Annotated in this window: 48 protein-coding genes (2 of these 48 cut by a window edge); 13 read left to right on the top strand and 35 right to left on the bottom strand. The window is 59.4% G+C overall.

Annotated elements, in window-relative coordinates; genetic code table 11:
• The 6 genes from fdhF to B9Z49_RS01250 all read right to left on the bottom strand — a co-directional run.
• Positions 1-779 carry the start of a formate dehydrogenase subunit alpha gene (gene fdhF, locus B9Z49_RS01275; RefSeq protein ID WP_108351614.1) on the bottom strand. The gene continues 2,014 nt to the left of window position 1, outside the view, so the window shows 779 of its 2,793 coding nt (coding positions 1-779); its start codon is at positions 777-779; its stop codon lies beyond the left edge, outside the window.
• Positions 776-2,497 (bottom strand): NADH-ubiquinone oxidoreductase-F iron-sulfur binding region domain-containing protein, encoded by a 1,722-nt coding sequence (locus B9Z49_RS01270; RefSeq protein ID WP_108351613.1) that lies wholly within the window; start codon positions 2,495-2,497, stop codon positions 776-778. Before B9Z49_RS01270 ends, fdhF begins: the two co-directional genes overlap by 4 nt.
• A 162-nt stretch (positions 2,498-2,659) precedes the next feature.
• Entirely contained in the window at positions 2,660-3,973 is a 1,314-nt protein-coding gene (boxA, locus tag B9Z49_RS01265) for a benzoyl-CoA 2,3-epoxidase subunit BoxA (protein ID WP_108351712.1), read from the bottom strand.
• 311 nt (positions 3,974-4,284) lie between these two features.
• Positions 4,285-5,712, bottom strand: coding sequence for a benzoyl-CoA 2,3-epoxidase subunit BoxB (gene boxB, locus B9Z49_RS01260; RefSeq protein ID WP_108351612.1), 1,428 nt, complete (start codon positions 5,710-5,712; stop codon positions 4,285-4,287).
• A 90-nt stretch (positions 5,713-5,802) separates the two neighbouring features.
• Complete coding sequence (gene boxC / locus B9Z49_RS01255; protein WP_108351711.1) at positions 5,803-7,461, bottom strand: 2,3-epoxybenzoyl-CoA dihydrolase; 1,659 nt, start codon at positions 7,459-7,461, stop codon at positions 5,803-5,805.
• A gap of 156 nt (positions 7,462-7,617) precedes the next feature.
• Positions 7,618-8,532 (bottom strand): helix-turn-helix transcriptional regulator, encoded by a 915-nt coding sequence (locus B9Z49_RS01250; RefSeq protein ID WP_108351611.1) that lies wholly within the window; start codon positions 8,530-8,532, stop codon positions 7,618-7,620.
• Positions 8,533-8,809: 277 nt separating this feature from the next.
• Between B9Z49_RS01250 and B9Z49_RS01245 the strand changes: the two genes are divergently transcribed.
• Positions 8,810-10,366 (top strand): benzoate-CoA ligase family protein, encoded by a 1,557-nt coding sequence (locus B9Z49_RS01245; protein WP_108351610.1) that lies wholly within the window; start codon positions 8,810-8,812, stop codon positions 10,364-10,366.
• 62 nt (positions 10,367-10,428) lie between these two features.
• Here the strand turns inward: B9Z49_RS01245 and B9Z49_RS01240 are convergent, their stop codons facing one another.
• On the bottom strand, positions 10,429-11,397 hold the full coding sequence (locus B9Z49_RS01240) for a LysR family transcriptional regulator (RefSeq protein WP_108351609.1): 969 nt from the start codon (positions 11,395-11,397) through the stop codon (positions 10,429-10,431).
• 686 nt (positions 11,398-12,083) lie between these two features.
• Between B9Z49_RS01240 and B9Z49_RS01235 the strand changes: the two genes are divergently transcribed.
• From B9Z49_RS01235 to B9Z49_RS01225, 3 genes are all read left to right on the top strand, one after another.
• On the top strand, positions 12,084-13,166 hold the full coding sequence (locus B9Z49_RS01235; protein WP_108351608.1) for a Zn-dependent alcohol dehydrogenase: 1,083 nt from the start codon (positions 12,084-12,086) through the stop codon (positions 13,164-13,166).
• Positions 13,167-13,560: 394 nt separating this feature from the next.
• Positions 13,561-14,559: a tripartite tricarboxylate transporter substrate binding protein gene (locus B9Z49_RS01230; protein ID WP_108351607.1), complete on the top strand. Its 999-nt coding sequence runs from the start codon at positions 13,561-13,563 to the stop codon at positions 14,557-14,559.
• 38 nt (positions 14,560-14,597) lie between these two features.
• On the top strand, positions 14,598-16,307 hold the full coding sequence (locus B9Z49_RS01225) for an amidohydrolase family protein (protein ID WP_108351606.1): 1,710 nt from the start codon (positions 14,598-14,600) through the stop codon (positions 16,305-16,307).
• A gap of 103 nt (positions 16,308-16,410) precedes the next feature.
• Here the strand turns inward: B9Z49_RS01225 and apbC are convergent, their stop codons facing one another.
• Positions 16,411-17,499: an iron-sulfur cluster carrier protein ApbC gene (gene apbC / locus B9Z49_RS01220; protein ID WP_108351710.1), complete on the bottom strand. Its 1,089-nt coding sequence runs from the start codon at positions 17,497-17,499 to the stop codon at positions 16,411-16,413.
• Positions 17,500-17,585: 86 nt separating this feature from the next.
• On the opposite strand from apbC, the gene metG reads away from it, so the two are divergent.
• The 5 genes from metG (at position 17,586) to B9Z49_RS01195 (ending at position 23,304) form a co-directional block, all read left to right on the top strand.
• Entirely contained in the window at positions 17,586-19,679 is a 2,094-nt protein-coding gene (metG, locus tag B9Z49_RS01215; RefSeq protein WP_108351605.1) for a methionine--tRNA ligase, read from the top strand.
• Between the two features lie 25 nt (positions 19,680-19,704).
• On the top strand, positions 19,705-20,442 hold the full coding sequence (locus B9Z49_RS01210) for a YoaK family protein (protein ID WP_108351604.1): 738 nt from the start codon (positions 19,705-19,707) through the stop codon (positions 20,440-20,442).
• 28 nt (positions 20,443-20,470) lie between these two features.
• Positions 20,471-22,150 (top strand): SulP family inorganic anion transporter, encoded by a 1,680-nt coding sequence (locus B9Z49_RS01205; protein ID WP_108351603.1) that lies wholly within the window; start codon positions 20,471-20,473, stop codon positions 22,148-22,150.
• Positions 22,151-22,228: 78 nt separating this feature from the next.
• Positions 22,229-22,432, top strand: coding sequence for a DUF3460 family protein (locus B9Z49_RS01200; protein WP_108351602.1), 204 nt, complete (start codon positions 22,229-22,231; stop codon positions 22,430-22,432).
• A gap of 59 nt (positions 22,433-22,491) precedes the next feature.
• Positions 22,492-23,304 (top strand): ScpA family protein, encoded by an 813-nt coding sequence (locus tag B9Z49_RS01195; RefSeq protein WP_108351709.1) that lies wholly within the window; start codon positions 22,492-22,494, stop codon positions 23,302-23,304.
• 10 nt (positions 23,305-23,314) lie between these two features.
• On the opposite strand, the gene ruvC is transcribed toward B9Z49_RS01195, so the two are convergent.
• The 15 genes from ruvC to B9Z49_RS01120 form a co-directional block, all read right to left on the bottom strand.
• Positions 23,315-23,863, bottom strand: coding sequence for a crossover junction endodeoxyribonuclease RuvC (ruvC, locus tag B9Z49_RS01190; protein WP_108351708.1), 549 nt, complete (start codon positions 23,861-23,863; stop codon positions 23,315-23,317).
• A 26-nt stretch (positions 23,864-23,889) separates the two neighbouring features.
• Positions 23,890-24,621, bottom strand: coding sequence for a monofunctional biosynthetic peptidoglycan transglycosylase (gene mtgA, locus B9Z49_RS01185; RefSeq protein ID WP_108351601.1), 732 nt, complete (start codon positions 24,619-24,621; stop codon positions 23,890-23,892).
• A 34-nt stretch (positions 24,622-24,655) separates the two neighbouring features.
• Positions 24,656-25,552 (bottom strand): energy transducer TonB, encoded by an 897-nt coding sequence (locus tag B9Z49_RS01180; protein WP_233254451.1) that lies wholly within the window; start codon positions 25,550-25,552, stop codon positions 24,656-24,658.
• A gap of 22 nt (positions 25,553-25,574) precedes the next feature.
• Positions 25,575-27,638, bottom strand: a complete 2,064-nt coding sequence (locus B9Z49_RS01175) for a ribonuclease catalytic domain-containing protein (protein ID WP_108351707.1) — start codon at positions 27,636-27,638, stop codon at positions 25,575-25,577.
• 44 nt (positions 27,639-27,682) lie between these two features.
• Entirely contained in the window at positions 27,683-28,267 is a 585-nt protein-coding gene (locus tag B9Z49_RS01170) for a YqiA/YcfP family alpha/beta fold hydrolase (protein ID WP_108351599.1), read from the bottom strand.
• A gap of 6 nt (positions 28,268-28,273) precedes the next feature.
• On the bottom strand, positions 28,274-30,142 hold the full coding sequence (locus B9Z49_RS01165) for a potassium transporter Kup (RefSeq protein ID WP_108351598.1): 1,869 nt from the start codon (positions 30,140-30,142) through the stop codon (positions 28,274-28,276).
• 196 nt (positions 30,143-30,338) lie between these two features.
• Positions 30,339-31,634, bottom strand: coding sequence for a glutamate--cysteine ligase (gene gshA / locus B9Z49_RS01160; protein WP_108351706.1), 1,296 nt, complete (start codon positions 31,632-31,634; stop codon positions 30,339-30,341).
• 127 nt (positions 31,635-31,761) lie between these two features.
• Positions 31,762-33,042: a glutamate-5-semialdehyde dehydrogenase gene (locus tag B9Z49_RS01155; RefSeq protein ID WP_108351597.1), complete on the bottom strand. Its 1,281-nt coding sequence runs from the start codon at positions 33,040-33,042 to the stop codon at positions 31,762-31,764.
• A 79-nt stretch (positions 33,043-33,121) separates the two neighbouring features.
• Positions 33,122-34,174, bottom strand: a complete 1,053-nt coding sequence (gene holA / locus B9Z49_RS01150) for a DNA polymerase III subunit delta (RefSeq protein WP_108351596.1) — start codon at positions 34,172-34,174, stop codon at positions 33,122-33,124.
• Between the two features lie 8 nt (positions 34,175-34,182).
• Positions 34,183-34,719 carry an LPS assembly lipoprotein LptE gene (lptE, locus tag B9Z49_RS01145; protein ID WP_108351705.1) on the bottom strand — a complete coding sequence of 179 codons (537 nt, stop codon included), beginning with the start codon at positions 34,717-34,719 and terminating at the stop codon, positions 34,183-34,185.
• 42 nt (positions 34,720-34,761) lie between these two features.
• Entirely contained in the window at positions 34,762-37,479 is a 2,718-nt protein-coding gene (leuS, locus tag B9Z49_RS01140) for a leucine--tRNA ligase (protein WP_108351595.1), read from the bottom strand.
• Positions 37,480-37,559: 80 nt separating this feature from the next.
• Complete coding sequence (locus tag B9Z49_RS01135) at positions 37,560-37,979, bottom strand: biopolymer transporter ExbD (protein WP_108351594.1); 420 nt, start codon at positions 37,977-37,979, stop codon at positions 37,560-37,562.
• Positions 37,980-37,985: 6 nt separating this feature from the next.
• Complete coding sequence (locus B9Z49_RS01130) at positions 37,986-38,630, bottom strand: MotA/TolQ/ExbB proton channel family protein (protein WP_108351593.1); 645 nt, start codon at positions 38,628-38,630, stop codon at positions 37,986-37,988.
• A gap of 23 nt (positions 38,631-38,653) precedes the next feature.
• Positions 38,654-39,469, bottom strand: coding sequence for a 4-hydroxy-tetrahydrodipicolinate reductase (dapB, locus tag B9Z49_RS01125; RefSeq protein WP_108351704.1), 816 nt, complete (start codon positions 39,467-39,469; stop codon positions 38,654-38,656).
• A gap of 84 nt (positions 39,470-39,553) precedes the next feature.
• On the bottom strand, positions 39,554-40,105 hold the full coding sequence (locus B9Z49_RS01120; protein ID WP_108351592.1) for an outer membrane protein assembly factor BamE: 552 nt from the start codon (positions 40,103-40,105) through the stop codon (positions 39,554-39,556).
• Between the two features lie 84 nt (positions 40,106-40,189).
• Here B9Z49_RS01120 and fur point away from each other — a divergent pair, with 84 nt between their 5' ends.
• Positions 40,190-40,621 (top strand): ferric iron uptake transcriptional regulator, encoded by a 432-nt coding sequence (gene fur / locus B9Z49_RS01115; protein ID WP_108351591.1) that lies wholly within the window; start codon positions 40,190-40,192, stop codon positions 40,619-40,621.
• A 20-nt stretch (positions 40,622-40,641) separates the two neighbouring features.
• Here the strand turns inward: fur and hprK are convergent, their stop codons facing one another.
• From hprK to B9Z49_RS01095, 4 genes are all read right to left on the bottom strand, one after another.
• Entirely contained in the window at positions 40,642-41,583 is a 942-nt protein-coding gene (gene hprK / locus B9Z49_RS01110; RefSeq protein ID WP_108351590.1) for an HPr(Ser) kinase/phosphatase, read from the bottom strand.
• A 25-nt stretch (positions 41,584-41,608) separates the two neighbouring features.
• Entirely contained in the window at positions 41,609-42,076 is a 468-nt protein-coding gene (locus tag B9Z49_RS01105) for a PTS sugar transporter subunit IIA (RefSeq protein WP_108351589.1), read from the bottom strand.
• A gap of 144 nt (positions 42,077-42,220) precedes the next feature.
• The gene (gene hpf, locus B9Z49_RS01100; protein ID WP_108351588.1) at positions 42,221-42,550 is read right to left on the bottom strand and encodes a ribosome hibernation-promoting factor, HPF/YfiA family; all 330 of its coding nucleotides are present in this window, start codon (positions 42,548-42,550) and stop codon (positions 42,221-42,223) included.
• A gap of 241 nt (positions 42,551-42,791) precedes the next feature.
• Complete coding sequence (locus B9Z49_RS01095) at positions 42,792-44,018, bottom strand: MFS transporter (protein ID WP_108351587.1); 1,227 nt, start codon at positions 44,016-44,018, stop codon at positions 42,792-42,794.
• Between the two features lie 66 nt (positions 44,019-44,084).
• On the opposite strand from B9Z49_RS01095, the gene B9Z49_RS01090 reads away from it, so the two are divergent.
• Both B9Z49_RS01090 and corA read left to right on the top strand, forming a co-directional pair.
• Positions 44,085-45,323: a patatin-like phospholipase family protein gene (locus tag B9Z49_RS01090; RefSeq protein ID WP_108351586.1), complete on the top strand. Its 1,239-nt coding sequence runs from the start codon at positions 44,085-44,087 to the stop codon at positions 45,321-45,323.
• A gap of 156 nt (positions 45,324-45,479) precedes the next feature.
• A complete protein-coding gene (gene corA / locus B9Z49_RS01085) occupies positions 45,480-46,466 on the top strand; it encodes a magnesium/cobalt transporter CorA (protein WP_108351585.1) in 987 nt (328 codons plus the stop codon).
• A gap of 7 nt (positions 46,467-46,473) precedes the next feature.
• Here corA and B9Z49_RS01080 read toward each other — a convergent pair whose 3' ends face one another.
• From B9Z49_RS01080 to B9Z49_RS01060, 5 genes are all read right to left on the bottom strand, one after another.
• A complete protein-coding gene (locus tag B9Z49_RS01080; protein ID WP_108351584.1) occupies positions 46,474-47,235 on the bottom strand; it encodes a 5'-methylthioadenosine/adenosylhomocysteine nucleosidase in 762 nt (253 codons plus the stop codon).
• A 107-nt stretch (positions 47,236-47,342) separates the two neighbouring features.
• The gene (locus B9Z49_RS01075; protein ID WP_108351583.1) at positions 47,343-49,025 is read right to left on the bottom strand and encodes a long-chain-fatty-acid--CoA ligase; all 1,683 of its coding nucleotides are present in this window, start codon (positions 49,023-49,025) and stop codon (positions 47,343-47,345) included.
• Between the two features lie 89 nt (positions 49,026-49,114).
• On the bottom strand, positions 49,115-49,723 hold the full coding sequence (locus B9Z49_RS01070) for a CPBP family intramembrane glutamic endopeptidase (RefSeq protein ID WP_158273395.1): 609 nt from the start codon (positions 49,721-49,723) through the stop codon (positions 49,115-49,117).
• 455 nt (positions 49,724-50,178) lie between these two features.
• On the bottom strand, positions 50,179-51,597 hold the full coding sequence (gene pntB / locus B9Z49_RS01065; RefSeq protein ID WP_108351581.1) for a Re/Si-specific NAD(P)(+) transhydrogenase subunit beta: 1,419 nt from the start codon (positions 51,595-51,597) through the stop codon (positions 50,179-50,181).
• 142 nt (positions 51,598-51,739) lie between these two features.
• A complete protein-coding gene (locus tag B9Z49_RS01060; RefSeq protein ID WP_108351580.1) occupies positions 51,740-53,341 on the bottom strand; it encodes a Re/Si-specific NAD(P)(+) transhydrogenase subunit alpha in 1,602 nt (533 codons plus the stop codon).
• Positions 53,342-53,572: 231 nt separating this feature from the next.
• Between B9Z49_RS01060 and B9Z49_RS01055 the strand changes: the two genes are divergently transcribed.
• Positions 53,573-54,067, top strand: a complete 495-nt coding sequence (locus B9Z49_RS01055) for an NUDIX hydrolase (protein WP_108351579.1) — start codon at positions 53,573-53,575, stop codon at positions 54,065-54,067.
• Between the two features lie 121 nt (positions 54,068-54,188).
• Here the strand turns inward: B9Z49_RS01055 and B9Z49_RS01050 are convergent, their stop codons facing one another.
• The 3 genes in view from B9Z49_RS01050 to B9Z49_RS01040 are tightly spaced (at most 1 nt apart) and all read right to left on the bottom strand, a layout consistent with a single transcriptional unit that may run on beyond the window.
• Entirely contained in the window at positions 54,189-55,634 is a 1,446-nt protein-coding gene (locus B9Z49_RS01050; RefSeq protein WP_146188434.1) for a GDSL-type esterase/lipase family protein, read from the bottom strand.
• On the bottom strand, positions 55,631-56,623 hold the full coding sequence (locus B9Z49_RS01045) for a DUF459 domain-containing protein (protein WP_158273394.1): 993 nt from the start codon (positions 56,621-56,623) through the stop codon (positions 55,631-55,633). The genes B9Z49_RS01050 and B9Z49_RS01045 overlap by 4 nt, the downstream gene beginning before the upstream one ends.
• A 1-nt stretch (position 56,624) precedes the next feature.
• Positions 56,625-57,671 carry the 3' portion of an MBOAT family protein gene (locus B9Z49_RS01040; RefSeq protein ID WP_108351577.1) on the bottom strand. Its footprint extends 366 nt past the window's final position, so the window shows 1,047 of its 1,413 coding nt (coding positions 367-1,413); its start codon lies off the right edge, out of view; its stop codon occupies positions 56,625-56,627.

Genomic DNA, 57,671 nt, shown 5'->3' with positions numbered 1-57,671 from the left:
TTGGCCGGGCCTTCGCGGCCTTTGACGCTGATGATCTTTTCATCTTTGACCTGGAAAGTCACCAGGCACCCCACGCCACAGAAAGGGCACACCGAATCGACTTCGCGGTCCACCTTTTGCGGGCCCATGTGGCTCTTGGGCATGAGCGCGCCCGTGGGACAGGCCTGAACACATTCGCCGCAGCCCACGCAGCTGCTGCCGCCCATCGGATCGGCCAGGTCAAACACCACTTGGGTGTGCGCACCCCGAAAAGCCAAGCCGATCACGTCGTTGACCTGAAGATCGCGGCAGGCGCGTTCGCAGCGGTTGCACTGGATGCAGGCGTCCAAGTTCACGGCCATGGCGGGGTGGGACAGGTCGGCGGGCACGGCAGCTCGGCGCAATGCCGCCAGTTGCGGTCGCACCTGCACGCCCTGGTGCTCAGCCCACTGGCTTAGTTCGCCATGCGGCGCTTCAGCGCGGTCGTCCACCCATTTGTGGCCCTGTTCGGGCAGGTCGGCCAGCAGCATCTCCAGCACCATCTTCTGGCTTTTGACTGCGCGTTCACTGTCGGTACGGACCTGCATGCCGGGCGTGGCACTGCGGCAGCAGCTGGGGGCCAGCGTGCGCTCGCCTGCAACTTCAACCATGCAAGCACGGCAGTTGCCGTCTGGGGCCAGACCTTCTTTGTGGCACAGGTGCGGGATGGCGATGCCCAATTCTTTGGCGATGTTAAAAATGCTTTTTCCAGCGGCTGCTTCAACTGATCGGCCGTTAAGGGTGAATTGAACGGTGCTCATGCTGCCCCTACTTCATGCGGAAAATAATCCAGCACACACCGTATCGGGTTAGGCGCGGCCTGCCCCAAGCCGCAGATGGACGCATCGCCCATGACCTGTGCAAGATCTTGCAAAGTCTCGGCATCCCAAACCTCAGCCGTCATCAGTTGCGCGGCCTTGTCGGTGCCCACACGGCAAGGCGTGCATTGGCCGCAACTCTCGTGTGCAAAAAAGCGCATCACATTCAGCGCGGCTTCGCGGGCACTGTCGTGTTGGCTCAGCACCATCACGGCTGCCGAACCGATGAAGCAGCCGTGCGGCTGCAGGGTGTCAAAGTCCAGCGGCACATCGGCCAGGCGCGCGGGCATGATGCCGCCGCTGGCACCGCCAGGCAAATAGGCATAGAGCGTATGCCCCTCAGCCATGCCGCCACAGTATTCATCGACCAGTTCACGCAACGTGATGCCCGCGGGCGCGAGCTTGACACCCGGCTGTTGGACGCGGCCACTCACACTGAAGCGGCGCAGGCCCTGACGGCCGTGGCGCCCTTGCGATGCAAAGCTGTCTGCGCCTTGTTCAATGAGTTCGCGCACCCAGTAAAGCGTCTCGAAGTTGTGCTCCAGCGTGGGGCGGCCAAACAGCCCGACCTCGGCAATGTAGGGCGGGCGCATGCGCGGCTCACCGCGTTTGCCCTCGATGCTTTCGATCATGGCCGACTCTTCGCCGCAGATGTAGGCCCCCGCGCCACGGCGCAACTCAATGCGCGGCAAAACGCAAGGCGGGTTGGCCTGCAAAGCCTTCAGCTCTTCAGTCAGCAAAACACGGGCCTCGTGATACTCATCACGCAGGTAGATGTAGACAGTCTCGCAGCCCACCACACTGGCGGCGATCAACACCCCCTCCAGAAAGCGGTGGGGATCGGCCTCAAGACAAGTGCGGTCCTTGAAGGTACCGGGTTCGCCCTCGTCGATGTTCACGGCCATCAGGCGCGGACCGGGCTGGTTGCGCACGATGCGCCATTTGCGCCCAGCCGGAAAACCCGCGCCGCCCAGCCCGCGCAAACCGGATGTCTCCAAGCACTGAATGACCGATTCTTGGTCCTTCAAACCTGCAGCCACTTGCACCGCCAACTGGTAACCGCCCGATTGCCGATACGCCTCGAGCCGAATGGCCTCTGGCAAAGGATTGGGCGCGATCTGGTTTTGGGCCACCCTTTGGGCCACGGCCTGCGCCGTGGCGAAGGCCACGGCCTGTTGGCCCACCTGCACGGCAGGCGCCTGCTCGCAACGCCCCAAACAAGGCACAGGCACCACTTTCAGGTCCAGTAGATCGCTTTGCAACTGGCTCAACAAATTGGCGCTGCCCGCAAGGCTGCAACTCAGGCTGTCGCAGACCCGCACCGTGATGCGCGGTGCCGCTTCGTCGTCTTTCAAGATCTCGAAGTGGTAATAGAACGAAGCCACCTCGAACACCTCGACCACGGGCAGACGCATCTCGGCCGCGAGCGCCACGATGTGGCGCTCGAACAAACCTCGAAAATGGTCGTTGAGCACATGCAGGTGCTCGATCAGCAAATCGCGGCGGTGGCCTTCTGTAGGCTTAGCACCGATCAGGGCCTGCACTTCGGCTTGGGCCTCGTCCGAAGCTTGCCGGCCTTTGAGTTGCGAACGGGGCTTGCGCAGCTGCTCGCGCAAGGCATTCAATCCGATGCGGGTTTCAGAAGTGAAATCGGTTTGCATGCTTAGTGGTCAGATCCATTTGAAAAATTCATGGCAGCCATTAACAAGCGCTGAATGTCGGGACTGAAGCCACCGACCTACAAAATGCCCCACTCGCTACCTTCAGCAGGTCGGCACTTTCAGGTCCGACATGAAAGTGAACGAACACTGCATTCGCCTGAATCAATAAGTTTCCAGGTGCAAGCGGCCTTCTTTTTTCAGGGCCGTACCGATATGGTCCCAGTCCAGCCCCCCATTTTGCGCGATGTCGCGCAGGGCCATGACCACGCCCTCTTCCATGCTTTTGAGGCCACACACATAAAAGCAGGTGTTCGGGTCTTTGAGCTGCAGCGCGATGTCGGCGGCGCGGTCGCGCAGCGCGTCTTGCACATAACGCTTGGGTTTGCCTACCTCGCGAGAGAAAGCAAACTCGATGTCGATGAAGTCTTTGGGCAGATTGTTGAGCGGGCCAAAGTACGGCAGCTCGGCAGGGGTGCGGGCGCCGAAGAACAGCATCAGCTTGCCACCTTCAAACTTGCCGCTGGCGCGAAGGCGACGACGCCACTCGGTCATGGCCCGCATGGGGGCACTGCCGGTGCCTGTGCAAATCATGACGATGTTGCTCTTGGGGTGGTTGGGCATCAAGAAGCTCGCGCCAAACGGCCCAATCACCTGCACTTTGTCACCGACCAACAGGTCGCACATGAAGTTGGAGGCCACGCCACGCACAGCTTTGCCGTCGTGGTCTTCGAGCACGCGCTTGATGGTGAGCGAAACGTTGTTGTGCCCTGGCCGTTCGCCATTACGCGGGCTGGCGATCGAGTATTGGCGCGCATGGTGCAGCTTGCCGTTGGCGTCCAGCCCGGGAGGGATGATGCCAATCGACTGGCCTTCGAGCACCGGGAAAGGCAAGCTGCCAAAGTCCAGCACGATGTGGTGCGTGTCATAGTCTTGCTGGCCCTCTTGCAAACCCACCTCGGTGACGCGCAGGTTGCCAGTCACGCTGGCGGTGATGGTTTTGTCTTGCGCCTTGGGGCCATACAGGTTGGTGTAGGCGTGGGCCGCAGACCAAGGGGGAAGGGTTGCGCCAAACTGCGCCGAGTTGAAACCCGAAGCAGTGGCGGTGCTGACCGCCGAAGCTGAGGAAGCTGCTGCCGCTTGCACGGCGGTTTGCGCTTCTTCTTGTGCAGTGTCTGCGACGCCGCCCGCAGCAGCCAACTCTTGAGCACTCAATTCTGCGGGCAGGTCGTACCACTTGAGTTGTTCTTCGATGCTGTAGGCCTTGGCCTTGGGCACCATGCGCCAGTTATCGATCGAGCCGGTGGGGCATGGCGAGATGCAGTCCATGCAACCGTTGCAGATATCGGCCTTGACGACGTAGTTGAGCGAGTCGTGCGTGATGGCACCGACCGGGCAAATTGCTTCGCAGGTGTTGCAGCGGATGCAGATTTCCGGGTCAATCAGGTGTTGTTTGATCAGCGTGGCTTCTGTGCTCATGTCTTGGCTCACTTGTTGTGTCTTTGGCGATTTGTTTTTGGTTTGCGAGGCCCGCAACGGTATGGCTTGGGGCCGGGCGCCTCATACTGGGGTACCAGAAATCGGCGCCCGGCCCCAAGCCATGCCGTCACTCTGTGCCAGTTTGAACCTCGGCAGTCTACCGGTGTTTCTGCGCTTAAAGCACTCATGCAGTTGACAGGGGAAGGGGCGGGTGACGATTTCTGGTACCCCAGTATGAGGAACCCGCCCCTTCCTCTGTCAACTGCCGCCCCTGTAACGAAACAGAGGCAGCAGTCAGATCAGAAGATCAATCAGTTGAACCGGACATAATCAAAGTCCACTGGCTGACGGTTGATGCCCATGACGGGAGGCGCGATCCAGTTGGCGAACTTGCCTGGCTCGACGCAGCGGCCCATCAGGCTGGCCACATAAGCGCGGTCTTCGTTGTTGGGCAACCACTCGCCCACTTGGGCCATCCACTGCTCGTCCGTCACCACACGGCCATCGGGCGTGATCTTGGAGCCGGACAAAGAGCCGATGTTGCGGTGGAAAGCCTTGTGAGGGGCCGTCAAAGTGAAAGGAATACCGGCCTTGGAAATCACACGATTCCAACGGTCGATACCGCCTTTGGAATCGGTGATGTAGTCGTCGCGCAGCACTTCATTCAAAGCATTGAGCATCGGCACTTCTTTTTCGACCAGCTTGCCGTCTTCGACCGACAGGATCTTGTAGCTGTTGCCCTTCAAGACGTGGTCATCACCGCGCTTGCCTTCTTCGTAACGGCCCTTGAGGCCCGAGCTGTAGAAGGTGGCGGCATTCGAAGACTCGTCGGCACCGAACAAGTCGATGGTCACCGAGAAATGGAAGTTGATGTAGCGCTGAATGGTCGGCAGGTCGATCACACCAGCAGCACGCAGCTTGCCCACATCGTCGGTCTTGAGCTGATTCATCACATCCACCGTGCGCTGGATGGTGCGGCTCACGCCGGACTCGCCCACAAACATGTGGTGCGCTTCTTCGGTCAGCATGAACTTGGTGGTGCGGGCCAGCGGGTCGAATGCCGACTCGGCCAAGGCGCACAGCTGAAACTTGCCATCACGGTCGGTGAAGTAAGTAAACATGAAGAAGCTCAACCAGTCAGGTGTCTTCTCGTTGAAGGCCTGCAAGATGCGGGGGTTGTCTTCGTTGCCGCTGTTGCGCTGCAGCAGGGCGTCGGCTTCTTCACGGCCGTCTTTGCCGAAGTATTTGTGCAGCAGGTACACCATGGCCCACAGGTGGCGGCCTTCTTCGACGTTGATCTGGAACAGGTTGCGCAGGTCGTACATGCTGGGCGCAGTCAGGCCCAAGTGGCGCTGCTGCTCCACAGACGCTGGCTCGGTGTCGCCTTGGGTCACGATGATGCGGCGCAGGTTGGCGCGGTGCTCGCCAGGCACGTCTTGCCAAGCTTTTTCACCGATGTTGTCACCGAAATGGATCTTGCGGTCTTGCTCGCCGGGGTTCATGAACACGCCCCAACGGTAGTCACGCATCTTGACGTGGCCAAACTGGGCCCAGCCTTGCGGGTCCACGCTCACGGCGGTGCGCAGGTACACGTCCATGTCGGTCGAACCCTCAGGGCCCATGTCGTCCCACCAGTTGATGAAGTTAGGCTGCCACTGCTCAAGCGCGCGCTGCAAGGTGCGGTCTTCGCTCAAGTTGACGTTGTTGGGGATTTTTTCGCTGTAGTTGATACCGGACATGAGAGTCTCCAGAAATGAAAAAGCAACGGTGGGGTCAAATTTCGGTTACAGAGCGGACCACCGGGCACCGCACTGCACAACGCAAAAACATCAAACGCGGTTCAGATCAAACTGGACTTTTTCACCTTTGCCATAGACCTTCAGGGCTCCCTTTTCGCCCACGGCGTTGGGGCGCTGGAAAATCCAGTTCTGCCAGGCGGTCAGGCGGCCAAAAATGCGGGTGGCCATGTTTTCCTTCTGGGCAAAACGCAGGTTGGCTTCCAGACCGGTCAAGGCGTCGGGCGACATGGACGAACGCTCTTCCAGCGCCAGGCGAATTTCGTCAGCCCAGTCGATGTCGTCGGGCGCAGCTGTCACCAAGCCCAGCGCCAGAGCGGCATCGGCGTCCAGCACTTGGCCGATCGCGCCGCGTGCGGCTTCCATGGCGGGCACTTCTTCGTAGAAGCGGCGCTGCAGGCGGGTCTGGTCGTTGACCATGGGGAAGAAACCGAAGTTCATCTCGCTCAGTTGCAGCTTGGGCGCTTTGTCAGCGTCGTCAGGCAGCGCCAGCATGTAAGCGCGGTCGGCGCAGAACGCCAGTTCGGCCAAGGTGCCCGCAAAGCAAGTGCCTTCTTCGATCAGGGCAAACAGGCTCCGCGAAGACACGTCTATGCGCGCCAGTGTGCGGCGCAGGTGGCCGATGGTCTCGCGCACCAACCAGTGGTCTTTGTGGGCCAGCAAGGTCGCGTCAGACGCCAACACGGCAGCAGCGTCACCTGCTGTTTTGAGCACCCAGGTGCCGATGTCCAGTTCGTTGGTGCGCATGTGCAGAATGGCGTCGTCCAATTCGCGCACCATCTGCAGCGGCCACCAGTTCACGCCTGCGACTTCAATGCCAGCGATGTCGGTGGGCTGAGCTGTGGCAGGGGCTTTGACGGTGAAAGTGGCGATGCGCTTGGCGCGGTCGATCTCCACGGTGACATTGATATAAGTCAGGGCATCGGCCGCGATGCTGCGGTTCAGCGGGGTCAATTCCACGCCTTTGACGCCTGCGGTGCGGATGCTGTCGGCAGCCAGTTTTTTGGCACGGGCTTGCACAGCTTCTTTGAACACAGCGGGCTTCGCGATCGCATCGACCAGACGCCAGTCCACGGCTTTTTGACCGCGCACGCCTTCCACGCTGGTGCAGAAGATGTCGGCCAGGTCGTGGCGCACATGGCGCTTGTCGGTCACGCGGGTCAGGCCACCGGTGCCGGGCAACACGCCCAGCAAAGGCACTTCGGGCAGTGACACGGCGCTGGAGCGGTCGTCGACCAGCACGATTTCGTCGCAAGCCAGGGCCAGCTCGTAGCCGCCGCCAGCGCAAGCACCGTTCAGGGCAGCCACAAATTTCAGGCCGTCGTGTTTGCTGGAGTCTTCGATGCCGTTGCGGGTTTCGTTGGTGAACTTGCAGAAGTTCACTTTCCAGCCGTGGGTGGACACGCCCAGCATGAAGATGTTGGCACCAGAGCAGAACACGCGGTCCTTCAAGCTGGTCACCACCACCGAGCGCACTTCGGGGTGCTCAAAGCGGATGCGCTGCAATGCATCGTGCAACTCGATGTCCACACCGAGGTCGTAGCTGTTGAGCTTGAGTTTGTAGCCAGGGCGAATGCCGGCGTCTTCGTTGATGTTGATCGACAAAGTTGCGATCTCGCCATCAAAGGCCAGGTTGATGTGCTTGTACTCGGCTGGGCTGGTCTGATAGTTGACCTGAAGTGAAGTGCTCATGGCTGTCTCCATCGTTGAAGGGGTTGATGTGGGGCAAAAAATGCATTTCAGTGCATGTTGAGTTGAAGTTTAGTGCATCTTTTTCAAAACCGCAACATGCACTTTAATTCATTTTATAAGGGTTTACCCTATGAATCATAAAATTTCCACTCACCCTCATACCCCCAAGGTCAAATGCTGGCGAACCGAAGTACGCAAAGCCGCGAAGGCCTGGTCTTCGGTGCGTCCACTGGTGTTGATGGTCATATCGGCTTTCGAATAAAAAGCCGAGCGCCCTTCCAGAATGCGTTTGAGGTCTTCCATCGCCTCGCGGCTGGCGGCCATGGGGCGCATGTCGCCTTGTGCGGCCACGCGCCCCATGTGATCGGCCGCATCGGCCTGCAGCCACACGGTCGTGCAGTGCGACAACAGCAGGTTGAAATTGCCCGAGTCGGACACCAAACCACCGGGCGTGGCGATCACCACTTCGGGGTAGATCTGGATGGCTTCTTCGAGGGCTCGGCGCTCGTAACGGCGGTAGGCGTTGGCCCCATACAGGTTGTGGATTTCGCTGATCTGACAGCCTGCAAACTGCTCAATGTCACGGCTGAGCTCGATGAAGGGAAAGCCCAGATCATCGGCCAGACGCTGGCCCAGCGAGGTCTTGCCCGCGCCGCGTAAGCCAATGAGGGCGATGCGGTTCTTGCGCTCTTGCGCGTTGCCACCCTCGCCAAACATGTCGCTCAACTGCACACGCGCACGGCGCAAATCGGCCTCGCTGCGCTTGGAAAGCAATTCACGAATCAGCAACCACTCGGGCGAGGTGGTGGTCACATCGCCCAGCAGCTCGGCCAGCGAGCACTGCAGGGCCTGCGCCACCTGCAACAAGACCAGTACCGACACATTGCCCGTGCCGTATTCAAGGTTGGCCAAATGGCGCTCGGACACATCGGCCGCCACCGCCACGGCGCGGCGTGTCATGCCTTTGCGTGAACGCAAAGTACGCACGCGTTCGCCCAGCGCTTCCAAAAATGGATTGCGCCGGGTTTCGGGCTCGGACGGCTCAATGACAGTGGAATCTTGCAAGGACATTTTTCTTTCAACCAAAACAAAGGGTAAACCCTTATTTTTTAAACACCACAAAACATGCACTTTAATGCATACTCAACACCAAGCACAATAATGCATAAAACAGTTTATACCGCCATCTGCACAGCAAGAAAAGTTTTTGTTGCATGCGTTGGATTGCACAGGAGGTCTCAGGCCCTTTAAATGAATTTTTTTTGCATGCCCACAACCTGTTCCTTCTGAGCCCCCTTTTAAAGAAGTCATCGTTACCACAACATCAGAGCATCCGAGGAGACAAACCATGAACCCCAGTAGCCCCCCCGTTGACTTCAATTTCGCCCAACACCTGATCGCCAGCAACGCCCATCGCGGCGGTAAAACCGCGCTGATCGACGATGTCGGCGCTGTGACGTATGGCGAACTGACTGAGCAGATCCGCCGCTTTGCCGGTGGCCTGCAGGCCATGGGGATCAAACGTGAAGAGCGCGTGCTCTTGCTGATGCAAGACAGCAGCGACTGGGTGGTGGCCTTTCTGGGCGCGCTCTATGCAGGCGTGGTGCCGGTCGCGGTGAACACCTTGCTCACAGCCGAAGACTATGCCTTCATGCTGAGCAACAGCCGCGCCCAGGCCGCCCTGGTCTCGGGCGCCCTGCTGCCCACGCTGCAAAGCGCCCTGGACCTGGTCAAAACCGAGGTGCGTCAGGTGTTGGTCTCGCGCCCCACCGGCGCTTTGGCACAGGGCCAATTCAACATGGCCGACTTTGTGGCCCAGAACAACCCGGTGCTGCCTGCCCAGACCCTGGCCGATGAGCCCGCCTTCTGGCTGTATTCGTCGGGCTCCACCGGCAAGCCCAAGGGCACGGTGCACAGCCAGGGCAACCTGTACTGGACGGCCGAGTTGTACGGCAAAGGCGTGCTGAACCTGCAGGAAAGCGACACCGTGTTCTCGGCCGCCAAGCTGTTCTTTGCCTATGGCCTGGGCAACGCCCTCACCTTTCCCTTGAGCGTGGGGGCTACGGTGGTGTTGATGGCCGAGCGCCCTACCCCGCAAGCCACCTTCAAGCGCCTGGTCGACCACCAGCCCACGGTGTTTTACGGTGCCCCCACCGGCTACGGCGGCATGCTGGCCAACCCCGAACTGCCCGCCAAAAGCCAGGTGGCTTTGCGTCTGTGCTCCTCAGCAGGAGAGGCGCTGCCGCGTGACATCGCAGAGCGCTGGAGTGACCATTTCGGCTGCGACATCATCGACGGCATCGGCTCCACAGAAATGCTGCACGTCTTTTTGTCCAACCGCCCGGGCGACGTGCGTTACGGCACCACGGGCAAGGCTGTGCACGGCTACGAAGTGCAGTTGCGCAACGAAGACGGCAGCGTGGTGACCGGCCCCAACGAAATCGGCGACCTCTACATCCAGGGCCCCAGCAGCGCCCTCATGTACTGGAACAACCGCGAGAAATCGCGCGACACCTTCCAGGGCGTCTGGACCAAGAGCGGCGACAAATACACCCGCGACCCCGACGGCTACTACACCTACGCGGGCCGCAACGACGACATGCTCAAGGTCAGCGGCATTTACGTGTCGCCTTTTGAGGTCGAATCCACGCTGGTGCAACACCCCGCTATTCTTGAAGCGGCCGTCATCGGCAAGGAAGACACCGACGGCCTGACCAAGACCAAGGCCTTCATCGTGCTGAAGGCGGGCCAGAGCCTGACGCAGGAGGAGATCAAAGCGTTCGTGAAGGAGCGCCTGGCCCCCTACAAATACCCACGCTTCATCGAGTTTGTGGCCGAGCTGCCCAAAACCGCCACAGGCAAGATCCAGCGCTTTCGCTTGCGTGAGCAGGAAAAAGCCAGCTAAACACCAACGTCCAGGCCGTTCACAAGGACGCCATGCGAACCAAAAGCTGCTTCAACGGAGGTTCAAGCCGGAGGCTCAGCCACCAGCACAGAATCGTTCACTTCAGAGCCAGTTGAAGCCAGCACTTGCTCGATCTTGCCGATCAGCCACAAAGCCGCCGGCGACAGCACTCGCCCTTGGGCATGGATGACCGATGTGGCCAGCGCCTGTGCAGCGGCGTACTGCACATGCGGCAAGGCAAGGCCCTGTGCAGAGGAAATACCGCTGGGCAAAACGCTGGCCATGGCCTCGTGCGTGGCAAACAAAACACTGTCACTGGACAGCATCACCGACTGCAACACCGCCACGCTGTCGCAGCTCAGCCCCACTGGCAATTCTTCGTGGTGGGGCAATTCATAAATCTCCTGAAGAGCCAGCCTGGCCTGATGCGGCAAAACCGGGCCAATGAGCTTGTACTGGCGCAAAGCCTGACGCTGTGCCAATGCATCCAGCGCCAGCAAAGGATGCGACTGTCGCACAAAAAAACCAAAGCGCTGCGGCGGCAACGGGTGCACGGCAAAGTCGGCTGGCGGCGGCAAGCTGTGCGTCAAGGCCACCACAAAATCGAGTTCATTGCGTTGCAACTTGCCCCGCAACCGCTGCCAATTGCCAATGTCCACATCCACAGTGAGCCCCGGTTTTTCTCGCACCTGCTCGATCAGCAGTCGGGTCAGAAAAGCTTCTGCCGGGAAAACCCCGGCGCCGAAATTCACATGCCCCGAGTCCACCCCAACCAGTTGCTGCGCCTCGCGCTTGAGGCTCTCGGCATCCCCCAAAATTTGCAAGGCCCGGGGCAAGATCCGCTGCCCCGCGTCCGTCATGCTCACCCCCTCATGCGCCCGGTTGAGCAACTGCAAGCCCAAGGACTCTTCCAGTGTCTGGATGCTGCGTGTGAGCGCCGGCTGGGTCAGGTTCAGGCGCTGCGCCGCCTTGAGGAAAGATTTCTCCTCGGCAATGACGGCCAAGTGCTTCAGTCGGCGCAGATTCAACATATGCAAATATTTTATTAAAGTTTAATTTAATTGCAATTGTTTTTATTTCCGACAAGCACTAAGCTGAATGTTGTGCAGCACCAAACGGGCTGTTGCGCCCCATAAAACCCATAGGAGACCTGCATGACATGACCCCACAACGCGTTTCTGAAACCCAGACGTACATAGACTGACGCCCTGCTAGCCAGCCTGTGCATTGGGCCGCTGGGCAGCCTGGCGTTTGCACAAGAGGCCGCCTAACGCAGCCCTGCAATAGCTTCATCGCCACCTTGATGGCTGACCACCCCATCTTTGAGAACCAGCAAGTCACAGGTGAAATGCCGGGTCAGCTGATGCGGGCCGGTCAAAGAGCCTGAAAAGGCCAAGCACGTTCTCATTGACCCGTAAGCCCCAAAACACAGGGCAGGGGCTTATCTTTTTTAGCTGGAGCTGATTTAAACAGGTACATCGATTCCGGTTTACCAATGCGTACCCGACCAGAGTCAGCCCTTGAGCTGCAAGCACTTACGGTGTTTAATTTGTGGTTCGAGACAACACACGAACGTAGCCGTTTGATAAAGCATTGGAAACGGGCATGACAGGAGAATAAAAATCTGTATTTCGCTTGATGAGTACTTAAAAGAGGCGCAACCACATCGGTTCAGCCCTCCACCCTCGAAAAACACTATCTTGCAGGAGATCTTCAATTGAAAGCCGCTGTTTTTCATGGCCCTGGTCAGCCAATGACCATCGAGAATATCGAAATCGACAAGCCCAAGCGAAATGAGGTGCTGGTGCGAACCCGCGTGAGTGGTCTTTGTCACAGCGATCTGCATTTTATTGAGGGCAAGTACCCCACCCCTGTGCCTGCAGTGCTGGGTCATGAGGCTGCCGGGGTGGTTGAGGCGGTGGGTGAAGATGTTACCCACGTGAAGCCAGGCGACCACGTCGTCACTTGTCTATCGGTGTTCTGCGGCCACTGCGAGTTTTGCCTGACTGGCCACCAGACCATATGCAGCAACACAGCGATCAAGATGCCTCCCGGCAAGGCTAAAAGACTGCACTGGAAGGGGGAGCATCTGAACCAGTTCCTGAACCTATCGTCCTTTGCCGAGCAGATGCTGGTGCACGAAAACGCCTTGGTCAAAATCCACAAAGACATGCCGATGGAACTGGCGGCGCTGCTGGGCTGTGGCGTGCTCACCGGCTATGGCTCGGTTGTTCACAGTGCCCGAATGGAACCAGGTACCACTGTGGCCGTGCTCGGCTGCGGAGGGGTAGGTCTTTCCACCATCCATGCCGCGCACTTGGCGGGTGCGGCCCGCATCATCGCCATAGACATTGATGCGAACAAACTGAAAATGGCCAAGATCTTCGGTGCCACCGACGAAGTGGATGCCAAAGATCCGGACATCGTCGCCAAAATCGTTGAGATGACCCAAGGTGGCGTCCACTACGCATTTGAGTGCATCGGCCTTAAGTCCACCACTGAGGCCTCTTTCGCGATGTTGCGTCCGCGTGGTTTGTCTACCATTGTTGGCATGATCCCCCTTGGGACCAAAATAGAACTACACGGGTTTGATTTTCTGCGCGAACGTAGGATACAAGGAGCTTTGATGGGCTCAAACCACTTTCGTCTCGATATCCCCCGTCTGGTTGAATTTCATATGCAAGGTCGCATGAAATTAGAGAAGTTGGTTTCCAATCGGCTCAAGCTCGATCAAATTAACGATGGTTTTTCCGCACTACAACGGGGGGGGATAGCCCGAAATATAGTAGTTTTCGACTGAGCACCAGCTATAAATTTTTTTTATATAAAAAATTTTAAAATGCAATTGTTCTTTTTGACGAGATCTCTTACATTGACTTTAAGAGTTCAACAAAGGAAATAATTTCAAGTTTTAATGGCGCAATCGGTAATGATTTCCCCTGAAAATCCTATTCTTTTCTCCATTAAATCGAAGAAATAATAGTCGGAATCACACCACAGTACGCGCAGAATGCGCCGCTGACACACACTTTAATACTTGCTTCCTCGCGCTGATTTTCGACAGAGTGGTTACTTTAAAAGGCATTTTTACCAACGCTCGAATTACTGGTAAACCCTGACGAAGTCAAAATGAACTGTGTATTTTATCAAGCCGTTATCTTGCATTTTGTGTTCACTTCTAGGAGACATTTTCAATGAGAAATTTGAATAAAAATAGACGCAGTCTGATGATGGCAGCGGCTTCCGCCGGGCTTGGACTTGGCGGCTTTCCTATGGTTTCAAGTGCGCAAAGCTTTCCGATATCCGGGAAGCCAATACGTATCGTTTTACCTGTTCCGCCCAGCATTCTTGATACGACTCTTCGCCTCATGTTTGATTCTGTGAGCGCCGAACTTGGAACGAATCTGATCATTGACAATAAACCTGGTGCGTCAACAATTATTGCCGCAGAGGATGTCAAGCGCTCAGCACCTGACGGACATACCCTGCTTTACACGTTTGTCGTAACGCACACACAAAATCCCCACCTGTATTCAAAACTTCCCTATGATCCGTTTCGTGATTTCATACCCGTCACTCAACTGGTGCGCTCTGCAACAGTCTTAACCGCTCACCCTAAAGCCCCTTTCAACAACATAAAAGAGCTGGTTGCTTATGCAAAGGCGAATAAAGGCAAAGTTGCCTTCGGTTCGTACGGTAATGGGACCACATCACATTTGAATGGTGAAATTTTACAAAGAAGTGCCAATATTGAGCTGATCCATGTTCCTTACAAGGGGTCATCTGAAGCTGTTAAAGACCTGATCGGAGGGGTCGTCCCAATGATCTTCGATGGCACCCAATCTGCAGTAGTGAATATCAAGGCAGGCTTGGTCAAGGGCATCGGTACTGCTACAGACCGTCGGATAGCTGTATTGCCGAACTTGCCAACCATCTCTGAGCAAGGTGTCCCGGGTATTGACATTGTCGGTTGGCAAGGGCTGTTTGCGCCTGCTGGGACCAATCCTGCTGTTGTTGAGCGGATCGCCGCGGCGTTCCAAAAGGCGGTACGTCAAAAAGCTGTCACAAGTTTTATTGAAGAAGCAGGCAGTGAAGTCAGTGGCACAACACCTGCTGAATTTTCGGCGATTGTTCGCAAAGATTACGATCGTTGGGGACAAGTGATCAAAGCAACGGGTCTCAAATTTGACTGAAGCCGGTAGTTATTTCAAAAACTGAGAAGAGATTCAAAATGCACGACCTAGTCATCAACGGTGGTCTGGTCATCGACGGCACCGGCGCTCCAGCCCAAGCAGGCGACATCGCCATAGACCAAGGCGTCATCAGCCAGGTGGGCGGCAAAGCAGGACCGGCCCGCCGCACCCTGGACGCCCAGGGCGCGATGGTGACCCCTGGCTGGATCGACATCCACACCCACTACGATGGCCAGGCCACCTGGGACCCCTACCTCTCCCCGTCCACGTCACACGGCGTGACCAGCGTCGTCATGGGCAACTGCGGCATGGGCTTTGCTCCGGTCAAGCCCGACAAACGCGACTGGCTGATCTCGGTCATGGAAGGCGTGGAAGACATTCCCGGCGCGGTGCTGTCGGAAGGCATTCAGTGGGATTGGGAAAGCTTTCCCGAGTACATGGACGCCTTGTCACGTCGCCCCAAGGCCTTGGACATCGCCACGCAAATCCCCCACTCGGCCGTGCGGGCCTATGTGATGGGCGAGCGCGGCATCCAGCACGACGAGACCACGCCCGACGATCTGTTCGAGATGTGCAACATCGTTCGCGAAGCCTTGAAGGCCGGGGCTTATGGTTTTTCTACCTCGCGCACCTTTTTGCACAAATACGACCAGCGCAAATACCCACCAGGCACTTTTGCCACTGGCGAAGAAATTTCCACCCTCGGCCAGGTATTGGGTGAAGTGGGTCACGGCGTGTTACAGATGACGTCGAACCACATCTCGATGCACCACGAGATTCCGTGGATGCGCAATTTGGCCCTCAAAAACAAGCTGCCCGTGCTGTTCAACCTGCAGCAAACCGACCCGGCCCCGGACCTGTGGAAAGACATTCTGGGCACCCTCAAGGAAGCCCATGCGCAAAACATCCCCTTGTATGGCGGCATCTGCGGCCGGCCCGTGGGCCTGCTGTTTTCGTGGCACAGCAGCTTGCACCCCTTCATCGTCAGCCCGGCCTATCTGGAGATCGCCAAGCTGCCCTGGCCCGAGCGCATCGCCCGGCTACGCCAGCCCGAAGTGCGCCAGGCCATCCTGACCGGCGAGCGCCTGCGAACCGATGAGCGCATGCGCGTCATGTTTGGTAACTTCCACAAAATCTACCGCCTGGCCGACAACCCGGACTACGAGCCCGAAACCAGCGAAAGCGTCAAAGCCATGATGCAGGCCCAGGGCCGCAGCGGCCTCGAAGTGGTGTACGACCTGATGATGGAACGCGAGGGCATGGCCATGCTCTATTACCCCAGCTTCAACTACTCGTATGGCAACCTGGACCACCTGCACGAATGGCTGCAGAGCGATGTGACCGTCAACAGCCTGTCGGACGGGGGGGCGCACTGCAACTACATCTGCGACGTCAGCATGCCCACCTTCATGCTGACGCACTGGAGCCGTTCACGCACCCGGGGCGACACCTTCAGCGTAGAAGCCATGGTCAAACGCCAAACCCATGACACCGCACGCATCTACGGCATGCACGACCGGGGCACGTTGCAAGTGGGCAAAAAAGCCGACATCAACATCATCGATTACGACAAGCTGCGGCTGTACGCCCCCGAGATGGTCTACGACCTGCCTGCAGGCGGAAGGCGCCTGACGCAGCGCTGCGATGGCTACATCGCCACCTTGGTGGCTGGCCAGCCCATCTTTGAGAACCAGCAAGCCACAGGAGCACTACCGGGTCAGCTGATGCGGGCCGGCCAAAAGGGCTAGGGCTGATGGCTCGGCTTGAATGAACAAAGGGCGTCTGCGCCCTTTGTTCATCAACAAGATCCACGAAATGAACGTGATGTTCAGACCACGCTGATCAGCGTAATCAAGTGTCTTTGCTGACTTTGATGGTCGGGAACTTGCTCGAAAAGTCTTTGGCTTTGGCCGCGATCTTGACCGCAACCTGCCGTGCCACGGCCTTGTAAATCTGGGCCACTTCGCCGTCGGGGTCAGACACCACGGTGGGTTTGCCGTTGTCGGCCTGCAGGCGAATTTGCATGTCCAGTGGCAGTGCGCCCAGGTAGTCCATGCCGTATTCAGCGGCCATTTTCTTGCCACCGTCAGCGCCAAAAATGTGTTCGATATGGCCGCAGTTGGTGCACACGTGTACCGCCATGTTTTCCACCAGGCCCAAAATCGGCACGCCGACTTTCTCGAACATCTTCACGCCTTTTTTGGCGTCCAGCAGGGCGATGTCTTGCGGCGTGGTCACGATCACCGCGCCCGTCATGGGCACGCGCTGACTTAGCGTGAGTTGGATGTCTCCAGTGCCCGGCGGCATGTCGACGATCAAATAATCCAGCTCTTTCCAATTGGTCTGGCGCAGCAGTTGCTCCAGTGCCTGGGTGGCCATGGGGCCGCGCCAGATCATGGCCTCATCCTGACTCACCAAGAAACCAATCGACATGACCTGCACGCCGTAGTTCTCCATGGGCTCCATGGTCTGGCCGTCTTCGCTCTCGGGGCGGCCCTCGATGCCCATCATCATGGGCTGGCTGGGGCCATAGATGTCGGCGTCCAGCAAGCCCACTTTGGCGCCCTCAGCGGCCAGCGCCAGCGCCAGGTTGACGGCGGTAGTGCTCTTGCCCACGCCGCCCTTGCCCGAGGCCACGGCCACGATGTTTTTGACCTGCGGCAGCAGCGCCACGCCACGCTGAGCGCTGTGGGCCGTGATCTTGCTGGTCACGTTGGCCGACACATTGGCCACGCCCGCCACGCCTTTGGCGGCCGCAATCAGTGCTTGTCGAATGCCCGGAATTTGGCTCTTTGCCGGATAACCCAGCTCGACTTCAAACGACACATCGCCGCCTTCGACTTGCAGGTTCTTCAGCGTTTTGGTGGATACGAAATCTTTGCCCGTGTTCGGGTCAATGACGGCTTGCAGAGCTTGGAGAAGTTGTTCGGTGGTGGCCATGGTCACTTTCTTGAATGGGCGGAAGTTTACCGACAAGCCAGCCCATACACCCTAAAATCAGCGATTCCCCTACAAACTGCCCCACCATGTCTGCCCCCAACGCGCCCCGCCAGCTTTTCGTCACCACGGCCCTGCCCTACGCCAACGGCAACTTCCACATCGGACACATCATGGAATACATCCAAGCCGACATCTGGGTACGGTATCAAAGGATGCAGGGCAGTCAGGTGAATTTTGTGGGTGCCGACGACACACACGGCGCGCCGATCATGATTGCGGCCGAGAAAGCAGGCAAGACGCCCCAGCAGTTCGTGGCCGACATCGCTGCGGGCCGCAAGCCTTACTTAGACGGCTTTCACATCCAGTTTGACAACTGGCACAGCACCGACGCCCCCGAAAACCACGAGCTGGCCCGCCAGATTTACCGCGACCTGCGCGACATTGCCGAGGCCGATGGCGGCTCGCTGATCGAAGTACGCTCGGTCGAGCAGTTCTTTGACCCGCAAAAGAACATGTTCTTGCCCGACCGCTTCATCAAAGGCGAGTGCCCCAAGTGCCACGCCAAAGACCAGTACGGTGACAACTGCGAGGTGTGCGGTGCGGTTTATGCCCCCACCGACCTGATCAACCCGTTTTCGGCCCTCTCAGGCGCCAAGCCTGAGCTCAAAACATCGGAGCATTTCTTCTTCAAGCTGTCCGACCCTCGCTGCGTGGACTTTTTGAGCCAATGGACGCAAGACGGCAAGCTGCAGCCCGAAGTGGCCAACAAGGTCAAAGAGTGGTTTTCAGTGCGCACCAATCCCGACGGCACGACCAGCGAAGGCCTGGGCGACTGGGACATCTCGCGCGATGCGCCTTACTTTGGCATCGAGATCCCCGACGCACCTGGCAAGTACTTTTATGTCTGGCTCGATGCACCTGTGGGCTACTTGGCGTCGCTGAAAAACCTGCTGGACCAGCGTGGCGAAGATTACGCCGCTTACATGGCCAATCTGAATCTGGAACAGATCCACTTCATCGGCAAGGACATCGTCACCTTCCACACGCTGTTTTGGCCCGCGATGCTGCACTTTTCAGGCCGCAAGACGCCCGACAAGGTCAACGTGCACGGCTTTTTGACGGTGAACAATGGCGAAAAAATGAGCAAGAGCCGGGGCACGGGCCTGGACCCGCTCAAGTACCTGAGCCTGGGCATGAACCCCGAGTGGCTGCGTTACTACCTGGCGGCCAAGCTGTCGGGCCGCAACGAAGACATCGATTTCAACGCCGAAGACTTCATGGCGCGGGTGAACTCTGACCTGATTGGCAAGTTCATCAACATCGCTTCGCGCTCGGCCGGCTTCATTGCCAAGCGATTTGACGGAAAACTGGGCAGCGTGAGTGCAGACGGTCAGGAACTGCTGGCCGCACTGCAAAGCACCACACCCACGATTGCCGCTTTTTACGAAGAGCGCGAATACGCCAAGGCCCTGCGCGAAGTCATGTTGCTGGCCGACAAGGTCAACAGCTATGTGGACCAGAACAAACCTTGGGACCTGGCCAAAAAAGAAGGCCAGGACGCCCGCCTGCACGACGTGTGCACCGCGTGCATCGAAGCCTTCCGCTTGCTCTCGCTGCAGCTCAAGCCCGTGCTGCCCGCATTGGCTTTGCAGGTCGAAGCTTTCCTGAATGTGACGCCTTTCACCTTTGACCAAGCGCAAAGCTTGCTGGGTGCGGGCCACACCATCAATGCCTACCAGCACCTGATGCAACGCGTCACCCCCGAGCAACTCGAAGCCCTGTTCGAGCCGCCTGCCGTGGTCGAAGAAAAAATCATCCCCGGCGGAGAAGAGATCGCCCCCACGATCAGCATCGACGACTTCACCAAAATCGATCTGCGCATCGCCGAAATCGTCAACTGCGAACCTGTGGAGGGCTCGGTCAAATTGCTGCGACTAACACTGGACGTGGGCGAGGGACGCCATCGCAATGTGTTCAGTGGCATCGCCAGCATGTACAAGCCCGAAGACCTGATTGGCCAACTCACCGTGATGGTGGCCAACCTGGCGCCGCGGAAGATGAAGTTTGGTGTGAGCGAAGGCATGGTGCTGGCCGCCAGCCATGCCGATGACAAGACCGATGCCGGCATTTATGTGCTGCACCCCTGGCCCGGTGCCAAGCCTGGCATGCGCATCCATTGACCTCTTGCCACCTTAAAGGCTGCACATGTTCCCTCTGATCCGCGGATGGACCGGTGTGCAAAGAAGCCCTGAGACCAATCTGCGGTTGGGGCTGGTGTTGACCTTTGTGGCTGGGGCCACCAACGCAGGCGGCTTTTTGGCGGTGGGCAGCTACACCTCGCACATGACCGGCATCGTGTCATCGGTGGCCGATGACTTGGTGTTGGGCAACATCACCCTGGCGCTGGCGGGCATCGTTTGCTTGCTGGCCTTTGTGGCTGGGGCCATGTGCACCGCCGTGGTGGTGAATTGGGGCCTGCGCCAGCAACTGCGCAGCAGCTATACCCTGCCACTCCTGCTCGAATCCGGGGCCTTGCTCGTTTTCGGGCTGTTTGGCGCGGCCATTGCGGCCTGGTCTCAGCTGTTTGTGCCGGTCACGGTGGTCTTGCTGTGCTTCATCATGGGCCTGCAAAACGCGGTCATCACCAAAATCTCCAAGGCCGAAATCCGCACCACCCACGTCACCGGCTTGGTGACCGATCTGGGCATCGAGCTGGGCAAACTCTTGTACATGAACCGGAGCCAACCCGGCACCCCGGTGCGCGCCAACCGCCAGCGCCTTCGGGTGCATCTGGTTCTGGTGCTGGGCTTTTTTCTGGGTGGGCTGATGGGTGCATTGGGCTTTAAATACTGGGGTTACATCACCACCGTACCTTTGGCAGCACTGCTTTGGGTGCTGTGCCTGCGCCCCTTGTTGGACGACCTGCGCTGGCGTGCCGCATAACTTCTCTCTAAAAAATCACGAAACACCCATGAACTGGATGCAGGCCACGCGTTTTTTTCGTCCTAAATTGCTGGACTGCTTGCCCGGCTATAACCGCGAACGATTCTCCCAAGACGTGGGCGCTGGCCTCACCGTGGGTGTGGTGGCCTTGCCCCTGGCCATGGCCTTTGCCATTGCCTCGGGCCTCAAACCCGAGGCGGGTCTGTTTACCGCCATCATTGCGGGCTTTTTGATCTCCGCCTTGGGGGGCAGCCGGGTGCAAATCGGCGGGCCCGCCGGGGCCTTTATCGTCATCGTCTACGGCATCGTCGAGCGCTATGGCCTGGCCAACCTGATTTTGGCCACCGCCATGTCGGGCGTGCTGCTGTTTTTGTTGGGTTTGTTTCGCTTGGGCACGCTGATTCGATTCATCCCGGTGGCGGTGGTGATCGGTTTCACCAACGGCATCGCGGTGCTGATCATGCTGTCCCAAATCAAGGACTTGCTGGGCCTGAAAGTGGCCGCCATGCCGGCCGATTTCTTTGGCATCCTGAACGCCCTGTGGTTGAGCCTGCACACGGCCAATCTGGCTGCCTTGCTGTTGGCCCTGACGTCCTTGTCTCTGGTGGTGGGCTGGCTGCGCATGAGCCGCCGCTTGACAGACACCCGCTACCGCTGGGCCAGCATGGTGCCCGGCTCCATCATTGCGCTGGTGTTCGCCACCTTGGTCACCTGGCTGCTGAACCTGCCCGTGGAGACGATTGGCAGCAAGTTTGGCGGTATCCCCTCTTCGCTGCCCGGGTTTACCTGGCCCGAGTTCAGCTGGGACAGCGCCCGCTTTTTGCTCATGCCCACCTTGACCTTGACGCTGTTGGGGGCGATTGAATCGCTGCTGTGCGCCCGCATTGCTGACGGCATGATCGGCGACCGCCACAACCCCAACCAAGAGCTCATGGCCCAAGGCCTGGCCAACTTTGTCACGCCGTTTTTTGGTGGCATGCCCGCCACCGGCACGATTGCCCGCACCGTGACCAACATCAAAAGCGGCGGTACCACCCCGATTTCGGGGATGGTGCATGCGCTGACCTTGCTGGCCGTGGTGCTGGTGGCTGCGCCCCTGGCTGGGCACATTCCGCTGGCGGCGCTGGCGGCCATCTTGATGTTTGTGGCCTGGAATATGGGCGAATGGCGCGAATTCATGCTCCTGCGCCAGTACCGCCTGCCTTACCGCATCACCTTGCTGGCGGTGTTTTTCCTCACCGTGGTGTTTGACCTGACGGTGGCGGTCGAGGTCGGCCTGATCGCCGCCTGCCTGACGTTCATCTACCGAATCTCCAGCCTCAGCCGCTGCGAGGGCGTGAACCGCATTGAGCAGCCAGGTCTGGCCGGATTTGAGCACCGGGTGCAGGCCTGGCGCTTGTACGGTGCGCTGTTTTTTGGGGCGGTCAAGCTGGTCGAATCCATCGAGGACCAGATCAGCACGCCCACGCTGGTGCTGGACCTTAAAAACGTCATTTACATCGACTCGTCAGGGGCCGATGCGTTGATGAACCTGGTCGAGACCTGTCGCAAGAAACAGGTGCACCTCATCGTGTGTGGCCTGACGCACCAGCCACTGGACATGGCTCGTCGCAGTGGTCTGGTGGAACACCTGCGGGCACACCTGCAACCCGACCTGAGCAGCAGCATAGGCTTGGCCGTCAGCCTGAGCGCAGACCCGGCCCGTTAAAATGCTGTCATTCTGGTTTTGGCGGTCTTCTGAGGCTGCCAAAACCCTTTTGTTTTTGCTACTCACGGATTGCCTGCCATGTCCTTTTTCCGCCGCCCCGATTACAGCTCTGACACAAGCCAGTTCATTGACCAGCTCAAGGCACAGCGCCCCGAGCTTGAAGCCGAACAACGTCAAGGCCGAGGCCTGCTGTGGGACAAACCGATAGACCGGGTCATTCAGGCCGAATTCAAGCAAGGTCGCGTGGCGCAAAAACCCTACGTGTACCAGACGAAAGCCTGAGCTTCACTGGGCACTCCGTGAACACCGACACTCCCAAGCCCCTGCAGCTGCCCGAAGCCATGGCCAGTGCGGCCATGCCTGCAGTGGTCGACCAGGTGGCGCTGGCGCGCTTGTATGGGGAGCCGCTGTTCACCATGCCCAGCGATCTGTACATCCCGCCGGATGCGTTGGAGGTGTTTCTGGAGGCCTTTGAAGGCCCGCTGGACTTGCTGCTGTACCTGATCCGCAAGCAAAACTTCAACATCCTCGACATCCCCATGGCGGGCGTGACCCGTCAATACCTGAGCTATGTCGACGAAATTCGCCAGCGCAACCTGGAGTTGGCCGCCGAATACCTCTTGATGGCGGCCATGCTGATCGAGATCAAGTCGCGCATGCTGCTGCCGCCCAAAAGAGCGCCTGAGGGCGATGAGGCCGAAGACCCGCGTGCCGAATTGGTGCGCCGCCTGCTCGAGTACGAGCAGATGAAGCTGGCCTCGATGCAGCTGAACGTGATCCCGCAATATGGCCGCGACTTTCTGCAGGCCCAGGTCTTCATCGAGCAAAGTCTGCAACCACGCTTTCCCGATGTGGGCATGGATGAGCTGCAATCGGCCTGGCGCGACATCCTCAAACGTGCCAATCTGGTGCAGCACCACAAGATCAGCCGCGAAGAGCTCAGCGTGCGCGAGCACATGAGCATCGTGCTCAAGCACCTGCAAGGACAAAAATTTGTGGAATTTGAACACTTGTTCGACCCGAGTTTGGGCGTGCCTGTGCTGGTCGTCACCTTCATCGCCCTGCTGGAACTGGCCAAGGAAACCCTGATCGAAATCACACAGGCCGAAGCTTTTGCGCCAATTTATGTGCGCCTGGCCTACTCACCCCACTGATCGCTCACCGTCAATGGCTGCGCCCGCTGCGGAACATGCCGTGGGTTTTGCGGTTGAGCACGCCTTGCGCAGCCAATTTGTTCATGGAAGGGCTGGCATGGGCGTGGGTGATGGCCATCCCTAAGGCATCGGCCGCGTCTTGCCGGGGCAGTACGGGCAACTGCAGCAAGCGCTTGACCATTTCCTGAATTTGCGATTTGGCTGCACGGCCATGGCCAGTGACCGATTGCTTCATTTGCAAAGCGGTGTATTCGGCCACGGGCAAGTCGCACGACACCAAGGCCGTGACGGCGCAGCCACGCGCCTGCCCCAGCAGCAAGGTCGCTTGCGGGTTGACGTTCACGAACACGATCTCAACCGAGGCCACATCGGGTTGGTAACGCGCGGTGATTTCGCGCACGCCGTCGTAGATGATTTTCAATCGGGCAGGCAGGTTGCCCATCTCACCGCGCGTGGTCTCGATCACGCCACTGGCCACGTACTGCAGTCGCGAGCCGGTGATCTCGATCACGCCAAAGCCGGTTGTTTGCAAGCCAGGGTCGATGCCCAGGATGCGAATGCTGGCGGGGGCGGGGGTGCTGAGGCTCATGGCAGTACCACATCGTTCATTCGGGCCACGATGGTCTCGGCGCGCCGCGCCAGATAGGCCGACTGCGCCAACTTTTCAAAATAACGCGGGCGCGGCAGCATGACTGCCAAGCGCGCGGCCTCCCAAGTGTTCAGGTGGGCGGCGCTTTTGCGAAAGTAGTGCTGTGCAGCCGCCTCGGCACCAAAAACGCCCTCGCCCCATTCCACGCTGTTGAGGTAGATCTCCAAAATGCGCTCTTTGCTGAGCAAGGCCTCCAGCATCAACGCCAGCAGCATCTCTTGGCCCTTGCGCAGCAGCGTGCGCTCACCCGATAAAAACAGGTTTTTGGCCAACTGCTGGGTGATGGTGGAGCCCCCCACAATTTTGACGTCCACTGGTTTGTCGGGTTGGCGCTGGGCGCGTTTTTCGGCCTGCGCTTTGGCCCGGGCGTTTTTCTCCCAGGCTTTTTCAAGGGACTGCCACCAGATGCCGTGGTGCTGGGTGAAGGCCGCGTCCTCAGAGGCGATCACGGCACGTTGCAAGCCTTTGGACATGGCTTGCAATGCCACAGTCTCTTGCCGCCAAGGCAGTTGGCCTTGACGCAGCAGGATTTGCCAAGCTTGCGAGCGCTGGAAACTGGTCGACTCTGGCGCGAGCCAATTCATGCCCAAGATGCGCAGGGCAAAAAACAGCTGCAGGCACACACTCGCCATGACCAGTAAGAGCAACCAGCGTCCCAAAGCGCGCATCAACCCTTCTCCTTGTGGCGTCTGTTCGAACGCGTCATGGTTTGCCCTGTTCGGCCGCCATCATCTTGGTTCCCAATGTGTCATCGCGCGAAAAGTTAAAGCGCGTGACGACCACGATTTGATCGGCCTGGGCACGCATTTGGGTGTCGAAATTGCCAAACGGTGCGGCATTGCGAACAATGGCTACAGCACGTTCATCGAGCAAGGGCTGGCCCGACGAGCGGGCTACTTCGGTGCTCAGCAACTGCCCCCGACTGTCCACCGTGATCACCATGGTCAGCTGACCATAAAGTTTTTCCCCTGCTGCTTCCGGGAAGTTCAAGGTGCCTCGGTACTCGATGGTGCGGCGCATTTTGTCGTAGTAAATCGCATACACCACCTCTTGCGTGGCAGGGCTGATGTAACGCTTGCGGGCCGCGCCCTGGGTTTGTTCCACGCGTTGCTCGATTTGCGCCAACTGGCGTGCCAGTTGTTGCTGACGTTGCACCTTGGCCTCACGATCAGGGCTGTCGGTCTTGTCGCCTGCATTTTCACGTGTGAGCACGGCCAACTCATCCTTGAGTTGTGTCAACAAACGCATCTGCTGCATTTTGAGCACTTCAATTTTTTTTTGGGTCGCGCTGAGGTCCATGCCCGGGTCAGCGTTCATCGCAGGTGGCAAGGGCGAGCTGGACATGCGCACCTGGGGCACCTCGCCGCCGCCAGCCAGACGCACCTGGGCCAAGGCCTGGGCTTCCTGGGGACGTTCCTGACTGCGCGCATTGACCAAAATCACTTCCAGCGGGGTGTCCTGAAAGACACGGTTGTAGGCCTCGGGTGCCGCAAACCGGAATCCCAACAAACCCGCATGAACAGCCACAGACAGGCCCAATGCCCAACTCAGGCCCCGGTGTGATGAAAGCTGCAAACGACCCGCAGTGGGGCGAGCCACTCTGGTGGACTGTGATTTTTTCTCAGGTCGCATTGAGGGGTGTGCTGTCGTTCAGGTCCACCGCGATGGTCACCGGGCCCGCGGGAAGGTTGTCATCGTCCTCGGCCTCTTGTTCAGCTTCTTCGGCACCCGCACCTGGGCCCTCGGCATCCAAGTGCGCGAGCACGGTGCCGCGCACATCCAGGGCCATCAGGTCCACGTCGGCCAGCTTGACGCGCACGCGTGCACCGCGTGGCAAGTTGTGTGCGCCCATAACGCTGAACATCAATGGCAAGGCGTCGGCGCGCACCAACCAGATGCCACCGCCCATCTCCTTAACCAGGCTGGCGTCCAGCTCCTCGATGCTGTGCTGCTGCACATGGCGCAGCGTCCAGTAGCGCTCCATGCTGGACTGCACGCTGTTGTAGGCGCTGTAGGCTGCATCAAAACCGCTGATGATGGAAAACAACTCGGCATCTTTGGGTTTGAAGGGCGCGGCCAGCGCGGCCGTGGCGCCATGCTTGGCGCAGGCGATGATTTGCCACTGGTTGACCAGGTCGGTGTAACGGCGCAGCGGCGAAGTGCTCCAGGCGTAGCTGGGCACCCCAATGCCGGCATGCGGCAACGCCTTGGTACCCATGCGCACCTTCACCCCAGGCGCCAGACTGGCCTGGCTGCGATAGATGCCAGGCACACCCAAGCTGGCCATCCACTGGCCCCAGGTACTGTTGGCCAAGATCATGGCCTCGGCCACCATCAAATCGAGCGGCGCACCGCGTTTGCGGGTGCCGATCAACACCGTCTCGTTGCCCGTGGGGGGCGTGTCGTTGCTGTCCCGCTCAAGCTTGAAGCTGTAGTCCGGGCGGTTGAAGTTTTCGGGCTTGCCCCGCACCACTTCGCGCCGCGCCTTGAGCGTTTGCGCCAGACGCCAGTAAAACGCCAGCGTGGCGCGGCTGACCGGCACATCGGCGTGGTCGCTTAGGTCTTCGCCCTCCAGCCATTCGCGGGTGATGCGTTCGTCCAACTGGTCGTGGCGCAAGTTGACCAAAATCGGCACGCGCTCCAGACGGGTGACAGCGCTTTGCACCTCCAGCTTGTCTTCGCTAAAGCTCACATACAAGGACACCGCCGGGCAGTCACGCCCTTCGATCAGGGTGTAGGCCTGCACCACGCTGTCGGGCAGCATGGTGATTTTGTAGCCGGGCATGTAAACGGTGGACAGGCGTGCGCGGCCAAGCAAGTCCACCGGACCGCCAGGGCTCAGCGCCAGTCCGGGCGCAGCAATGTGGATGCCCACGGTGACCGTGCCCGTTCCCAATCCTTGAAGAGACAGGGCGTCGTCGATTTCGGTGGTGTGCGAATCGTCAATCGAAAACGCCTGCACCGGGGCCAGCGGCAAGTCGTCTGTGATGGCAGGCGCTTGCAAGGGGGGAAAGCCCGTGCCCTTGGGGAACAGGTCAAACAAAAACCGTTGCCAATGAAAATCCCAGGGCGAAGCGATGGCCCCAGCGTTTTGCAACAAGTCCAAAGGTGCTGTCTGGCTGCTTTTGCTGGCCTCGACCACAGCCTTGTACTCGGAGGTGTTTTTGTCGGGTCGAAACAGGATTTTGTAGAGCTGCTCGCGAATCGACTCGGGGCAAGTGCCCGCCACCAGATCGGCCGACCAGGCTTCGATCTGGGCCTGAACCTGCTTTTTCTTTTCGATGGCCTGCAAGGCCTGCTGCACGATTTCGGCAGGGGCTTTGCGAAAGCGCCCTTTGGCACCGCCCCGGCGAAAGTAATGCGGTGCTTCGTGCAAGCACAGCAGGGCAGCCACCTGCTCAGTGGTGGTGGCGTTGTTGCTGAAATAGTCTGTGGCCAGGTCGACAAAGCCGAACTCCTCGTCCGGGGCGCATTCGTAAGCCAGTTCCAACTCGATGGTCTGGCTCAGCACCCCAGCCTCGGCCAGCAAAACTGCCGGGGTCGGTTTGTCGAACCTGAGCAGCATGTGGGCCGATTTGACCTTGACCCGTTTACCGGAGTCGAGTTCGACCTGCGCGGAAGCCTCGGCTTCGGCCATGATCCGTCCGGCCATGAATTTGCCGGCATCTTCAAATAATACGTACATGGCTTGATTTTCCCATGCCACCCGGCCATTCGGCCCGCTCGGCTTCATGCCAGCTGCAGAAATTCAAGGATTTGCGGCAAGTGCTCGTCAAAATCACATAGGGCATGGTCGCTGCCCTCGATCAGGCGCACCTGCCCAGCCTGGTGGCGGGCCAGCATTTCGCGCCAGTCCAGCACCTCATCGCCCTTGGCGATCAAGGCCAGCGTGGCGGGGCAGGTTGGCAAGGGCTGACTTTCAAGCACTTTGAGCTCTTGCACATAACCCGACTCAAAAAAAATGCTTTGCGCCGGGTCTTGCCAGACCGGGTGTTCGCCGATGTAGCGCGCCAGATCACGCGAGGGGTGCACGGCCGGGTTGATGAGCACCGCACGAACACCCCAATGAGCCGACAGCCAGGCGGCATAAAAACCGCCAAGCGAAGAGCCCATGACCGCCATCTGCTCTCGTGGCCAAGCGGCTGTGCCCTGCAGCAACAAGTCAATCGCTTGCGCGGGCGACGCGGGCAATTGCGGACACCACCAGGTCACACCGGGGTGCCGGGCCTGCACCCACTTGGCCATGATTTGGGCCTTGACCGACTGAGGTGACGACCTGAAACCGTGCAGGTAGAGCAAATGGGTGGTGCGCACGGAGCCTCAGATTTCGATTTTGGAGCCCAGCTCGACCACCGCATTGGTGGGCAGGTTCAAAAACGCGGCAGCACCGCTGGCGTTGTGGTGCATGTTGGCAAACAATTTTTCACGCCAAGTTGCCATGCCCCCGCCGATCGTCGGGATCACGATGTCGCGCGACAAGAAATAACTGGTCGTCATGGGATCGAGCTTGTAGCCGTCATCCTCAATGACGGCCAGTGCCGATGGCAAGTCGGGATTGTCCTTGAAGCCGTAGTTGACGAGGACTTGCCAGCAGTCATGCCCCAGCGGTGTCACGTCCAGACGCTGGTGGGCGTCGATGCGCGGCACCTCGTGGCTGCGCACGGTAACAAACAGGTTGCGCTCATGCAAAACCTTGTTGTGCTTGAGGTTGTGCAGCAAGGCGTTGGGCACATTGCCAGACTCAGCCGTCAGAAACACGGCCGTGCCTTCCACCCGTACCGGCGGCGAAATGAACACCGCCTCCAAAAAATCCGTCAGACGCAAAGCGTCCGAGCGCAAAGAGTCATTGAGCATGCGACGGCCATCGTGCCAGGTGAGCATCAGTGTGAACACCGCCGCGCCGATGAGCAGCGGGAACCATCCCCCGTCGAACAATTTGAGCATGTTGGACGCCCAAAACGCCAGATCGACCACAAAGAAAAAGCCCGTTGCCCCAATGCACAGCACCAGTGGCAACTTCCAGGCGTAGCGGATCACGAAAAAGGTGAGCACCGTGGTGATCAGCATGTCGGTGCACACCGCAATGCCATAGGCCGCCGCCAGGTTGCTCGACGACTTGAACATGACCACCGCCAGCACGATGGCGACAAACAAGCCCCAGTTGACGAAAGGCATGTAGATTTGTCCGGTGTCGGTTTCGCTGGTGTGTTGCACCTGCAAGCGCGGCAGATAGCCCAATTGAATGACCTGTTTGGTCACGCTGAAAGCGCCGGTGATCAGCGCTTGCGAAGCGATGACCGTGGCCATGGTGGCCAGACCCACCAAGGGCACCAAGGCCCAGTCGGGGGCCATCATGAAAAACGGGTTTTTCACGGCTTCGGGCTTGGCCAAAAGCAAAGCGCCTTGGCCAAAATAGTTCAAGGTCAGGCAAGGCATGACCACGCTGAACCAAGCCAGGCGGATCGGTTTTTTACCGAAGTGGCCCAAATCGGCGTAAAGCGCTTCGCCACCCGTGACGCACAAGACCACCGCCCCCAAAATGATGAAGGTGGTACCGGGGTTGTCCCACATGAAGCCCAAGGCGTAGTGGGGGCTGATGGCCAGCAAAATTTCGGGGTGGTGCACGATGTGGGACACCCCCAGCACAGCGATGGTGGCAAACCAAATCAAGGTGATGGGGCCAAAGAACTTGCCAATGCCCGCAGTGCCGCGTTTTTGCACCCAAAACAAACCAAACAAAATCACCAGCGTGAGTGGAATGACATATTTTTTGAACGTGGGTGAAATGACCTCCAGGCCTTCCACCGCAGACAGCACCGAAATGGCGGGGGTGATCACCCCGTCGCCATAAAAAAGGCAGGTGCCAAAGATGCCCACGATCAGCAACACCTTGCGCAGCTGGGGTTTGTCTTTGACCGATTGCGAAGCCAAGGCCAGCATGGCCACCAGACCGCCCTCGCCATGGTTGTCGGCCCGCAACACCAGCACCACGTACTTGACCGACACGATGGTGGTCAGGGTCCAGAAGAAGATGGAGAGGATGCCGTACACGTTGTCGTGTGTGAAGGGCACATGGCCGGAGCCAAAGACCTCTTTCATGGCGTACAGCACGCTGGTGCCGATGTCGCCGTAAACCACGCCTATGGCGCCCAAGGTCAGGGCGGCGAGTGAGGATTTTGTTGAGGACACAAAAAAAAAGCCTGACAGAAGTCAGGCTTGGTGACTGAGATGCGCCCCATTTTGCGCCCACGCCAGCCAGTTTGTCATGGCCTCATTGGCAAATATGTTGCAGCGCAGCAACTTTTGACGACTTCAAAAAATAAGCAAGGCCTGAAATCACCCAAATCACACATTTCAGGTCACCGAAACGCCAAAAACTGTCTCTTCAGTCGTACACCTCGGCCTCGGGGTCGGTAGCTTCGAGCTCGTAGCTGGCGGCCAGCATGGCCAGGCGGCCAATCACGCCGTACATGTAAAAGCGGTTGGGCACGCTGGCACCGGGTTTGACACCTGGCTGGGGCAGGTGCGGCGTATCGGCAAATGCCAAGGGCACAAAGCTGGCCCCCGGGGCATTCAGGTTTTCGTCCACGCCGCGCTCGGCGTGCACACGGTAAAAACCGCCCACCACATAGCGGTCCATCATGTACACCACCGGCTCGGCCACGGCGTCGTTGATGCGCTCATTGGTCAGCACGCCTTCCTGGATGATCACGTCATTGACGGTCTGACCGTCCTTGATGACGTTCATCTTGTTGCGGGTTTTGCGGTTCAGGACGTCCAAGTCCGCCACATCGCGCACCGTCATGATGCCCATGCCATAGGTGCCGTTGTCGGCTTTGACCACCACAAAAGGCTTTTCGTTGATGCCGTATTCCTTGTATTTGCGCTTGATTTTCGTCAGCAAGGCATCCACATTGCTGCGCAAGCAGTCCATGCCCGTGCCTTCGGCAAAGTTCACATCGCCGCACTGGCTGAACATCGGGTTGATGAGCCAAGGGTCAATGCCCAACAACTTGCCAAAACGCTTGGCCACTTCTTCGTAACTCTGAAAATGCTTGGTTTTGCGACGCACGCTCCAGCCCGCATGCAGGGGTGGCAGCAAAAATTGCTCGTGCAGCTCTTCCAAAATGCCCGGGGCCCCAGCCGACAGGTCGTTGTTCAGCAAGATGGTGCAGGGGTCAAAGTCTTTCAGGCCCAAGCGGTGCTGAGTGCGCACCACCGGCTCCAGCGTCACACTTTCACCATTGTGCAGCTCAATGACCGTGGCTTCCTTGATTTCAGGGTTGATCGAACCAAGGCGCACGTTCAGGCCCGCCATATGGAAGATACGCTGCAGCTGAACTACGTTGGCCAAATAAAAGGTATTGCGCGTGTGGTTCTCGGGAATGATCAGCAGGTTTTTGGCCTCGGGGCAGATCTTTTCGATGGCCGCTTGGGCAGCCTGCACGGCCAAAGGCAGCATTTCAGGCGTCAAGTTGTTCCAGCCACCGGGGTAGAGGTTGGTGTCCACGGGGGCCAGCTTGAAACCGGCGTTGCGGATGTCCACCGAGGTATAGAACGGCGGGGTGTGCTCCATCCACTCCAGACGGAACCAGCGCTCAATGGCAGGCATGGAGTCCAGAATGCGTTGCTCCAGCTCATTGATGGGGCCGGTCAGGGCGGTGACGAGATGGGGAACCATGGGCATCCTTTATCGGGCAAAAACAGGTCAAAACAGAAAAATCATATGGGGCCGGTCGGCGCCATTGCAAGCGCATAACGGACACTGTGCTGCCAGGCCAAGTACATGTGCACTTAAGTTGCGGCACTCAACCGCGCACCTCGCCCTCGCCCAGCACCACGTACTTGAGTGAGGTCAGGCCTTCGATGCCGACCGGCCCCCGAGCGTGGAACTTGTCGGTGCTGATGCCGATTTCTGCACCCAGCCCGTATTCAAAGCCGTCCGCAAAGCGGGTGCTGGTGTTGACCATGACGCTGGCCGAGTCGACCTCGCGCAAAAAGCGCTGGGCGTGAATGTGATCGCGCGTCAAGATGGCATCGGTGTGGTGGCTGCTGTAATGGTTGATGTGGGCAATCGCCTCATCCACGCCTTCGACCACCTTGATGCTGATGATGGGGGCGAGGTATTCCTCGAACCAGTCCTGCTCGGTGGCGTCCTTGAGTGTGGCTTTGGAGACCTGGCTCAAAATGGCCTTGGCCTTGGGGCAGCAGCGCATCTCAACCCCTTTGGCAGCGTAAATCGCGCCTATTTTGGGCAGGAATTCAGCAGCTACGCCCCGCGCCACCAACAAGCTTTCGCTCGCGTTGCAGGGGCTGTACTTTTGGGTTTTGGCGTTGTCGGTCACGATCACGGCCATATCGATGTCGCACGGGTCGTCCACATAGGTGTGGCAATTGCCATCCAAGTGCTTGATGACGGGCACTTTGGCCTCAGCGCTGATGCGCTCGATCAGGCCCTTGCCGCCACGAGGAATGACCACGTCCACAAACTGCGGCATGGTGATGAGCTGGCCTACAGCGGCGCGGTCGGTGGTTTGCACCAGTTGCACGGCCTGCACAGGCAAACCGCTGTCGGTCAAGGCTTTCTGCACCAGAAGCGCCAACGCCTTGTTCGACTCGATGGCCTCAGAGCCACCGCGCAGGATGCAGGCGTTGCCGCTTTTGATGGAGAGGCTGGCTGCTTCGATGGTCACGTTGGGTCGGCTCTCGAAAATCATGCCAAACACGCCAATGGGCACCCGCATCTGGCCCACGCGGATGCCACTGGGCACCTGCTTCATGCCGATGATTTCGCCGATCACGTCGGGCATGGCGGCCAATTGCTCGCAGCCTTGGGCGCAGGTTTCCAGCACTTGGGGGGTCAATTTCAAGCGGTCCACCATCGGCTCGGCCAATCCGGCGGCGCGGGCGCGCTCCAAGTCTTTGGCGTTGTCCAACTGCAAGGCATCGGTGCTCTCGCGCAGCAAGGCGGCCAGATGCCGCAAAGCCTTGTTTTTGGTGGCAGCCGAGGCTTTGGCCATCAGGGCAGAGGCCGTTTTGGCCTGCAGGCCCAGGGCCTGCATGTGTTCAGCGGTGTTCAGTTCGGTCATGGGTACATTTTCGCAGAAGCCAAAGACACTTTGGCACCATCCTGCCATGCGCCTGGCGGGTCATTGGCCGCTGGCGCGTTCAGCGCACGATACAAAAACGCGAAAAACGCACGGCCAGGCGCTGCAGCGCCTGCCAAGGTTCAGTGGGCCAGTCGGGCACTTTGAGCCCTTTGACGATGCCGTCCACCTGATGGGCGGCTTGGAGCAAACCGTTCAAGCGGGCCTCGGTCATGCGCGGCAGCACGCGCTCAAACAAGCGTTCACGCGGCCCCCAGACGCGCTGCTCGCGCATCGCCACGGGCAGGGGTTTGCCAGCAGCCATGGCGTCTTTCACACGTTTCATGGCACGGATGTCTTCCGCGAGGGTGTAGTGCACCAGCACAGCCGCTTCGCCCTCGGCCTGCAAGCCGTCGAGCATGCGCTGAACCCGGGCCACCTGCCCCGACAAGACCGATTCGGACAGCTTGAAAACGTCGTAGCGGGCCACGTTAAGCACGGCCGACTCGACCTGCGCCTGACTGAGTTCGCCTGCTGGGTAGAGCAAGCCCAGCTTCTGGATTTCTTGGTGTGCAGCCAGCAAATTGCCCTCAACACGGTCGGCAAAAAACTGCAGCGTGCGCTGGCCTTCTTCACCCGCCTCCACGCTTTGGCCCTGCATTTGCAATCGCTGGGCGATCCACTGGGGCAAGGCATTGCGCTCGACCGGGTCCGTGGCGATCAGCACCCCATGGTTTTCCAGGGCCGCAAACCAAGCCCCTTTGCGCGTGGCCGCGTCCAGTTTGGGCAGCATGATCAAGGTCAAGGTGCTGTCGTTGTCCTGGGTGGATACGGCCAATTGCTGGATCGCGGTGCTGCCCTCCTTGCCAGGTTTGCCCGAAGGGATGCGCACCTCCACGATTTGCTTGTCGGCAAACAGGCTGAGAGAGCCGCCTGCGGCCAGTACCTCGCTCCAGTCGAAATGGGCACCTGATACGGAGTGCACACTGCGCTCGGTGTAGCCCTGATTACGGGCGCTGGCGCGGATGGCATCGGCCGCCTCTTGCTGCATCAGGGGTTCGTCACCGTGCAAGATGTAAAGACTGCGCAAGCCTTTTTGCAGGTGCGCACCGAGCTGGGGCAAGGCCAGTTGCATGGCGAGACTCAGGGTTTGGCCGTCGCCGCGGCGCGGGGCTTGACGGCCGACAGTCGCCGCATGATCTGCTGCACGATGTCGGTCTGCATGTCGCGGTACATGGTCGCTTGTTCGATTTCCTTGGACAGCGCCGCGGTTTCGGTGAAGCTCAGGTCGCGTTGCTGCGACAGTTCGACGGGCTCGATCAGGTTCAGGCCTTGCGGGGTGCGCAGACGAAACTTCACACGCAATCGCAGTTGGAGTTCTCGCACCTGGCCCGATGCATTCACACCCACCACCACCTGCTCCCGGTTTTCGCTCAAGATGTCGAGAATCGCATCGGCTGTGGCCAACTGTGCGGGCTCGATTAGCAGCGAAATGCGGCCTGTGCCCAGCAAGTTGCGGCGCAGCTCCACGCCCAGGGGCGAGGTGGTCGAGAAATTGGCGTACAGCGTCTTGAACGGGTAATCGCCCGCGCTGCGCAGCTGAAAGCCGCAGGCGGACAAACCGGCCAGCAAAGGCAAGGCACCGAGCAACAGGCCAAAGCGGCGGCGTGAGGTGTTCATCACAGGGCGGTCATCGGGGTGTGCGGGCATCAGGCCGTGGGTTCACAACACCACGTTGACCAGCCGGCCAGGCACCACGATGAGCTTCTTGGGCGAGGCTCCAGCCGCCTGCTTGACGACGGCTTCATGGGCCAGTCCAGCAGCTTCGATCTGGGCCTTGTCAGCGCTGGCGGGCACCAGGATGGAGCCGCGCAGCTTGCCGTTGATCTGCAACATCAGCTCGATCTGGTCGCGTTCCAGTGCAGACTCGTCCACGCTGGGCCAAGGGGCATCGAGCAACTCGCCTGCAACTTGGGTAAAACCCAGTTGCTGCCAGATTTCGTCGGTGATGTGCGGGCAAGCGGGGTAGAGCATACGCACCAAGAGTGAGACGCCTTCGCACAGGGCTGCGGTATCTCCTGGGCTGCCATCGGGTTTGAAGTCTTCCAGCGCGTTGAGCAGCTTCATGCAACCGGACACCACAGTGTTGTACTGCATGCGCTCGTAGTCGTAACCCACTTGCTTGAGCACCAAGTGCATCTCGCGGCGCAGCGCCTTGGCCGCGTCATCCAAAGCGGCTTGGCTCAGGTCTTGGCTGGTGGCCGAGCGCAACAACTCGTGGTGCTTGAACGCGAAGTTCCAGACCCGACGCAAGAAGCGGTAGCTGCCTTCCACGGCCGAGTCGTTCCACTCCAAGGTCACTTCGGGCGGCGCGGTGAACATGGTGTACAGACGTGCGGTGTCGGCACCGTATTTTTCGATCAGATCCTGCGGGTCCACGCCGTTGTTTTTTGACTTGGACATGGTGCCCACGCCCTCGTAGTCGATGGCGGTGCCAACAGGCAAGCGGCCGTCGCCGCTGTCGGCTTCGTTCTTGAGCTTGGCGCCCACGACTTTGCCGGTCTCGTCGAGCACATGCTCGACATCGTGTGGCCAGAAGTAGTCTTTGCCGCCCTTGGCGGTGCGGCGCGAGTAGATGTGGTTGAGCACCATGCCCTGCGTGAGCAGCTTGCTGAAGGGCTCGTCCACCTTGACCAAACCCAAGTCGCGCATAACCTTGGTCCAAAAGCGCGCATACAGCAAGTGCAGGATGGCGTGTTCGATGCCACCAATGTACTGGTCCATGCCGCTGCCACCAGCGGCTTGGTGCTGGTCCCGCATCCAGTAATCGGTGCCGCCTGCCACCATGGCCTCGGTGTTGGTCGGGTCGCAATACCGCATGAAATACCAGGACGAATCCACAAAGGTGTCCATGGTGTCGGTTTCGCGGCGGGCGGGCTTGCCACAAACAGGGCAAGTAACCCCAGCGTGAAAGCCTTCGTGCTTGTGAAGCGGATTGCCCGAACCGTCGGGGATGCAGTCTTGCGGCAGCACCACGGGCAGGTCTTTTTCGGGCACGGGCACAGCGCCATGCTCGTCACAATGGATCATCGGGATCGGCGTGCCCCAGTAGCGCTGGCGGCTCACGCCCCAATCGCGCAGACGCCAAGTGGTTTTTTTCTCGCCCAGGCCTTTGGCGGCCAGCAATTCAGCCACTTTGGAGACAGCGACTTTTTGGGTCAGGCCATCGAGTTCGCCGGAGTTGATGCAGACACAGCTTTGTTTGTCCCCGTACCAGTCCTGCCAGACGGTGGCGTCGAAGGCCTGGTCCTTAACGGACACGACCTGCTGGATCGGCAAGGCGTACTTCAAAGCAAATGCGAAGTCACGCTCGTCGTGCGCTGGCACGCCCATCACCGCGCCATCGCCATAAGACATCAGCACGTAATTGCCAACCCAGACTTCAACCTGCGCGCCGGTCAGTGGGTGCGTGACGAACAGGCCGGTGGCCATGCCCTTTTTTTCTTGTGTGGCCAGCTCGGCCTCCGTCGTACCGCCACTCTTGCACTCTTCCAAAAACGCGTACAAAGCAGGATTGGACGAAGCAGCATGCAGCGCCAAGGGATGCTCGGCCGCCACCGCGCAAAAGGTCACGCCCATGATGGTGTCGGCGCGGGTGGTGAAGACATACATCTTGCCCTCACCGATGAGGCCGCCATCGGCACCTTTAATGGTGTGCGGGAACGCGAAACGCACACCTTCGCTCTTGCCAATCCAGTTTTCCTGCATCAGGCGCACTTTGTCGGGCCAGCCTTTGAGCGTGGCCTTGTCGTTGCCGATTTGCACATGGTCCAGCAGCTCTTGTGCATAGGCCGTGATGTTCAGGTAATAGCCTGGAATCTCGCGCTTTTCGACTGGAGCGCCTGTGCGCCAGCCTTTGCCGTCAATGACCTGTTCGTTGGCCAGCACGGTCTGGTCCACCGGGTCCCAGTTCACGACCTGGGTCTTGCGGTAGGCGATGCCTTTTTCCAGCATTTTCAAGAACAGCCACTGGTTCCACTTGTAATAGGTCGGGTCGCATGTGGCCACTTCGCGCGACCAGTCGATGGCCAGGCCCATCGCCTGCATCTGCTGTTTCATGTACGCGATGTTCTCGTACGTCCATTTGGCCGGGGGAACGCCGTTTTTGAGGGCGGCGTTTTCTGCGGGCAGGCCAAACGCGTCCCAGCCCATTGGCATGAGGACGTTGTGGCCCTTCATGCGCAGGCTGCGCGTGAGCATGTCGTTGATGGTGTAGTTGCGCACATGGCCCATGTGCAGCTTGCCGCTGGGGTAGGGCAGCATGGAGCAGGCGTAGAACTTCTTTTTGCTGGCGTCTTCGGTGACGCGGTAGGCATCGCGGGCGTTCCAGCGGGACTGCGCTGCGGGTTCGACTTCGAGGTGGTTGTACTTGTCTTGCATAGGGCTAAATTGTAGGGGCTGGGCGGGTCAAGGCCGGGCGCGGGCGCTGCAAGGCCACAGCCGTCCGCATGGGCTTAAGTTCAGGGTGAAACCACCTCGGCGACAAAGCCGATCCGGGTCAACCCGGCTTTTTGGGCCATGCCCATGGCCTCGACCACCCGGCCGTAGGGGACAGACGCGTCGGCGCGCAGTTCCAGCTCAGTCAGTGGGTTGCGGCGGGCAGCTTTGGCCAGTTGTTCGCGCAGGGCGTTTTCGGCGATCGGCTGGTCGTTCAGGAACCATTGGCCTTGCGCATCGACCACCAAGACCACGGCTTGGGGCGCAGCCCCCGGATCCCCGCCTTCGCTTTGGGGCAGGTCAAGGCGGATGGCGCTGGTCATCAAAGGTGCGGTCAGGATGAAGATGACCAGCAACACCAGCATCACGTCCACCAGAGGCGTGACGTTGATTTCGCTCATGGGCGTATCGCCAGGACGGCTAGATAGGCGACCAAAAGCCATGACCGCTCAGTCCCGGGGGCCGACGAGCAAAGCGCGCACATCGTGGGCAAAGCCTTCGAGCTCTGCCTCTATCTGGCCGATGCGCCTCCCCAGCAGGTTGTAGCCCAGCACCGCCGGAATTGCCACCGCCAGGCCGGCAGCGGTCATGACCAGGGCTTCGCCCACGGGCCCGGCAATCTGCTCAATGCGTACAGGGCCACCTTCGGCCATGCCACTCAGCGCATTGAAAATGCCCCAAACCGTGCCCAGCAAACCAATGAAGGGCGAGGTGGAACCGGCCGTGGCCAGCAGCACCTGCCCCCATTGCAAGCGGCGAAGAACCGATTGCATGGCTTCGCGCAGCACACGGGTGAGTTGGTGGTGACGCTGGCCCGCCGAGGCCAAAGTGCCGCCCAAGGGCAGCAAGGTGGCGTCCAGCAAGGGCAGCACACAGGATTCACGGTCAAACTGCGCCACGCGCTGGCGGGCATCGTCGAAACCCGGGGCCTGCCAGAATGCGGCCACGCTGCGCGGCACGTCTTGTGTGACTCGCGAGAGCAAACGCCATTTCCATGCGATCACGACCCAACTGCCTACCGACAAGGCCAGCAACATGAGCGCCAGCACGCGGCTGAAGACATCGCTGTGCAGCAAAAAGTCGTTCAGGCTCATGGGTGGCTTTCAGGTAGGGTGCATCAGCGCAGCTTGAGCACGTCGAACATGTCAAACAGGCCACGTGGCTGACTGATCAGGAAGCGCACGGCACGCAAACTGCCTTGCGCGTAAGTGGCGCGGCTGGAGGATTTGTGCGTGACCTCGATGCGCTCGCCAATGCCTGCGAACAACACGGTGTGTTCGCCCACGATGTCACCGCCGCGAATGGTCGAAAAACCGATGGTGGACGGGTCGCGCTCGCCCGTGTGGCCATAACGCTCGTACACGGCGCATTCTTTCAAATCACGCCCGATGGCCTCCGCGATCACTTCGCCCATCTTCAGGGCTGTACCCGAAGGCGCATCCACCTTGTGGCGGTGATGGGCTTCGATGATCTCGATATCGTAACCTGTGGACATGGCCTGCGCGGCCATTTGCAGCAATTTCAAGGTGACATTGACGCCCACACTCATGTTCGGAGCCATGACGATCGCAATGTCCTGGGCGATCTCGGTGATCTCGGCTTTTTGCGCATCGGTAAAGCCCGTGGTGCCAATGACCGCCTTGACGCCCAGTTCACGGCAGACTTTGAGGTGGGCCAGTGTGCCCTCAGGTCGGGTGAAATCGATCAGACAGGATGCGCCCAGCAGGCCTGCGTGCAAGTCGGCGGTGACTGCGGTGCCCGTGACCCGACCCAATGCAGATCCTGCGTCTTGCCCAATCGCTGGGCTGTCCGCGATGTCCAGTGCACCCGCAAGGCGGCAGTCGTCTGTGGCCAAAATGGCTTCGATCAGCATGTGACCCATGCGACCGGATGCGCCGGCGACGGTGATGGGCAAAAGGTTCGTTGAGGTCATGGCTTGAATGGGCAAAATGGAAAAGGCTCGGTCCAAAAAGGGCTCGGGGATAACGGCCCATCGCAGGACACCGGGGCCGTGTGTTCAGCGTACGGCCGGCTCCAAAGGCGGGTAGCTGCGCGGCAAGGCTGCAGGCGAGGTGGGCGAATCGGTCCGAGTCGCGGTGGCGGCAGGCGCAAATTTCTTCAAATCCTCTTCGCTGGCTTGCAGGGCGGGCAGTTTGCCCACTGCCTGGGGCCCCACCAGGCGACCGGCAAAATCCGACTCGCTGGGCAGCACATCGCTGTCGACCTGTTCGAGCACATCGCCCTTGAAGTACACCGTGAGCCTGAAATTTTGCGCGGCCACGCCCTGGCGCTGAATGCTGAAGGCATAGTCCCAGCGGTTGTCATGGAACAAACTGGCGATCAAGGGGGTTCCAAGGATTTCGCGCACCTGAGCGCGCGCCATGCCGGGACGCAAAGCCTGGCGCTGCTCGTTGGAGACAAAGTTGCCTTGCACCACCTCGGGCACAAAGGGCTTGAAGGTGTCGCGACCCACGGAACTGGTCAGGCTGCCACAACCGGCCAAGCTCGCACCCAGCAAGAGGGCTGCCAGGCCATGGACGGAAAGACGGAAAGTCAGGGAAGCTGTCATGGTTGAGGGTGTGCCGATATGATCTGGTCATTGTAGCGGCAGCCTTGCCGCAGGACCGCCACTGGCACCCCACCCACACAGCCCATGAGCCAGATCGACGAACTGAAAAACAACGGCCTCAAAGCCACCTTGCCGCGCCTGAAAATCCTGGAAGTTTTTCAAAACGGCTTGCTGCGCCACATGACCGCCGAGGATGTGTTTCGTCAACTCCTCAAGGACAACGCCGACATTGGCTTGGCCACCGTTTACCGGGTGCTGACCCAGTTCGAGCAAGCGGGCATCCTCAGCCGCAACCACTTTGAGAGTGGCAAAGCCGTTTACGAGCTCAACGAAGGCCAGCACCACGACCATATGGTGTGCCTGGATTGCGGTCGGGTGGAAGAGTTTTATGACGCGGAAATCGAATCGCGCCAGCAAGCCGTGGCCCAGGCCAAGGGCTTTGTGATCGCCGACCATGCCCTGAGCCTTTACGCCCACTGCACGCAACAGCCCTGCCCGCACCGCAACGCCCGCTGAAAAGGCGCTTGCCCCAGCTTTCAGCCCATGGCGCGGCGCTGGCGCTCGATGAAGTCCTGGTAGGTGTCGATGCCGCGCATCTGCAAGATGGTGTTGCGCACGGCCGCCTCCACCAACACCGCAATGTTGCGCCCGGCCATGACCTGGATCACCACCTTTTGCACCGGGATGCCCAGCACGTCTTGCCGCAAGGGCTCGGAGGGCAGGCGCTCGTAATCACGCTCCAGGGTTTCACGGCGCACCAGGTGCACAATGAGTTTGAGCCGCATTTTGCGGCGCACCGCCGTCTCGCCAAAAATAGCGCGGATGTCCAAGAGGCCAATGCCGCGCACTTCCAGCAGGTTTTGCAGCAGATCAGGGCAACGCGCTTCGATGGTGGTCTGGTTGATGCGGTAAAGGTCTACCGCATCGTCGGCCACCAAGCCATTGCCACGCGAGATCAACTCCAGGCCCAGCTCGCTTTTACCCAGACCTGACTCGCCCGTGATCAACACACCCATGCCTAAAATGTCCATGAACACACCGTGCATGGTGATGCGATCTGCAAAGTGTTTGGACAAATAAGCTCGCAGCACATCGATCACAAAGGCCGAGGATTGCTGTGTAGCAAACATTGGAATTTGGGCCCGCTCACACATGGCCAGCAAGGCATCGGGCGCGGTTTGACCGTCGGCCAGCACCAGCACCGGTGGCTCCAGCGTCACGATGCGCGCGATGCGCCGTGAGCAGTCGTCAGGCGTACCGTTCGTCAGGTAAGCGACTTCGCGCGGCCCCAAAATCTGGACGCGGTAAGGATGAATGTAGTTGAGATAACCCACCAGGTCGGCGCCGGAGCGGGCCTGGCGCACGGCGACCTCGTCAAAGCGCCGCTCCGATGCACCCAAGCCCGCTTGCCACTGCCACCTGAGTTGTTTGCGATGGTCCTCAAAAAGGACATCGGCGCTGATGACGGAGGGTTTCATCGCCTGCAGGCTTTGGAAAAGGAATTCAGGCGGTTTGAGCCGATTGCCACTGGGCGATCAGCTGGTGCAGACCTGCCTGGGCCGTACTGCTTTTGATGCTTTCGCGCAAAGCGGTGTCGCTGAGCAACTCGGCAATCTCGGACAAAATTTCCAAATGCTTCTGGGTCGCCGCTTCGGGCACCAGCAAAAAGATCAGCAAGTTGACCGGTTGCTCGTCCGGTGCATCAAAACCAATGGGCTGGGCCAACTGAAACACTGCAGCCATGGGGGCTTTGAGGCCCTTTATGCGCCCGTGCGGAATGGCCACCCCATGGCCAAGGCCCGTGGAGCCCAAACGCTCGCGGGCGAAGAGGCTGTCGGTGACCAAGGCACGCGACAAGCCATGCAGATTCTCAAAAAGAAGTCCGGCTTCTTCGAATGCACGTTTCTTACTGGTGGCTTCCACCCCCACAAGAACTTGGGCAACAGGCAATATGGATGAGAGTCGGTTCATGGTCGAGGCCGGATTATGCACCCGATCCGAAAACAGGCTTTGTCACTGGCCCGACCGGATCGCGACAGCTCGGGCCGGCAAGCCGCCCAGGACGCGAAAAAAAGGGCCACTTGCAGCGGCCCTGATGAGAAAGTAATGAAGCGATCACATCATGCGCTTAGGCGCACTGTGGTGGTGGTCGGTCATACGGTCCTTGTGTTTGACCACTTGACGATCGAGCTTATCCACCAGATCGTCCACTGCGGCGTACAGGTCTTCGTGGGCGCTTTCAGCAAACAGGTCATTGCCTTTGACGTGGATGTTGCACTCTGCGCGCTGGCGCTTTTCCTTTTCCTTCATCTTTTCGACGGTCAGCAGCACTTTGACATCGACCACCTGATCAAAATGCCGAGTGATGCGGTCAAGTTTCCCCGTGACGTACTGGCGCAATGCCGGGGTCACTTCCAAATGGTGCCCGCTGATGGTTAAATTCATAATCGTCGCCTCCATAGATTCAAGGTAGGGGAAAGCCCCGCTGGTGCGGGACTCTGAAACCACCTTTTCGGGGTGGCTCAACCCCACTATGCGCGCCGAAAAATGGAAAAGCAATACGCCCAAAACTAAACCTGTAAAGACCCGCTCTTTTGTCCCCAAAGCCCCATTTTGGTGCTATCGTATTGGTTGAATTTGAGCCATGGTCAGACCCGCCTCTGAGAACTCTAGGGCCCTGAACCTTTCAGCCCGCCGCCTGCGCAGGAGCCCCATGCAGGCGCAAATGCCCAGCCAACCAGACGCTGAGCAAGCTGGCCACCACACCCAACAAGCCCGCCACCCAATACAAGGTGAGCTGCCCCTGCGCGTCGCGCCCGATGATGAGCCCTGCAACCAATGCGGCCAAGCCCATGGAGGCCGACTGCACGGCCGAATTCAGGGTCATGAACGTGCCGCGCAAACGGGGCTCGACTGCTGAAGAAATCATCGCCATGCCGGGAATCATGCGTCCGCTCATGACGGTGAAGAACAGCGTCGATATGGCCAGCAAGCCCCACAGGGGTAGCCCTTGCGAAAGCGTGGTGGCCATCAAGGGCACGGTCACCGCCAAAGCCAGGCGCTGGAACATCCGGACCTTGCCCACCCGGTCCGTGAGGCGGCCAAAATAGCGTGCGCTCAGCAAGGTTGCCAAGCCGCCGCACAGGTAGATCCAGGGCACCTCAGCGGCCTGCATGCCCGCGTTGGACTGCAGGTAAATGGTGATGTACGGAATGACGCTGAAAGCTGCGAACATCATCAAGCCCGACACGGCAAACGCCTTGAGGTGGTTGGGCTCGGCCAGCACCTGGCCGATGCCGCGCCAAACGCTCACCCTTTCGGGGTGGTACAAGTGCGCATCCAGTCGGGGCAAGGTTTGCCAAGCCCCGAGCGCCAGCAAACCCACCAGCGCTGCGATGCCCACAAAAGGCGCATGCCAGTTGAAATGCGCCGCCAAAAACAGGCCCAGCGGCACACCTGCCACGGTGGACACGGAAAACGAGGTCATCACCACGCTCATGGCGCGGCCTCGTCGCTCGAAGGGGATCACATCGGCCACGATGGTCTGGGACAAGGCTGACAAAACGCCGCCAAACAAACCTGCAGCCACACGCGCCACCATCAACCACACATAGTCGGGGGCAAAGGCGCAAGCGAGCGTGGCCAACCCGAACAGGCTGTACATGCTCAGCAGCAACTGTTTGCGGCCGAAACGGTCAATGTAGGTGGCCGCCATCAAACCCGAAAAGCCCGCCGACAAGGTGTAGGCGGACACCAACAACCCAAACTGGGCGTTGCTGATACCGAACAAAGCCGTGAACTGCGGCCCCAGCGGCATCATGATCATGAAATCGAGGATGTGGGTGAACTGGATGCCAGCCAGTGTCAAAAGCAGCCAGCGCTCACGGCGCGGGGTCAAGTGGGGGGTGGTCATGGAACAATGCAGAAGAATGGGCTGAATCTAACACCCCCAGCCACCCACAGCCGTTCCTCCCCTTACATGCACATTGACCCCTTGACGACCGCCCGGCCAATGTCGGCCCCTGAAGCTCACCGGTCTGCGCATCCGCACCCCATGCTGGGGCTGGTTCTGATGGGCGGCGGTGCGCGAACCGCTTATCAAGCGGGGGCGCTGCAGGCCATTGGCCAATTGTTGAGTCACCAGGCTGGCTGTTCAAAAGCCTTCCCGTTTCAGGTGCTGGCGGGCACCTCCGCAGGTGCCTTGAACGCCACATTTTTGGCCAGCAAGGCCATGGATGGTTTGGCAGGACTGGACGAATTGGCCCATTTCTGGACCAGCATCCGCACGGAAGCGGTTTACCGCTTGCCCCAGACCCCGCTGGACAAGTTCAGTCGATGGGCCACCGCTTTGGGTTTGCTGCGCTCTGCCCGCGCCCATGCCGCCGCGATGGACAGCCTGGCCCTGGTCAACACCTTACACCGGGCGATTGCCCTTGATCGGATCGACACGGCCTTGCACCACGGCGTGCTGCAGGCCCTGGCGGTCACAGCGTCCAGTTATTCAAGCGGTATTCATTGGACGTTTTGCCAAACCCGCGACGGCCAGCCCATCACATGGAGTCGCCCGGGCCGTCGCGCCGAGCAGCAACCCATCACCATCGAACACCTGATGGCGTCCAGCGCCATCCCCTTCATTTTCCCGTCTACGCCCCTTTGGGTGGACGGCGGCATGGAGTTTTTCGGAGACGGCTCGATGCGCCAGATCTCACCCTTGTCCTCGGCGGTGCAACTCGGGGCCGACCGGATTTTGGCGATTGGCGTGAGCCAACCGCCACGCGCCAACTTGGTGGCTTCAGCCCACACCACAGGACGTCCCTCCTTGGGCACCATCGCTGGCCACGCCCTGGCCAGCGTATTCCACGACACCCTTGAGGCCGATGTGGAGCAGATCGAACGCGTCAACCAGGCCTTGGAACACCTACCCGAGGCGATCCGCGCTGGCCTGCCCCTGCGCCAGGTTCAGGTCTTGACACTGCAGCCCAGCGCCTCGCTCGACGCCTTGGCACAAGACCACGCCCACGCGCTGCCCCGGCCCATTCTTCGGGTGCTGGAGGGGCTGGGCGCCCTGCGCGGGAGTGGTGCAGCACTGGCCAGCTATTTGCTGTTCGAGCCGGGCTTCATCGCTGCGCTGTTAGCCCTGGGACAAGCCGACGTGCAGGCACGCGCCGATGAAATCCTGTCTTTTCTAAGCCCCACATTGGAACATCCGGTGCGATAATCCGCCGATTCATTCTGGAGACACATAGCCGTGGAAACTACCCCGAGTCGGTAGCTTTCGAACGCCTTGAGCATGAGCCCATCGTTCGAAAGCTGCAGAAATACCCCTTCGCCGCCCCTTTGAACCTTTGGCACCTGGCCATTTTTCGGATTCGCCATGCTCAACATCTTTACCCTCGTCAACGGTCGCCTCTTTCAGGAAGAGATCGAGTCGCTGGAAGAACTCTCCCGTTTTCAGCCCATCTGGGTTGACCTGGAGTCCCCCACGCTGGAAGAAAAACGCTGGATCAAACAATACTTTGGTCTTTTCATCCCCGAAGACGCGATGGACGAGGACATCGAAGAGTCCGCACGGTTTTACGAAGAGGACAACGGCGAGTTGCACATCCGCTCGGACTTCTTGATCGCCGACGATGACGAGCCCCGCACTGTGCGCTGCGCTTTCATCTTGAACCAGCACAACGCCGACCTGAAGAGCCAGGGCGTGCTTTTTTCAATCCACGACGAGGACGTGCCGGTGTTTCGCCTTTTGCGCATGCGTGCACGGCGGGCACCCGGACTGATCGAAGACGCCAAGGATGTGCTGCTCAAACTGTTTGACGCCGACGCCGAATATTCGGCCGACACGCTCGAAGGCATATACGACCAACTCGAAAAAGTGGGCAACACCGTGCTCTCCGGTGACGTGACGGACGCCATGGCCAGTGAAGTGCTGGGCGCGATTGCACGGCAAGAAGACATGAACGGCCGCATCCGCCGCAATGTAATGGACACGCGCCGCGCCCTGAGTTTCATGATGCGCTCCAAAATGCTGAATGCCGAACAGTTTGAAGACGCACGACAGATCATGCGCGACATCGACTCGCTCGACTCGCACACGGCATTTTTATTCGACAAGATCAACTTCTTGATGGACGCCACCGTCGGTTTCATCAACATCAACCAGAACAAAATCATCAAGATCTTCTCGGTGGCCAGCGTGGCGCTTCTGCCGCCCACCTTGATCGCCAGCTTGTACGGCATGAACTTCCAGTACATGCCCGAGCTGTCCCAAAAATGGGGTTACCCCTATGCATTGGCGCTGATGGCCGCCAGCGCCGTGGTGCCCATGTGGTATTTCCGCAGGCGCGGTTGGCTCAAATAACGCCCAATCAAGCGGGTGTGCGTTTAGCCAACCACTGCGACAAAATGGCCCGGCTGTAACGGCTGGCCACATCACGAATGAATCGATTGAAATCGGTGTGCGCCATGTCGTCTGCGCGGTCTGAGATGGTGCGCACAGCCGCAAACGGCACACCATAGTCCAAGCAAACCTGCGCCACCGCCGCGCCCTCCATCTCCACCGCCAAAGCCTCTGGCAAGGATTCGCGAAGCGCCTGACTTTCAGCGCTGGTCGAGACAAAGCGATCACCGCTGACGATCAAGCCCTGGTGCACCTTGGGCGAACTCAGCTGAAACTGGGCCAAGGTGTCAGGGCCCAAATGCCGCTCAGCCGCCTGCAGCACCTGCTGCGTGGCCTCGGTCAATTGCAACGACAAAGCGGCATCGGCCTCAAAAAGAGCCCGGCCATACAGCGGGACCTCGTGCCTAGGAAACAGTGGCGAGGCATCCATGTCGTGCTGAACCAAGCCGCTGGCCACCACCACATCGCCCACGCGCACCCCCGAACCCAATCCGCCCGCCACGCCGGTGAACACCAGCGCATCCACCCCAAAGCGCTCCAGCATCACCGTGGCGGTGGTGGCCGCCGCCACTTTGCCGATGCGCGAGAGCACCGCCACGACCGCATGGCCTTGCCAGTGACCCAGCCAGAAGTCGCGCCCCGCCACCACCACCCGCTGCTCTTCGGGCATATCGGCCAGCACAGCTGACAATTCTTCGTGCAGGGCACTCATGATGCCGATCACCGCCATGGATCATCCTTTATTCTGTTCGTCAGAAATAGGCGACAAATTGAAAACGGCCACAAGAAAACTTGTGGCCGCCAAACTCAGCCCCGGCGCATCCGGTCAGCGCAACATCAAGCTTTATCGCGCAACTCGCGCCGCAAGATTTTGCCCACAGGCGTTTTAGGCAACTCGGAGCGGAACTCGATCACCCGAGGCTGCTTGTAAGCGGTCATGTTCTCTCGGCAATAGGCCATGATTTGCTCAGCGGTCAAGGCGGGGTCCTTCTTGACCACCACCAGCTTCACGGTCTCACCGGTTTTCTCGTCGGGCACACCAATGGCCGCGCATTCCAGCACACCCGGACAAGCCGAAGCGACTTCCTCGACCTCGTTGGGGTAGACGTTGAAGCCACTGACCAGAATCATGTCTTTCTTGCGGTCAACAATTTTGAAGAATCCCCGCGCATCCACAATGCCGACGTCGCCCGACTTGAAGTAGCCGTCGGCGGTCATGACCTTGGCTGTTTCATCCGGGCGCTGCCAGTAACCGGCCATCACCTGAGGGCCTTTGATGGCGATCTCGCCGGGCTGCCCCACTTCGGTCACTTCCTGCCCGTCGTCGTCCAGCAGCTTCATCCAGGTCCCGGGCAAGGGCACGCCGATGGTGCCGGTGAACTCTGTGCTGGTGGTCGGGTTGCAACTGGCCGATGGACTGGTCTCGGACAAGCCATAACCTTCGCAAATGGGGCAGCCGGTTTTCTCCAGCCAGAGTTTGGCCACGTTGGGCGTGACAGCCGTGCCGCCGCCCAAAGACACTTTCAGGTTGGACCAGTTAACCGTGTTGAAATCTGGGTGGTTGGCCAAGCCATTGAACAAGGTGTTCACGGCCGGGAAGCTGTGAAAGGTGTGCTTGGACAACTCCTTAAGCACCGCGGGCAGATCACGCGGATTGGGAATCAGGATGGTCTTGCCGCCCATGCGCAGACCCAGCATCATGTTCACCGTGAAAGCGAAGATGTGGTAAAGCGGCAAAGCACACACACTGGTGGGCTGCTCGCCTGCCGGGATGCGCTTCATGACGGGCGCGTTCCAGGCCTCAGACTGCAAAACGTTGGCAATGACGTTGCTGTGCAGCAGTACCGCACCTTTGGACACGCCGGTGGTGCCGCCTGTGTACTGCAGCACCGCGATGTCATCGGCTGTCAACTCGGGCTTGCGAAAAGCTTGTTGACGCCCTTTGGACAAAGCGTCGTTGAAGCGCACCGCCTGGGGCAGGCGAAAGGCAGGCACCATTTTTTTGACGTTGCGCACCACGTAATTGACCAAGCTGCCCTTGAGCAGGCCCAGCCGGTCACCCATGGCTGCCAAAATCACATGCTGCACGGGGGTTTGTGCGATGCACTTTTCAAGGGTGGCGGCAAAGTTCTCGATGATGACAATTGCCTTGGCCCCCGAGTCCTTGAGCTGGTACTCCAGTTCACGGGCGGTGTACAACGGGTTGACATTGACCACTACCAAACCTGCCCGCAATATGGCCGCCACCGTCACCGGGTACTGCGGCACATTGGGCATCATGACTGCGACGCGATCGCCTTTGCTCAGGCCCAACGATTGCAAGTAAGCCGCCAGACCCAAGCTTTCCTGGTCGGTTTGGGCGAAGCTCAGTTCCTTGCCCATAAAGCTGTAGGCAGTGCGATCGGCGAATTTGGAAAAACTCTCTTCGAGCAAGCCGACCAACGAACTGTACTGGCTGGGGTCGATGTCAGCCGGCACGCCTTCGGGGTAACTCTTGAGCCAAACGGGGTTCAGGTTCATGTGGGGTTCTCCTGTAATCAGTCTACCGCACTCCTGACTTCAAACTGACTCTCGCTGATGCTGGATTTCCCGAGGTTTACAAGCAAAGGCTATGACCTCTTGGTAAGCCACTTTGCACGATGAAAAAACCATGCATAAAAGACCCATGAACTCACCACAACAGACACCAAGGAAAAGACCGGATCGTAAGTCTGTGTCGTGAATATGGCCGATGTTGGCAGTGGCGAATCCTCATAGCCGAAAAACACAATCAAGAAAAAATTGTTGGCGGTGTGTGCCCCGATGGAAAGCTCCAGACGCGCGTCACGCAAAGCGACCAGTGCTAAAAACAAACCCATGGTGAAATAAGCGGCCGCCATGATCAACATGCCGTTTGAAGTCACTTCAGGGTTGGCCAAATGAGGCAAGGTAAACAAAACACTGCTGAGTGACGCGGCCACCAGAGGATGACGGGAGATAAGCCCGAAAGCCTGCAGCAAGTAGCCCCTGAAAAACACCTCCTCCGCTGCGCACTGTATGGGCGTCAGCAGCAGGGCCAACATGGAAAAAAGTAGCCAGCGTTGGGCATCAAAACTCCAAACGTACCGCCCGGGGAAAAGCACACTTTCGATCCCCACGGAGCACAGCATGATCACGCCCCATACGGCAGCACCCTGAAAAATCCGCTGCCAAGAGATGGCTTGGCGGGTGGTGATCAAGGACCGCCAGGGTCTGCGATGCAAAAAAACGTGAAGCATCCAGGTGCCCAAAATCAAGAGCATGAAATCCACATGGGTGGCCACAAATTCGCTCACGGCACCTAAAGACTGTTGCAACATCAGTGTTGAAATCACGATGCTGGCCACCAAAACCACCATCTTGACCAGGAGAGCACCCAAGATGTAACGCCACCATCCGTTGCGCCCAACGTCGGTGACCGAGAAAAAAACTGCGGAGGAAGACCGCAGTGTCGAAGCCTTGTGATCCATAAGACGGGTTTCAAACAAAAATCATGAAGGCAAACGCAACCAATCCGAGCCAAGCCACGGAAGCTGCAACATGGGTTTCAACCTAGACAGCGCAAAGCCGCTCGCACGCGAATCACGGCAGCTGTCGTGGCATAAAAACCCGAAAGGGGCCCCTGCGGCCCCTTCTTTGGAATCGATGACGCGCCTCAGGCCTTGAGCGCCACCAAAACCTCATCGAGCATCTTCTTGGCATCGCCAAACAACATGCGGTTGTTGTCTTTGTAGAAGAGCGGGTTGTCCACCCCGGCGTAACCGCTGGCCATGGAGCGCTTCATGACGATGCTGGTGCGGGCCTTCCACACTTCGAGCACCGGCATGCCCGCAATCGGGCTGGTCGGATCGTCTTGCGCGGCCGGGTTCACGATGTCGTTGGCACCGATCACGATGGCCACGTCGGTGTCTGGGAAATCGTCGTTGAGTTCGTCCATCTCGAACACGATGTCGTAAGGCACCCTGGCTTCGGCCAAGAGCACGTTCATGTGACCCGGCATGCGCCCGGCCACCGGGTGGATGCCAAAGCGCACGTTCACGCCTTTTTCACGCAGTTGCTTGGTGATTTCAAACACCGTGTGCTGCGCCTGCGCCACGGCCATGCCGTAGCCGGGCACAACGATCACGTTTTTGGCGTCGCGCAGCAACTCGGCGGTCTCGGCCGCCAAAATGGGGCTGACTTCACCTTGCGGCTCGGCCGCTTCGCCTGTTGGCTTGGGCGCTGCGGCTGTAGTGCCAAAGCCCCCGGCGATCACGCTGATGAAGCTGCGGTTCATGGCGTTGCACATGATGTAGGACAAAATCGCGCCGCTTGAACCGACCAGGGCACCGATCACGATCAACAAGTCGTTGCTCAGCATGAAGCCGGTGGCCGCAGCGGCCCAACCGGAGTAACTGTTGAGCATGGACACCACCACTGGCATGTCGGCACCGCCAATGGCCATGACCATGTGGATGCCGAATAGCAAGGCGATGGCAGTCATGATGACCAAGGGCAGCATGCCTTCTTCCACCGTGTGGGCATTCATGAACTCACGGCCAAAGTAAACCACCGCGATCAAACCCAACAGGTTGAGCCAATGGCGTGCGGGGAGCAACAAGGGGCTGCCGCCGATGCGACCGGACAACTTGCCAAACGCGGCCACCGAACCCGAGAAGGTCACAGCGCCAATGAAGATGCCGATGTAGATTTCACCTGCGTGGATGGCGTGCGCTGCGCCTTCCAGATTTTTCGAGGCCTCGGGGTCTACAAAGGTGGCATAACCCACCAATGCCGCCGCCATGCCGACCATGCTGTGCATGAGCGCCACTAGTTCGGGCATTTGTGTCATCTGCACTTTGCGTGCAGCGTACAGACCAATGAGCGCACCCACCAGCACGGAGCCCACGATCATGGGGATGCCCTCGGCCGTGACTTGCGGGCCAAAGATGGTGGCCAACACGGCCAGGCTCATGCCGATCATGCCGTAGAGGTTGCCGCGCCGTGCGGTTTCCTGGTTGGACAAACCACCCAGGCTGAGGATGAATAGGATGGTTGCGCCGATGTAGGCGACCGTGGCCAGACTTGAGTTCATGAGTGTCTCTTTTTCAATCGGTCGGGGACAGAGCTAAAGTTCTGTCCCCAAAGTCTTCATCAGTCGGGGGCAGAGCTGAAAATCTGCCCCCAAGGTCATCAATCGGTTGGGGACAAAGCTAAAGATCTGTCCCCAAAGTTTTTTATTTTCGGAACATCGCCAGCATGCGCTGGGTGACGGCAAAGCCGCCAAACATGTTGATGGCCGTCAGCACCAGCGCCAAGGCGGCCAAAATGCCAATCAGCGTGTTGGGTCGTCCGGCCGCAGCCAAAGGCGAAATCTGCACCAGCGCGCCAATAGCGATGATGGAGCTGATCGCGTTGGTCACGCTCATGAGCGGGGTGTGCAGCGCGGGTTTGACGTTCCAGACCACCATGTAGCCCACAAAGCAGGCCAACACAAACACCGTGAAGTGCGACAGGAAGGCCGCTGGCGCATACGCACCCACCAGCACCAGCAGCACAGCAGCAACCGCTGAAACGATGAGCAACTGGCCCACCGGCATGGGGCCAGACGGCTCGCCATGGCCGTGGCCTTTTTTGGCGGCAGGTGCGGCAGCGGGCTTGGGTGCAGGCTTGGGCGCCACCACCAATGGCGGCGCAGGCCAGGTGATTTCACCGTCCTTGATGACCGTCAGGCCCCGGATCGCGTCGTCTTCCATGTTGACGTTGATCACGCCGTCTTTGGTCTTGCACAGCTCTTCGGTCAGGCGGAACAAATTGGTGCCATACAGCGTGGACGACTGGCGCGCCATGCGTGAGGCCAAATCGGTGTAACCGACGATGGTCACGCCGTGCTTGACCACGGCTTTGCCGGGCTCAGTCAGTTCGCAGTTGCCGCCTTGCTCTGCGGCCATGTCCACGATCACGCTGCCGGGCTTCATGCTTTGCACCATCTCGGCGGTGATCAGCTTGGGCGCGGGTTTGCCGGGGATCAACGCAGTGGTGATGATGATGTCGCACTCTTTGGCCTGCTTGGCGTACATCTCGCGCTGCGCGGCCTGAAAGCCTTCGCTCATGACCTTGGCGTAACCGCCGCCGCCCGAGCCTTCTTCCTCATAATCCACTTTGACGAACTCACCGCCGAGCGAGACCACCTGGTCGGCCACTTCGGCGCGGGTGTCGTTGGCGCGCACGATGGCGCCCAAGCTGGCGGCCGCGCCAATCGCGGCCAAACCGGCCACGCCGGCACCGGCGATGAACACTTTGGCGGGGGGCACTTTCCCCGCAGCCGTGATCTGGCCGTTGAAGAAACGACCGAAGGCGTTGGCCGACTCGACCACCGCGCGGTAGCCGCTCACACCCGCCATAGAGGTCAGGGCGTCCATCTTCTGGGCGCGGCTCAATGTGCGGGGCAATGCGTCGATCGACAGCGCGGTGACCTTTTTGGCTGCCAATTGCTGCATCAAATCGGGGTTTTGGGCGGGCCACAAAAAGCCAATCAAGGTCTGGCCTTCATGCATCAGCGCCACTTCGTCGGGCGTGGGGGCCCGCACTTTAAAGACGATGTCGCTGCCACTCCACAAGGCCGCCGCGCTCGGCGCAATCGTGGCACCGGCTTCGACATAGGCCGCATCCGACAAGTCAGCGAGTTCACCCGCGCCTTGTTCCACGACCACGGCAAAGCCGAGTTTGACCAGTTTGGTCACCGCATCGGGGACCGTGGCCACCCGTTTTTCACCGGGGAAAATCTCTTTGGGCACGCCAATGCGCTGCGGCGTGGGGGCGTTGTCGCCTGTCTGCATGTCTGACTCCTCACTCAATCCACAAAAAAATATGGCCAATCTTAAAGCTTAACCGAAGTCAATCCATTCCAGCTCAAAGCAAGTCCTTCACAAGCGTGTTGGGGCCGTCAGTGCCATGAACATGGGCAAACACCGATGCAAAGGGCTGAATTGGCCCACCCGGGCACCTTTTTGGTGCCCATGTGGGGCTACAGAGCATTTTGACCCCTTGGCCCACAGATAATTGAGGTCATGGACACACGCTGGAAACCCAATGTCACCGTGGCCGCCATCATTGAGCGTGATGGCCGCTACCTGTTGATCGAAGAACACACCCAAGAGGGTTTGCGCCTGAACAACCCGGCTGGCCACCTGGACCCGGGCGAATCGCCAGCGCAAGCCTGCGCCCGCGAAGCCTTGGAGGAAACGGCCCAGCCTTTCACGCCCACCGCCTTGGTGGGCATTTACCTCTCACGCTTTCAGCGTCCGGCGACGGGCGAAGACATCACCTATGTGCGCATGGCTTTTTGCGGCGACATTGGCGAGCTGCAGCCCCATCTGAGCCTGGACGAGGGCATCGTGCGCACACTCTGGATGACCCCTGAGGAAGTGCGCGCCAGCGCCGAGCGCCACCGCAGCCCCTTGGTCTTGCGCTGCATCGAAGACCACTTAGCCGGACAACGCTTTCCACTGGGTGTCATCCACACCGACCCGGCCGTGGCCGATTTGCCCCCTCTATCGACCTGAGTCCCGACCAGACAAGCGCTTGCCTGTGCGCTGGGTACGCTGACTGGTCATTGGCACCGGCTTGGTGATGAGTGTGGTGTTTTTTGCGTGCACGGGCTAATCGTGCGCCGCTTGCCAAGATTCAACGGTTCACCGCTGGCACGGGCACATCCCCAAAGAGGGCCGGGCCCCAGCCCAAGTCTTTCGCCATCAACTGCGCCAGGCGCTGGTAGCCGGGCACGGTGAAGTGGATCAGATCCCGCGCCATTAAGGGCGGGTTGTGCCGCGCCCATCGGTAAGCACTGCCTGCGCCACCCATGGCCTCGAACATGCTCCAGACATGGCAACCATGGGCGCGTGCCACCTGCTTTTGAATTCGCCCGATCTCTTGGTGCACACGGGTAAAACGCAGCAAGTCGGAAGCCGTTCGATCGGCATTACGGGGTGAGGGCTTACCGATCTTTTGTGAACGCCGCAATAAAATCCCGCGATCTCCGGGGGCGATCAGCAAACAAGCCGTCAGGGGGAAAACCGCTCGCCACTGGGACACCGAGGCCTGCAACATCTGCCGATAGGCTTGGGCACTGAAGGGCTGGACATTGCCCTCGTTGGTGCCAAAAGCCAACACCACCAAGTCATAAGGCGGCTGAGGCCACCACGGCATCAACGACTCGGGTCGCACATGCCGCCAGCCCCCCGCTGTGGCCCCAGGGTAACCAAACACATCCATGTGCAAGCGCACATGGGGTGCCACTGGCCACTCCAAGCCCTGCAAGCGCATGGGGCCTTGCATCACCCGCAAAGCCAGGGTGGACATGGCCTCTTGGGCCCACAATTCCAGCACAGCAGGACCCTCTTCGCCTTGCAAAGTGATGAACTGTTCCGGACCCGCGTCCACCCGCAGCGCCAAAGTAACAGGTCGTTCGGTCTGCTGGTAAAGCAGGCGGATTTGGGCATGTTCGGCGCGCCCGGCCGCATTGCGAAGGTCCAGCGCTAGCCAGGCACCGTCCTGAAGGCTGCTCATGTTGACGAGACCGGGACCGGGCTGCGCAGCCCCGGCGCTTTGGGCATGAGCGGGTTCAAATTGCCAATCAGGGCTCACGCAAGTTTTACGCAAAGGCAGGCGCACGCCCGGCCGACCCCAACTGGCCGGCACAAAACGCGCGCGTACCAGCTCGGGTGAAAGCCCCGATAAACGTTGCAACTCCTGCGTGAAAAACCCGGCGGCGAGGTGGCTGTCGCCCCAAATGCCCATGCGTAAAACCGAAGGATTTGCGTGCGACCACAAAGGCGAAGCACCCGGCACATCGGCCGGCACTGCATCGGGCGTGCTCGATGCTGACTCCCTGAAAGCAGGCACCTGCTTGTCCACCTCGGCTTGATCGGGCCACTCCACCGGGTCGGGATCAGCCGGACGCTCTGGTCTTGGCGCACGAGGCGGCAAACCGCACTGCAAATCAGGCGCATTCGACTGTGCCTGCACCTGCAAACGGGTCATGGCTGCCAGGCCGCTTTGGGCATGCCCCAGCGTGCTACCCCAGGCCAACACCAGACAGAGTGCCGCTTGCGCAAGTGCAACGTGATTCACGGCTGGCGGCCCTGCTCGATGTGGTCCAGCAATGCCTGGTTGATCAAGCGCAAACCCGAGGGCGTGAGGTGAATGCCGTCATTGGCGCGCAAATTCACACGTTGCCCGTCTTCTTTGCGTTTGGATTTTTGAAAGGGTTCCGACAAGAGACCGATCAGAGGCTCCGTGGCCAAATAATCGGTCCGCCATTGGGCGGCCCGGGCATGGAAGATGTGATTTTGCAAAACCGCACCTTCCCTGAGACGGCCATCCTGCATGGCCGGCAGACCCACCCAAATCACACGCACTTGGCGCTGCACGGCAGCAGCCAACACCTCATCGACGCGTAAAGCGTAGTTCAAAGCCCAACCCGGTGATGGGAACAAATGGCGTTGCCCATCGACCAGCATGTCCCACGGATCATTGGGACCCAAAAAGACGACGATCAGCGTCAGACTCTTGGCATCCATTTCGTCCATCATGCGCGCGGGCCAGTCAAAATAACGCCGCACCGTCAGGCCTGTGCTTTGACGGCTCAAATCATGCACTTGCCAATCGGGGTGCAAGCGGGTGATTTCACGCATGAACAAGGGCCCAACGCCTTGCATCATCGAGTCGCCCGCCAGCAAAATCCGCTGGGGACCCGGAGCCAATTTTTGCTGCGCCAAGGTGGCCAGAAACTGTCCAGACGGCAGGGGCTCAGGCAAACTCTGGAGTTGCGGGGGTTCGGGCGTACGGTTGATCGGGGCCGGGTCCTCTTGCACCCCCCCCGAAGAAGGCCAATTCAAACGAAACAAGGGCCTGGCCCCTCCGGCGCGAACGCGTTCATCCAGCCAACGCGAAGGGGCGAACAAGACTTGGGCTACCGCAGGCGGCAAGGCAGCCTCCAGGCTGAAGTGGTAGCGAACACCCAAGTACTTTTCGAGGGAAGTCAACCAACTCAAGCACACCAGCAAGGCTATGCCAGGCAAGAGCCAGCTCAGTTGAAGTGAAGACAAACGATGACGCATATCAAAACCGATAGTAAATAAAATTGGGCACCCCCTCAGGCGCCCCATAAAGCACCGCAAACAGCAGCAGTGCCAGCAACACGGCAGCCCCCCAAGAACCCAGACGTGCCAGACACGCCACGCTCAGGCGCTGCAAGGTCAACGCCCAAGGACTCAGCCCAAAAACCAAACCAGAAATACCCAACAAACCCCACCAAGGCAATTGCTCAGACAACCAAAAACCAGCCGGACTGTGCCACAGTCCTTGCAGCATTTGGATCGCCTGCGGCAAAGAATCTGCCCGGAAAAATACCCATGCCACACTGACAAAAACAAAGGTCAAGATTTGCGCGGCCCAGCGCGGCCAAACCGGCATGCCCCAGCGTTTGGCCATGTTTTGCACCACCACACCGAGCCCGTGCAACAAACCCCAAACCACAAAAGTCCAATTGGCACCGTGCCACAAACCGCTGACCAACATGCCTGACAACACATTGAGCTGCGTTCGGCCCCAACCTAAGCGGTTGCCCCCCAAGGGGATGTAAATGTAATCGCGGATGAAGCTGGACAAAGACACGTGCCAGCGTGTCCAGAAATCAGACAGATTGCGCGCCAAATAGGGTTGGCGAAAATTGACCGGCAAACGGTAACCCAGCAACAAGGCCAGTCCGGTCACGATCAGTGTGTAGCCTGCAAAATCGAGAAAAATCTGCATGCTGTAGCCCAGCATGGCCGCTGCCAGCGACACACTGGCGTACTGGTCAGGGAACTTGTAAACCGGGTCCACCACTTGGGCTGACAACCAGGACGCCAACACCACCTTTTGCACCAAACCCAATGCGATCAGGTACAGGGCCAACCAGCCCTGCCTTGGACTGCCCACGCGCCGGGCAGGGCGTTGTCTATCGGTCTGGGCGAAAAATTGTTCGGCACGCCAGATGGGCCCGGCGAACAACGTAGGCCAAAAACTCAGGAACAACAGAACATCCGGCCAAGAACGAGCTAAATTCGGTGCGCGACCGACCATCACCAGGTAGCTCACCGCCTGAAAGGTAAAAAACGACACCCC

Origin of the sequence: Limnohabitans sp. 2KL-51 (genome assembly GCF_003063645.1) — a bacterium.
Classification (GTDB): Bacteria; Pseudomonadota; Gammaproteobacteria; order Burkholderiales; family Burkholderiaceae_C; genus Limnohabitans_A.
The sequence above is the reverse complement of the archived record's forward strand: the minus strand, read 5'-3'. Positions and strand labels throughout refer to the sequence as shown.

Bases quoted from the DNA above. Each gene is read 5' to 3' on its own strand.
- B9Z49_RS01105 (WP_108351589.1), bottom strand. From the start codon at position 42,076: ATGAACCGACTCTCATCCATATTGCCTGTTGCCCAAGTTCTTGTGGGG.
- B9Z49_RS01240 (WP_108351609.1), bottom strand. From the start codon at position 11,397: ATGTTGAATCTGCGCCGACTGAAGCACTTGGCCGTCATTGCCGAGGAG.
- fur (WP_108351591.1), top strand. From the start codon at position 40,190: ATGAGCCAGATCGACGAACTGAAAAACAACGGCCTCAAAGCCACCTTG.
- B9Z49_RS01205 (WP_108351603.1), top strand. From the start codon at position 20,471: ATGAACTGGATGCAGGCCACGCGTTTTTTTCGTCCTAAATTGCTGGAC.
- pntB (WP_108351581.1), bottom strand. From the start codon at position 51,597: ATGAACTCAAGTCTGGCCACGGTCGCCTACATCGGCGCAACCATCCTA.
- B9Z49_RS01175 (WP_108351707.1), bottom strand. From the start codon at position 27,638: ATGTACGTATTATTTGAAGATGCCGGCAAATTCATGGCCGGACGGATC.
- B9Z49_RS01095 (WP_108351587.1), bottom strand. From the start codon at position 44,018: ATGACCACCCCCCACTTGACCCCGCGCCGTGAGCGCTGGCTGCTTTTG.
- B9Z49_RS01080 (WP_108351584.1), bottom strand. From the start codon at position 47,235: ATGGCGGTGATCGGCATCATGAGTGCCCTGCACGAAGAATTGTCAGCT.
- B9Z49_RS01135 (WP_108351594.1), bottom strand. From the start codon at position 37,979: ATGGCTTTTGGTCGCCTATCTAGCCGTCCTGGCGATACGCCCATGAGC.
- gshA (WP_108351706.1), bottom strand. From the start codon at position 31,634: ATGGTTCCCCATCTCGTCACCGCCCTGACCGGCCCCATCAATGAGCTG.
- B9Z49_RS01060 (WP_108351580.1), bottom strand. From the start codon at position 53,341: ATGCAGACAGGCGACAACGCCCCCACGCCGCAGCGCATTGGCGTGCCC.
- boxA (WP_108351712.1), bottom strand. From the start codon at position 3,973: ATGAGCACAGAAGCCACGCTGATCAAACAACACCTGATTGACCCGGAA.
- B9Z49_RS01045 (WP_158273394.1), bottom strand. From the start codon at position 56,623: ATGCGTCATCGTTTGTCTTCACTTCAACTGAGCTGGCTCTTGCCTGGC.
- corA (WP_108351585.1), top strand. From the start codon at position 45,480: ATGCTCAACATCTTTACCCTCGTCAACGGTCGCCTCTTTCAGGAAGAG.
- B9Z49_RS01075 (WP_108351583.1), bottom strand. From the start codon at position 49,025: ATGAACCTGAACCCCGTTTGGCTCAAGAGTTACCCCGAAGGCGTGCCG.
- hprK (WP_108351590.1), bottom strand. From the start codon at position 41,583: ATGAAACCCTCCGTCATCAGCGCCGATGTCCTTTTTGAGGACCATCGC.
- B9Z49_RS01245 (WP_108351610.1), top strand. From the start codon at position 8,810: ATGAACCCCAGTAGCCCCCCCGTTGACTTCAATTTCGCCCAACACCTG.
- holA (WP_108351596.1), bottom strand. From the start codon at position 34,174: ATGCAACTGGCCTTGCCCCAGCTCGGTGCGCACCTGCAAAAAGGCTTG.
- apbC (WP_108351710.1), bottom strand. From the start codon at position 17,499: ATGGCCACCACCGAACAACTTCTCCAAGCTCTGCAAGCCGTCATTGAC.
- B9Z49_RS01225 (WP_108351606.1), top strand. From the start codon at position 14,598: ATGCACGACCTAGTCATCAACGGTGGTCTGGTCATCGACGGCACCGGC.
- B9Z49_RS01195 (WP_108351709.1), top strand. From the start codon at position 22,492: ATGGCCAGTGCGGCCATGCCTGCAGTGGTCGACCAGGTGGCGCTGGCG.
- B9Z49_RS01120 (WP_108351592.1), bottom strand. From the start codon at position 40,105: ATGACAGCTTCCCTGACTTTCCGTCTTTCCGTCCATGGCCTGGCAGCC.
- dapB (WP_108351704.1), bottom strand. From the start codon at position 39,469: ATGACCTCAACGAACCTTTTGCCCATCACCGTCGCCGGCGCATCCGGT.
- hpf (WP_108351588.1), bottom strand. From the start codon at position 42,550: ATGAATTTAACCATCAGCGGGCACCATTTGGAAGTGACCCCGGCATTG.
- B9Z49_RS01155 (WP_108351597.1), bottom strand. From the start codon at position 33,042: ATGACCGAACTGAACACCGCTGAACACATGCAGGCCCTGGGCCTGCAG.
- B9Z49_RS01230 (WP_108351607.1), top strand. From the start codon at position 13,561: ATGAGAAATTTGAATAAAAATAGACGCAGTCTGATGATGGCAGCGGCT.
- leuS (WP_108351595.1), bottom strand. From the start codon at position 37,479: ATGCAAGACAAGTACAACCACCTCGAAGTCGAACCCGCAGCGCAGTCC.
- mtgA (WP_108351601.1), bottom strand. From the start codon at position 24,621: ATGCGCGCTTTGGGACGCTGGTTGCTCTTACTGGTCATGGCGAGTGTG.
- B9Z49_RS01130 (WP_108351593.1), bottom strand. From the start codon at position 38,630: ATGAGCCTGAACGACTTTTTGCTGCACAGCGATGTCTTCAGCCGCGTG.
- B9Z49_RS01090 (WP_108351586.1), top strand. From the start codon at position 44,085: ATGCACATTGACCCCTTGACGACCGCCCGGCCAATGTCGGCCCCTGAA.
- boxB (WP_108351612.1), bottom strand. From the start codon at position 5,712: ATGTCCGGTATCAACTACAGCGAAAAAATCCCCAACAACGTCAACTTG.
- metG (WP_108351605.1), top strand. From the start codon at position 17,586: ATGTCTGCCCCCAACGCGCCCCGCCAGCTTTTCGTCACCACGGCCCTG.
- boxC (WP_108351711.1), bottom strand. From the start codon at position 7,461: ATGAGCACTTCACTTCAGGTCAACTATCAGACCAGCCCAGCCGAGTAC.
- B9Z49_RS01200 (WP_108351602.1), top strand. From the start codon at position 22,229: ATGTCCTTTTTCCGCCGCCCCGATTACAGCTCTGACACAAGCCAGTTC.
- lptE (WP_108351705.1), bottom strand. From the start codon at position 34,719: ATGAACACCTCACGCCGCCGCTTTGGCCTGTTGCTCGGTGCCTTGCCT.
- B9Z49_RS01270 (WP_108351613.1), bottom strand. From the start codon at position 2,497: ATGCAAACCGATTTCACTTCTGAAACCCGCATCGGATTGAATGCCTTG.
- B9Z49_RS01250 (WP_108351611.1), bottom strand. From the start codon at position 8,532: ATGTCCTTGCAAGATTCCACTGTCATTGAGCCGTCCGAGCCCGAAACC.
- B9Z49_RS01055 (WP_108351579.1), top strand. From the start codon at position 53,573: ATGGACACACGCTGGAAACCCAATGTCACCGTGGCCGCCATCATTGAG.
- B9Z49_RS01210 (WP_108351604.1), top strand. From the start codon at position 19,705: ATGTTCCCTCTGATCCGCGGATGGACCGGTGTGCAAAGAAGCCCTGAG.